The sequence below is a fragment of the Streptomyces sp. NPDC047002 genome (assembly GCF_040704505.1).
Classification (GTDB): domain Bacteria; phylum Actinomycetota; class Actinomycetes; order Streptomycetales; family Streptomycetaceae; genus Streptomyces.
In genome coordinates, this window is sequence record NZ_JBEYWC010000008.1 from 54,569 (window position 1) to 112,239 (window position 57,671).

Here is a 57,671-nt window from a genome sequence, read left to right on the forward strand (position 1 = left end):
GCCCGCAGCGCGGCCAGCAGGGCGTCCGTGTGCCGCTTGGCGAGCGCCCGGTACAGGCCGCCCTTGTCGCCGAAGTGCCGGTAGAGGATGGGCTTGGTGATGCCCGCCTCCGCCGCGATCGCGTTCATGGAGGCTCCGGGGCCGTCCCTGAGCACCACCCGCTCCGCCGCCTCCAGCAGGTCACGCCGCCGCTGCTCGGCCGCGCGCCGCTGCTCCTGCTGTGGAGTGGTCTCCATGATTTCTCCCCGCCCCTACCCAATCCGTGATGCTCGCGCAACCTAACACCCCCGTCGCGGGAGTGCTGATCAGCGGTGATTGGTTGACAGGGCCTACTGACCGGTAACAGACTGTGGTTACCAGCAGTAACGATGGAGGGGAAGATGGCCGAGTTCACTCTCGAACCCAGCGACGAGCAGAAGGAGGTCCGCGACTGGCTGCACGGATTCGCCGCGGACGTGATCCGTCCCGCCGCCGCCGAGTGGGACGAGCGCGAGGAGACCCCCTGGCCCATCATCCAGGAGGCGGCCAAGCTCGGGATCTATTCCCTCGACTTCTACGCCCAGCAGTACTTCGACCCGTCGGGCCTCGGCCTCCCCCTCGTGATGGAGGAGCTGTTCTGGGGCGACGCGGGCATCGGCCTGTCCATCGTCGGTACGGGCCTCGCCGCGGTCGGCGTCCTCGCCAACGGCACCGACGAGCAGATCGGCACCTGGATACCGCAGATGTACGGCGACGCCGCCGACGTCAAGCTCGCCGCCTTCTGCTCGTCCGAGCCCGACGCCGGCTCCGACGTCGCCGCCATGCGCACCCGCGCCGTCTACGACGAGGCCGCCGACGAGTGGGTGCTCAACGGCACCAAGACCTGGGCCACCAACGGCGGCATCGCCAACGTCCACGTCGTCGTCGCCGTCGTCGACCCGGAGCTCGGCTCCAAGGGCCACGCCTCCTTCATCGTGCCGCCGGGCACCAAGGGGCTCTCGCAGGGCCAGAAGTTCAAGAAGCACGGCATCCGCGCCTCCCACACGGCCGAGGTCGTGCTCGACGACGTGCGCGTCCCCGGAGCCTGCCTGCTCGGCGGCAAGGAGAAGCTCGACGAGCGCCTCGCCCGCGCCCGTGAGAAGGCCAGGAAGGGCGGCGAGCGCGTCAAGAACGCCGCGATGGCCACCTTCGAGGCGTCACGCCCCGCCGTCGGCGCGATGGCCGTGGGCACCGCGCGCGCCGCGTACGAGGTCGCCCTCGACTACGCCACGACCCGCACCCAGTTCGGCCGCCCCATCATCGACAACCAGGGCGTCGCCTTCCAGCTCGCCGACATGCGCACCCGCGTCGACGCCGCCAGGCTCCTGGTGTGGCGCGCCTCCTGGATGGCCGCGAACGGCAAGAAGTTCGAGTCGGCCGAGGGCTCCATGTCCAAGCTGTTCGCCAGCGAGACCGCCAAGCAGGTCACCGCGCAGGCCGTGCAGATCCTCGGCGGCAACGGCTACACCCGCGAGTACCCCGTCGAGCGCATGCACCGGGACGCCGCCATCTACACCATCTTCGAAGGCACGAGCGAGATCCAGCGCCTCGTCATCGCGCGGACCCTCTCGGGTGTGCCGATCCGCTGACCCCCCACGGGCGCGCGCGGCTCCGCTCCCCGCGGGGAGCGGAGCCGCTTCGCGTGCGCCGCGCGTCAGGCGGGCAGCTGGGCCTCCAGGGCGGAGACGACCGCCGGGTCCTCGGGCGCCGTCCCGGTGCGGAACCGCGCCACCACCTCGCCCTGCGGGCTCAGCAGCCACTTCTCGAAGTTCCACGCCACGTCGCCGGCCTCGCCCTCGGCGTCGGCCGCCCCGGTGAGCTCAGCGAACAGCGGGTGCCGGCCGTCGCCGTTGACGTCGGTCTTCTCCAGCATCGGGAACGTGACCCCGTACGTCGTCGTGCAGAACGTCCTGATCTCCTCGGCGGTGCCGGGCTCCTGGCCGCCGAACTGGTTGCACGGCACGCCGACGACCGTGAACCCCCGGTCCCCGTACGTCTTCTGCAGCCCTTCGAGCGCCGTGTACTGCGGGGTGGCGCCGCACTTGGACGCCACGTTGACCACCAGCACGGCCTTGCCCCGGTACTCGGCGAGCGACGTGGGTTCACCGGCCAGCGTGCGCAGCGGGATGTCGTACAGACTCATGAAGCGGACCTTCCTCGTTCCTGCCGGGTCGCCCTCCGGCTCTCCGGGGGCTCTCCGGCCACGGTGGTGGTGCCCGTCCATTGTGGACCCGCCGGTTCAGCCCCAGGCCGCCGCCCCGCCGCCCGGCGGGGCGCGCGGCGGCGTCAGAGGCGGCCGACCGACGTGACCCGCACCACCGCGAGCCCCTGCTCGTCCGACGCGGCGAGGTCGACCTCGGCGCTGACGCCCCAGTCGTGGTCGCCCTCCGGGTCGGCGAAGGCCTGCCGCACCCGCCACACCCCGTGCGCCGGGTCCTCCTCGATGGACAGCAGCTTCGGGCCCCGCGCGTCCGGTCCCGTGGCCAGGTCGTCGTACTCGTCCCAGTAGCCGTCCATCGCCTCTGCCCAGGCGTCCTCGTCGAAGCCCGACTCTGCGTCCATCGCACCCAGTTCTGCGACCTTGTCCAGGGCGGCGAGCTCCACCCTGCGGAACATCGCGTTGCGCACGAGCACCCGGAAGGCCCGCGCGTTCGCCGTGACGGGGCGCACCTGGTCCGCCTTCTCCTGCGCCTCCTCGGCGCTCTCCTCCTCCGGGTTGGCGAGCTGCTCCCACTCGTCCAGCAGGCTGGAGTCGACCTGCCGCACCAACTCGCCGAGCCACGCCGTCAGATCCTCCAGGTCCTCCGACTTCAGATGCTCGGGAATGGTGTGCTCCAGCGCCTTGTAGGCGCTCGCCAGATAGCGCAGCACGATGCCCTCGGTCCGCGCCAGCTCATAGAACCGGGTGAACTCCGCGAAAGACATGGCCCGTTCGTACATGTCCCGGATCACCGACTTGGGCGAGACCGGGTGGTCGCCGACCCACGGGTGGCTCCTGCGGTACACGTCGTACGCGTGCCACAGCAGCTCCTCCAGGGGCTTCGGGTACGAGACCTCCTGGAGGCGTTCCATGCGCTCCTCGTACTCGACGCCGTCCGCCTTCATCTCCGCGACCGCCTCGCCGCGCGCCTTGTTCTGCTGGGCCCCCAGGATCTGCCGCGGGTCGTCGAGCGTCGACTCCACCACCGAGACCATGTCGAGCGCGTACGAGGGCGACTCGGGGTCGAGCAGCTCGAACGCGGCGAGCGCGAACGTGGACAGCGGCTGGTTGAGCGCGAAGTCGCGCTGGAGGTCGACCGTCAGCCGGACGATCCTGCCCTCCGCGTCCGGCGCGTCGAGCCGCTCCACCACGCCGCCGTCGAGCAGCGAGCGGTAGATCGCGACGGCCCGCCGGATGTGCCGCAGCTGCTGCCTGCGCGGCTCGTGGTTGTCCTCAAGTAGGTGCCGCATCGCGTCGAAGGCGTTGCCAGGACGTGCGATCACCGAGAGCAGCATGGTGTGGGTGACCCGGAACCGCGAGGTCAGCGGCTCGGGATCGGCGGAGATCAGCTTCTCGAACGACGCCTCGGACCAGGCGACGAACCCCTCGGGCGCCTTCTTGCGCACCACCTTGCGGCGCTTCTTCGGATCGTCGCCCGCCTTGGCGAGCGCCTTCTCGTTCTCGATCACGTGCTCGGGCGCCTGCGCCACGACCAGGCCCGCCGTGTCGAAGCCCGCGCGCCCCGCCCGGCCCGCGATCTGGTGGAACTCCCGCGCGCGCAGCGTCCGCACGCGGCTGCCGTCGTACTTCGTGAGCGCGGTGAACAGCACCGTGCGGATCGGCACGTTCACCCCGACGCCCAGCGTGTCCGTGCCGCAGATCACCTTGAGCAGCCCCGCCTGCGCCAGCTTCTCCACCAGCCGCCGGTACTTGGGCAGCATCCCCGCGTGGTGCACGCCGATGCCGTGCCGCACGTACCGCGACAGGTTGCGGCCGAAGGCCGTGGTGAAGCGGAAGTTGCCGATCAGGTCGGCGATCCGGTCCTTCTCCTCGCGCGAGCACATGTTGATGCTCATCAGCGACTGCGCCCGCTCCACGGCCGCCGCCTGCGTGAAGTGCACGATGTAGACCGGCGCCTGGTGCGTCTCCAGCAGCTCCGTCAGCGTCTCGGTGATCGGCGTCGTGCGGTACTCGTACGACAGCGGGACGGGCCGCGTCGCCGAGCGCACCACCGCGGTCTCGCGTCCCGTGCGGCGCGTCAGGTCCTCCTCGAACCGCGACACGTCGCCGAGCGTCGCCGACATCAGCACGAACTGCGCCTGCGGCAGTTCGAGCAGCGGGATCTGCCAGGCCCAGCCGCGGTCCGGCTCCGCGTAGAAGTGGAACTCGTCCATCACGACCTGGCCGATGTCCGCGTACTTCCCGTCACGCAGCGCGATCGCCGCCAGCACCTCGGCGGTGCAGCAGATCACCGGCGCGTCCGCGTTGACCGACGCGTCGCCGGTCAGCATGCCGACGTTCTCCGTGCCGAACAGCTTGCACAGGTCGAAGAACTTCTCCGAGACCAGCGCCTTGATCGGGGCCGTGTAGAACGTGACCTCGTCCCTGGCGAGCGCCGCGAAGTGCGCACCCGCGGCCACCAGGCTCTTGCCCGAGCCTGTCGGGGTGGACAGGATCACGTTGTTCCCCGACACCACCTCGATCAGGGCCTCCTCCTGCGCCGGATAGAGGGAGATGCCCCGCTCCTCGCTCCATGTCGAGAAGGCCTCGAAGAGGGCATCGGGGTCGGCGTCCTTCGGCAGCTGATCGATAAGGGTCACACCACCATCTTGCCCGCTCCGCGTCCGGATGCGGGAACCGGACGGCCCGGCGAAGATCACGGACTGTACGCTGCGGAGCCGGGCGGCATGATCGCCGGCGCCGACGACAACTCCAGAGGGAGACGCGTACCACCATGATGGGACCAGCACACTCGCTGTCGGGGGCGGCCGCGTGGCTCGGAGCGGGTGCCGCGGCGTCGGCGCTCGGACACGGCATGCCCTGGCCGGTCCTCGTGGCGGGAGCACTGATCTCCTCGGGCGCGGCGCTCGCGCCCGACCTCGACCACAAGGCCGCGACGATCTCCCGGGCCTTCGGGCCGATCTCCCGGTGGGTGTGCGCCTTCGTCGACGCGCTCTCCCACTTCGCCTACCGGTCCACCCGGCTCAAGGGCGACCCGAGCAGCCGCAGCGGCGGCCACCGCACGCTCACCCACACCTGGCTGTGGGCCGTGCTGATCGGCGCCGGCGCCTCCGCGCTCGCCGTGAAGGGCGGCCGCTGGGCGGTCCTCGCGATCCTCTTCGTCCACATGGTGCTCGCGGTGGAGGGCCTGCTGTGGCGGGCCGCGCGGGTGTCGAGCGACGTCCTGGTGTGGCTGCTGGGCGCGTTCGCCGCCTGGACGCTCGCCGGTATCCTCGACGAGCCGGGCCACGGAGCGAACTGGCTGTTCACCGACCCGGGCCAGGAGTACCTGTGGCTCGGTCTCCCGATCGTCCTCGGCGCGCTGGTGCACGACCTCGGCGACGCGATCACCGTCTCGGGCTGCCCGATCCTGTGGCCCATCCCGATCGGCCGCAAGCGCTGGTACGCCTTCGGGACGCCGAAGCCCATGCGCTTTCGCGCGGGCAGCTGGGTCGAGGTGAAGATACTGATGCCCCTCTTCATGATCCTCGGCGGGCTCGGCGGAGTGGTCGCGCTCGGCATCCTGTGACTGCGGCCCGGGGCGCGCCCGCAGGGGCGGGCCCCGGGCCGCGGCGCATGCTCACCCGTGCCAGGACCGCCAGAGCGCCGCGTACGCGCCGTCCGCCGCCACCAGCTCGTCGTGCGGGCCGAGTTCGCTGATCCGCCCGTCCTCCACGACCGCGATCAGGTCCGCGTCGTGGGCCGTGTGCAGCCGGTGCGCGATCGCGATGACCGTACGGCCCTCCAGCACCCGGCCGAGCGAGCGCTCCAGATGGCGGGCCGCCCTCGGGTCGAGCAGCGAGGTCGCCTCGTCGAGCACCAGCGTGTGCGGGTCGGCGAGCACGAGCCGCGCCAGCGCGACCTGTTGGGCCTGTGCCGGGGTGAGCGCCGCGCCGCCGGCGCCGACCTCCGTGTCCAGGCCGTCCACCAGGGACCCGGCCCAGCCGTCCGCGTCGACCGCGCCGAGCGCCGCCCACAGCTCCGCGTCGTCGGCCTCCGCCCTGGCGAGGCGGAGGTTGTCGCGCAGCGAGCCCACGAAGACGTGGTGCTCCTGGTTGACCAGCGCCACATGCCGGCGCACCGACTCGGCGGGCATCCGGGAGAGTTCGGCGCCGCCGAGCGTGACCGCCCCGCGCCGGGGCCCGTAGATCCCGGCGAGCAGCCTGCCGAGCGTCGACTTGCCCGCCCCCGAGGGGCCGACGAGCGCGAGCCGGGTGCCGGGGGCGACGCCGAGCGACACCCGGTGCAGCACGTCGACGCCCGCCGTGTAGCCGAAGTGGACGCCGTCCGCGCGCACCTCGCGTCCCGCGGGGGAGAGGGCGGGATCGCCGCCGTCCTGCTCGATGTCCCGCACGCCCACCAGCCGGGCGATCGAGACCTGGGCGACCTGGAGTTCGTCGTACCAGCGCAGGATGATCTCCATCGGGTCCACGAGCATCTGCGCGAACAGCGCGCCCGTCGTGAGCCGGCCGACGTCGATCCACCCCTGCAGCACGAACACCCCGCCGAGCAGCAGCGTCGCGAGGAAGACCAGCGACGAGGTGAGGTTGATGACCGGGAACAGCACGGTGCGCAGCCACAGCGTGTAGCGCTCCCACGCGGTCCAGCGGGCGATCCGCAGGTCGGACAGGGCCACGCGGCGCCCGCCGAGCCGGTACGCCTCGACCGTGCGGCCCGCGTCGACCGTCTCCGTCAGCGACGCGGCGACCGCCGCGTACCCGGCGGCCTCCGAGCGGTACGCGGACGGCGCCCGCCGGAAGTACCAGCGGCAGCCGACGATCAGCAGCGGCGCGGCCACCAGCACGGCGAGCGCGAGCGGCGGCGCCGTCACGGTGACGGCGCCCACCAGCAGCGCCACCCACACCACGCCGACGGCGAGTTGGGGCACGGCCTCGCGCATGGCGTCCGCGAGCCGGTCGACGTCGGTGGTGATCCTGGACAGCAGGTCGCCCGTGCCCGCGCGCTCCAGCACGCCGGGCGGCAGCCCCACCGCCCTGACAAGGAAGTCCTCGCGCAGATCCGCGAGCATCTCCTCGCCGAGGACGGAGCCGCGCAGCCGCACCGTGCGGGTGAACACCGTCTGCGCGATCAGCGCGGCCGCGAACACCGCGGCGACCAGGGGCAGATGGAGCTCCTGCGCGCTGTGCGCCCCGTCCGCGAGCCGCTGCACGACGGTGCCGAGCAGATAGGGGCCCACCATCGAGGCCACCACGGAGCCCGCGTTCACCGAGAGCAGCACGAGGAACGCGCGGCGGTGGCGGCGCAGCAGGCCCGCCACGTACGCCCGTACGGTCGCGGCCGAGCCCACGGGCAGGACCGTCGCCGCGTCCTCGGGAGCCGCCGGGTCGAAGCGGGGTCTCGCGGGGGCCCTCATGCGCTCTCCTTCCTCTCGTCGGTACGGCCGGTGCGGTGGCCGTGGGCCCGCTCTCCGGTGTCCGCGTCGGTCTCGCGGGTGACGACGGCGCGGTAGCGGTCGTCCGTGCGCAGCAGGTCGCGGTGGCTCCCGGTGGCCGCGGCCTTCCCTTCGAGCACGAGGACCACCCGGTCGGCCCGGTCGAGCAGCAGGGGCGAGGACGCGAACACCACCGTCGTACGGCCGGTGCGCAGCCGCTGCACCCCGTCGGCGACGCGCGCCTCGGTGTGCGAGTCGACCGCCGATGTCGGCTCGTCGAGCACCAGCACCTCGGGGTCGGCGACCAGCGAGCGCGCCAGCGCGAGCCGCTGCCGCTGCCCGCCGGAGAGCGACCTGCCGCGCTCGGTGATCCGCGCGGCCATCGGGTCGGCGGCCCCGCCGCCCCCCGGCGGCGGGGCCGACCTGACCAGGGCTTCGAGCACGTCTCCGCACTGGGCTGCGGCCAGCGCACGGTCCGGCGCGACGGCGCCGGACGAGGGCACGTCGAGCAGTTCTGCCAGGGTCCCGGAGAGCAGCACCGGGTCCTTGTCCTGGACCAGCACCCGCGCGCGGGCGGCGGCCAGCGGCATCGCGTCGAGTGCCGCGCCGTCCAGCAGGACCGAGGGCACGGGGGCACCGGCCGCCCCCGCCCTGTCCGCGGGGCCGTCCGCCCGCTCGGCCGCCCGGTCGGGGGCCGAGCCCTCGCCGTGCCCGCCCAGGTGCTCCGCGAGCCGCCCGGCCACGTCGGGGTCGCCGCACACCACCGCGGTCAGCAGCCCGGAGGGCGCGAACACCCCGCTGACCGGGTCGAAGAGGCCGCCCGCAGCCTCCGCGTCCGCCCGCGGCCCGGGGACACCGCACCCGGCGGCCCCGGATGCGGGCGCGGGCGCCGCGGCGGCGTCCGCGGGCGCCGCGTCTGCCCGTACGAGCGCCATGACGCGCGCCGCGCGCGTGGCCGAGGGGCGGGAGACCGAGAAGGCGACCGCGATCTCCTCGAACCGCTGGAGCGGCACGAGCAGCAGGGTCACCGCGCTGTACACGGTCACCAGCTCACCCGGCGTGATCCGGCCGTCCAGCGCGAGCCGCGCCCCGTACCAGACCACGGAGATCAGCATCAGCCCCGGAAGCAGCACCTGGACCGCCGAGATCAGCGACCACATGCGGGCGCTGTGCACCGCGGCCCTGCGGACCTCCTGCGACATCGCGCGGTAGCGCCCGAGGAACAGCTCCTCGCCGCCGACGCCCCGCAGCACCCGCAGCCCGGCGACGGTGTCGGAGGCCAGCTCCGTGGCCCGGCCCGCCTTCTTCCGCTGCACGTCGACCCGGCGGGTCGCGGGCGCGAGCAGCGGCAGCACGGCGAGCGCGAGCACCGGCACGCCGACGGCGACCAGCAGGCCGAGCGAGGGCACGTACAGGAGCAGGCCCACCGCGATCGCGACGACCGCGACGGCGGCGGCGAGGAAGCGCGAGGTCGCCTCGACGAACCAGCCGATCTTCTCGATGTCCCCGGTCGACACGGTCACGATCTCGCCCGCCGCGACCCGCCGGGACAGGGTGGAGCCGAGCTCGACCGCCTTGCGGGCGAGGAGCTGCTGGAGCCGGGCGGCTGCCGTGATCCAGTTCGTGATGGACGCGCGGTGCAACATCGTGTCGCCGACCGCGAGGACGGCCGCGCTCAGCGCGATCAGCCCTGCCGCAAGGGCGAGCCGCCCGCCCGAGCGGTCCACCACGGCCTGCACGGCGACGCCTGAGCCCAGCGGCAGCGCCGCCATGCCGGCCTGCTCGACCAGCCCCCAGGCGAGGGAGGTGAGCTGCCCGCCGAGCTGGCCGCGGAACAGCCACCGCAGGAACCGGTCGCCCGACCTGGCGTCGGGGACGCCGGGATCTGCGTAGGGGAGGTCGTGAATGCGCATGATGTCCCGTGACTCGTGGGCGGCCAAGGCGTGCAAGCTTCGCTTCGGCGGCGAGCCGGGGGCAATCGCTTTTCGCGGCAGGCGGCCGGGTTCGGGGCGCCCCGACCGGGCGGTCAGCCGCCCCGGTGTGGACCGTCCCCGGGCGCGGCCCACGCGTCAGGGGGCGTCTCGACCAGGGCGGAGAGCAGCTCGCCCAGCGTCTCGCGCTGCTCGTCGCCGAGCGGCGCGAGCACCTCCTCGGCCGCGGAGCGGCGCGCGTCGCGCAGGGCGCGGAGCGTGTCGTGGCCGGAATCCGTCAGCTCCACCCTGATCACCCTGCGGTTCGCCGGGTCCGGCACGCGGCGCGCCCAGCCGTTCGCCTCAAGGCCGTCGACCAGGGTGGTCACCGCACGCGGCACCACTTCGAGCAGGGCCGCGAGGTCCGCCATCCGGGGCGGCCCGCCCCGGTGCGCCACGCAGTACGCGACCGTGCGCAGCAGCCGCCCCTGCGCCGGCGTGATCCCGACAGGGCCGAGCCGGTGCTTCTGGATGCGGTGGATGCGGCGGGTGAGGCGCAGCAACTGCTCGGCGAGCTGCCCGTCGCGGTCGGACGCGTCGCGGCCCGTGGCGCTCCCGGAGGCGGGGTCGGCTGCGCTCCCGCCGGCACCGTCCGGGGCGTGCGGGGCGGCTGGGGCGTCCGGGCGGTCGGAGGTCTCCATGCGGGAACAATATCAGGATCATGTTCATTGTGAGCATAGGTAAGAATGAGCTACCCTCCCCAGGACCACCAGGGCGCAGCGGTCGCGTGAACCCCCGCGCCCGCCCGTCCGCCCCCCCCCGCTTAAGGAGCCCATGAAACGCCCTCGCATCCTCCACGGCCCCTCGGCGCGCCCCGGCGGCGCAGAGCGGCCCGAGCGCCCGGCGCAGCTGCGGCGCATCTTCCGGCTTTTCCGCCCCTACCGCGCCAGGCTCACCACGGTCGGCCTCCTGGTCGGCGCCTCGTCGCTGGTGTCGGTGGCCTCCCCGTTCCTGCTGCGGCAGATCCTCGACGTGGCGATCCCGCAGGGCCGCACGGGCCTGCTGGGCCTGCTGGCGCTCGGCATGATCCTCACGGCCGTCCTCAACAGCGTGTTCGGGGTCCTGCAGACGCTGATCTCCACCACCGTCGGCCAGCGCGTCATGCACGACCTGCGCACCGCCGTCTACGCCCAGCTCCAGCGGATGCCGCTCTCGTTCTTCACCCGTACGAGGACGGGCGAGGTGCAGTCGCGCATCGCCAACGACATCGGCGGCATGCAGGCCACCGTCACCTCCACGGCCACCTCGCTGGTGTCGAACCTGACCTCCGTGGTCGCCACGGTGGTCGCCATGGTCGCCCTCGACTGGCGGCTGACCGTCGTCTCGATGGTCCTGCTCCCGGTGTTCGTGTGGATCAGCCGCCGCGTCGGCAGGGAGCGCAAGCGGATCACCACGCAGCGGCAGAGGCAGATGGCGACCATGGCCGCCACCGTCACCGAGTCGCTCTCCGTCAGCGGCATCCTGCTCGGCCGGACCATGGGCAGGGCCGACTCGCTGACCAAGGCGTTCGCCGACGAGTCCGAGCAGCTGGTGGACCTGGAGGTCCGCTCCAACATGGCGGGCCGCTGGCGGATGTCGGTCATCGGGATCGTGATGGCCGCGATGCCCGCCGTCATCTACTGGGTCGCAGGACTCGTCCTGCACAGCGGCAGCGTGGCGATCTCCCTCGGCACCCTGGTCGCCTTCGTCTCCCTCCAGCAGGGCCTGTTCAGGCCCGCCGTGAGCCTGCTCGCGACCGGCGTGCAGATGCAGACCTCGCTCGCGCTGTTCGCCCGGATCTTCGAGTACCTCGATCTGCCGGTCGAGATCACCGAGCCCCGCCGCCCCACCCCGCTCGCCGACCGGCCCAGGGGTGAAGTGCGCTTCGAGGGCGTCGACTTCAGCTACGGGACCGGCGCGGGCGTCTCCCTCGTCAAGGGCGCGGCCGAGCCGGTGCGGCCCACGCTGACCGGGATCGACCTCGCCGTGCCCGCCGGTGGCAGCCTCGCCGTCGTCGGCCCCACGGGCTCGGGCAAGTCCACGCTGAGCTACCTGGTGCCGCGGCTGTACGACGTGACCCGCGGGCGCGTCACGCTCGACGGTGTGGACGTGCGCGAGCTGAGCTTCGACACGCTGGCCCGCGCGGTCGGCGTGGTCTCTCAGGAGACCTACCTCTTCCACGCGTCCGTCGCCGACAACCTGCGCTTCGCCAAGCCCGAAGCCACCGACGAGGAGATCGAGACCGCCGCGCGCGCCGCGCAGATCCACGACCACATCGCCTCGCTGCCCGACGGCTACGACACGCTGGTGGGGGAGCGCGGCTACCGCTTCTCCGGCGGCGAGAAGCAGCGGCTCGCCATCGCCCGCACCATCCTGCGCGACCCGCCCGTGCTCATCCTCGACGAGGCGACGAGTGCGCTGGACACCCGGACGGAGCACGCGGTGCAGCAGGCCATCGACGCGCTCTCGGCGGGCCGCACGACGATCACCATCGCGCACCGGCTCTCCACCGTGCGGGACGCCGACGAGATCGTCGTCCTCGACGGCGGGCGCATCGCGGAGCGCGGCACGCACCAGGAACTGGTCGCGCTCGGCGGCCGGTACGCGGCGCTGGTGCGCAGGGACGGCGGCGCGGGCCCGGCGGGCGGGACCCCGGCAGAGGGCGAGGCGGCGGACGGGGAGGCGCGCGGTACGGCCGTGATCCACGCGACCGGCCGCGCGGCGGACGCCGCAGGCGCGGCGGGCGGCGGGGCCCCGGCGGCCGTACCGGGCTGACGGCGGGGGCCTCGGGCCGACGGCGGGCCCGCGGGGGACGCGGACCGATGGCGGGGGCCCCGGGCTGAGGGTGGCGGGCCCGCGGGGGAAGCGGGTCCCGCGCCTCCCGGGAACGGCGGCAGCGACCCGTTACGGTTTCGATATGACAAAAGGGTCGTATCGCCGCCCAGGGTCGAGGCGGGGGCCACGACCGGGCCCCCGGCGCCTGCGCACCGCAAGGCCGCGCCTGACGCGGCGCGGCAGGCTCGCCCTGCTGGCCGCGGCCGTCCTCGTGCTCGGTGCCGCCTTCACCGTCCCCGTCCTGCTGCTGACCGGCGGGAACGGCGGCAGCGGACGGCCCGCCACCCTGGTCGTGCCCGAGGGGCAGCGGGCCGGCGCGGTCTACGCGTCCGTCGACAAGGCGCTCGCGGTACCGCCCGGCACCACCCGCAGGGCCGCGGCCCGCGCCCACCTCGAACTCGCGGGGCCCGCACGCGGCAACCCCGAGGGCTACCTCTTCCCGGCGACCTATCCCGTCGACGAGCACACCACACCGACGAGCCTGCTGACCTTCATGGTGGACACCGCCAACCGCACGCTCGCCGCCGACCACGTCAGGACGGGCGCGGCACACAACGGCATGACCCCCTACCAGGCGGTCACGGTGGCCAGCATCGTGCAGGCGGAGGCGGCGACCCCGGCCGACATGGGCAAGGTGGCCCGCGTCGTGCTCAACCGGCTCGCCAGGGACATGCCCCTCCAGATGGACTCCACACTGAACTACGCGCTGCACCGCTCCACCCTGGACACCACCACCGCCGACACCAGGACCGGCAGCCCGTACAACACGTACGCACACAAGGGGCTGCCGCCCACCCCCATCGGCAACCCGGGGGAGACCGCCATCAAGGCGGTCAGCGGGCCGCCGCGCGGCGACTGGCTCTACTTCGTCACGGTACGGGACGGCGACACGCGCTTCGCCACGAGCTACGCCCAACAGCAGCAGAACGTGCGGGAGTTCAACGCCAACAGGCGCAGCTGACGCACCGGCGCAGGACCCCAGGGGGGCCGCGGTCCTCAGGCCGCGGCCCCCGCCCCGTCCCGCTCGCGCGCGAGCAGCCGCCTGATGTCGCCGACCGCCGCCCGGCCCGCCCGGTTCGCGCCGATCGTGGACGCCGAGGGCCCGTACCCGACGAGGTGCACGCGGGGGTCCCGTACGGCCCTCGTCCCCTCGACCCGCACACCGCCGCCCGGCTCCCGCAGCCCGAGCGGCGCGAGATGGCCGATCGAGGGCCTGAAGCCCGTGGCCCAGAGGATCACGTCGGCGTCCACGCTCCTGCCGTCGTCCCAGGCCACACCGGACGGCGTGATCCGGTCGAACATCGGCAGCCTGTCGAGGACGCCCGCCGCCCTGGCGCGGCGCACCGCGTCGGTCAGCGGCAGCCCCGTCACGGAGACCACGCTGCGCGGCGGCAGCCCCTGCCGCACCCGCTCCTCCACCAGCGCCACCGCGGCCCGGCCCTGCTCCTCGCCGAACGGCCCCGCACGGAAGACCGGCGGGGTCCTGGTGACCCAGGTGGTCGAGGCGGCGAGCGGCGCGATCTCCATCAGGTGCTGCGTGCCCGAGGCGCCGCCGCCGACCACCACGACCCGCAGCCCGGCGAACTCCTCGGGCCCCGCGTACCGCGCGGTGTGCAACTGGCGGCCGAGGAAGGAGTCCTGCCCCGGGTAGCGCGGCACGAACGGCCGGTCCCAGGTGCCCGTGGCGCTGATCAGCGCGCGCGTCAGCAGCACCCCCGCGGAGGTCTCGACCCGCAGCCGCCCGCCGGGCCCCTCCCGTACCGCGGGCACGTCCACCGGCCGGTGCACCCGGATGCCGAAACGCCGCTCGTACGCGGCGAAGTACCCGGACACGACCTCGGACGAGGGCAGCAGCGCCTCGGCCCGGCCCGTCTCCAGCTCCATCCCCGGCAGCGCGTGCATGCCGTGGACCCTGCCGTACGTCAGCGAGGGCCACCGGAACTGCCAGGCGCCGCCCGGCCCCGGCGCGTGGTCCACCACGACGGTGTCGCGCTCCGGCACGAAACCCCTACGGGCCAGGTGGTACGCGCTCGACAGGCCGGCCTGCCCGGCCCCCACCACCACGACGTCCACCGCACGCCCACCGAATCCGTTCACGCCAGGGGAACGCCGCGGCGGGCATCCCTCTTCCCCACGGGGAAAGATGGAGACCATGCCGGACACCTTCACCACCAAGACCCTGCACATCACGAGCGGCGGCCGCGAGACCGTCACCGACCTCACGGCCGACTGCGAGCGCTTCCTGCGCGAGGCCGCCGCGGGCCGCAGTGGCCTGCTGAACGTCTTCGTCCCGCACGCCACCGCGGGCATCGCCCTCATCGAGACGGGCGCGGGCAGCGACACCGACCTGCTGGCGGCCCTGCGCGACCTGCTCCCCGCCGACGACCGCTGGCAGCACCGCCACGGCACTCCCGGCCACGGCCGCGACCACGTCCTGCCCGCCCTCGTCCCGCCCCACGCCACCCTCCCCGTCATCGAGGGCCACCTGGAACTCGGCACGTGGCAGTCGGTCTGCCTCGTCGAGTCGAGGGTTAGCAACTTAGACAACTCGAGTCCCTGGTTCAACTGAATCCTCAAACTGCATGTCAGCCGCTGCCGAGTAGGACCGCGACACGGCGACCGCGGGCAGGGTTCTCACCGTTCAGGCTGCCGTGCGAGGACATCGTTCAGCCGCGCACTGAGTGTGGGCAGAACCTGTGCGTAGAGGGTTTCGTGTTCACACCCCTCACCCCCGTTGGCGGCGATCTCCGCGGCAAGTTCCCGCAGCGCCAGGGGGCCCTCCAGAGCGAGTTCGGAGGCGAGCTCGCGGTTCTTCTCGAGCTTGCTGGGCTCCTGCTTGTACTTGGGGCCGGCTCGGTACAGCTCGACGTCCATGCCCACGGGAGTGACGTGGCGTTCGATGCGTTCGGTGAGGTTGTGGATGATGCGGATACCGTGGGCGTCCAGGTCCTGCCAGGCGGCAACGGGCAGTGGGGTCATGGTGCGAAGGAATTCGACGAGTCCATCGGTGGCGTATCCGGCGCCCCAGATGCACAGCCAGTGGTCGACGATCTCGGGGATCTTGCAGACCTGTTGGAAGGCGTCCTCGTTCTCGACGAGGACGATACCGTCGGCGTCGCAGTCGATCATTCCCAGGACTCGGAGACCGCGGGCGGGCAGGCCAAGCCAGGGACGGCAGGCGGCCGCGTCGGCGACGACGGAGCCGACGCGCCATTGGAGCGGCCCGCGGATGCGCAGTTCGGTGTCCGTCTCTTCGACGGCCCGGTCGAAGGGCCTGCCGATCAGGTTGGCGAAGGCCTGCCGGCGGGAGGCGGTCCAGGCGCTCTTGGTGTTGCGCAGTGCGTTGCCGGCCAGGGCCTTGGCGGTGATGGGTTGGGGGCCGTCGTGCGCGGGCCACCAAAAGCATGCGGCGCGCACGGCGATCTCGTAGACGCGCCAGTCCCCGGTCCCGCTCGTGCTGGAGGCCGGTACCTGCAGAGTCCGTCCGGGCGGCGTCCCCTCCAGCAGTTCCCGTTCGTCGGCCAGTTCCGGAACCTGCGCCATTGCCTCGATCAGTTCGGCATGGAGCGCCAGGGCGTCGGGGCGGCCGCGGAGCTCGTCGAGCTTGTCCTCGCGGACGTCCTCCCAGATCTCGGTCAGCCGCCACAGCCGCGGTGCGTAGCGGACGGCCCGTTCGACGCGGCACCGCAGGGTGATGGCCCCGCACTGGATCAGCGCGGCGGTCACGTCCCAGGCCCGGTCGCCGAAGTCGCCCTCGATCGTGGCCCACCGTTTGTGGTCGCCCGTGGTGAGCACCTTGATCAAGTCGCGTGTGCTCAGGCCTGGGGGAGGTGCGTAGCCGTTCACGGGGGCTGCAGCGACGAGATCCACTTCTCGGGTGTTGACGCGGCCCTTGCGGTCCCGGGGGACCCGGACATCCGGGAGGTGGTCCTCGGTGCGGGTGACACGGGGAACGGTGACGGCGATGACGCCAGCCGGCAGCCCGGGCAGGGGGACGGGCTCGCGGCCGTGCGTCTCTCCGATGAGGAGAGGGAACCGCAGCGCACCGGCCTCGCGTTCAGACATGCGGGCGTCCTGCCGTGAGCCAATCGGCGGTCAGTTCGACGCGCCCCGTGTCGGCGTCGTAGGCCCAGGCGGAGGTGGGCTGGTTGTAGACGTTCGACGCGGAGGCATGAGTGAACCACAACAGCTCGTCGCACACGTCGGCGGCATCGGTCAGCACGCTGTCCTGACAGGTGCCCAGGATCGTGATGCGTCGCCGCGCCGCGACGTCCCGCAGGGAGGCCAGCAGGTCCTTGCGGTTGTTCTCGCCCAGGCTGTTGCCCAGCTCGTCCAGAATCAGCACCCGCCCCTGGGGCTCAGAATCGGCGAGCAGCGCGGCCAGGACCAACTGCACGGCATACACCTTCACCTGGGCACTATTGGCGTTCTCCCGGTAGGAGATAAACCTGCTGTAGGGCGAGCGTTTCCAGCGGGGTGTCACCTCCCAACGCCACGGGCGCGGCCCGTCGGGCCGCACGCTGAGCACCTCCAGTGCGGCGCCGTGCCCGCCCGTGCGCTGCTGGTCGAGCTGGTTGAAGGCCTGGTCGATCTGCTTGAACAGGCCGTCGAGATGCTGCTCGATCATGTCTTGCAGGGTGGTGAGCTGCTGGGCGTTCTCCGCGACCCCGGCGACGAGCTCGTCCCAGGCGCCCTGCCGGAGCGCGCGTTCGGCCTCGATCAGGGCGGCGGTAACGCGGTCCATGTCGGCCTGGCCGTCGAGCCGGATCCGCAAGGGGGCCGCTGCGTCCTCGAACCCGACTGTGGGCAGCGCGGCTGGGTCCTGCGCGGCCAGGTCGTGGCACAGCCGCATGCCGTGCAGTAGGTCTTCGTGCATGTCGGCAGGCTGGCCCTCGCGCAGCCCGTAGCGTTCGTAGGCGAGACGCAGCCGGGCCTCGGCTGCACGATGCAGGAGCCCGGGGCGGGGCGATCGTCCCTCGAGCGAGGCCAGTTCGGCGGCGGCCTGCTCAAGGTTGCCGCCCCACCGGGAATGCCAGGCCTCCACCTTCAGACGCCCGCGATCCCGTTCGAGCGCGGCGACCGCTTGGTCGGCCGCCCGCGCGGCCTCCGCCGCCGCCCGGGCCTTCAACGCGGCCGTCTTCACCTTCTCCGCGTGGCTGGTCGCCAGATCTCTCGCCTTTTCGTAGGCGGCCAGCTTCTGTGCCACGTCATCGACAGCCTCTCCCATGGCCTCGACGACAGAGGTGAGTTGTTTGTCGAGTTCCATCTCGCGTTCTTGCAGCTCGTCCAGCTGCTGCATCGCTTCCGCCGCCCGGTGCTCGCCCTCGGTGAGTACCCGTGCTGCCCGCTTCTCCCGCTGGACGCCCTGCGCGGACTCGACGTCGCCGATGCGGGCCTCCAGGTCCTGTTGGGCGCGCTGTAGCCGCAGGGCCCGCCCGGCCAGCGGGTCGGCGAACCCGCCGACCACCGTCAGGCGCAGGCGATCGTCGCGCGCCCCGGACGGGCAGGACAGCACCGCGAGGCGCTGCTCGAGGGCGGTGAGGAAACTGGAGATGCAACGATCGCTGCTCACACCGTCGAACATGGCGGTCGGGGCACCGGCAGGATCGCCGACGACGACCAGAGCTCCGGGCAGCGAACGCAGGGCCTCCAGTGCCTCGTCCGCCTGTCCCGCGTCCACCACCACGGCGTCGCGCCACGGGCTCAGCCGGGGCTCCCAGATTGGGCGTGCCGCCTCGGACAGATGCAGCTGGTCCAGCAGTCCCACGGCGCCGATGCCCACGGTCTCCAGGACGGCGATGGCGGCACCGGCCTGCCCGTGCCGGCCCTGCTCGACCTCGGCCAGCACCCGCTCGGCGGCCTTCATCGTCTCCTGTGCATCCTGCAGGTCCCGGCCGGCGGTGAACTCCCGGCCCCGGGCAGCCTCCAGCTGCTGCCGGGCCGTGTCGACGGGTGTGCCCTGCCATCCTTCTGCTTGTGGCAGAAGTTTCGTCCGTTGCCCCTTCAGGTCCTCCTTGCGGGTCTCCAGCTGGGTGCGCTGGCGTTCCGCCTGCCGCAGCAGGTCCTGGGCGTCTGACCAGGTCTGTCGGGCCACTCCTGCTGCCTCGGACAGACCGGTGGCCGCGCGGAGCGAATCCAGGCCGTCCCGGGTGCCCTGGGCGTCCTCCTGGCACTGCGCGGCCGTCTTACGCAGCCCGCCGCCCTTGGCCACGAGCTCCCGGTCTGCTTCGGTGGCCCGTACGTAGCAGGCCGCGACGTACTGCCGCCATTGCGAATGCCCCTCCTCCAGGGCCAGCCGGGCCGCGTCCCGGGCACGCACGCCCGACAGGACGGTCTCGTCCGCGGTGTCCGCCTCCTCGTTCTCCTTGCGGATCTGAGCCATGCGCACTTGGCGGTCCAGCGCCTGCCCGCGCAGCGTTTCCTCCTGCTCCAGCAGCTCGGTCATTCCCGACAGCGCGATCAGCGAGGCGCCGATCGCCTCCGGTTCCATCTCGGACAGCTGCTGGCTCAGCAGCGACGGCACGGCCGGACGCAGTGCTGTATCGAGATAGGTCAGACACCGAGGGGCGTTGCCGTACAGTTCCCCAGCCATCCGGCGAGCCGATACCACTCCGCCGCCCAGCTCGCGCCACAACGCGTCGGCCTGCTGCGTGCGCTCGGTGTGGGTGGCCCCGTCGGCCAAATGCAGTCCCCGCGCCCACTTGGCCTGCACGTAGGGCGCGGTGGTCGCGATCCGAACCCACACCGTCAGGGCGCTCGCAGGAGCACGGTCCGGCTCGGCGAAGACCCCGATCACATAGCCATGCGGTGCGGCCGACGCCTGCTGGGCCCGGTCCACCCCTGCGGCATCAGGCTTGAAGAGGATCTCGCTGGCATACCGGCCGCCATTGGACTCGAATCGCCACTGCGGATCAGCCAGCAGTACGGAGACCGCGATGAGGAACGAGGTCTTGCCGGAGCCGTTGGAGTCCTCGCGCGGCCCCATGCCAGACACCGCGATGAACCCCTCCGGCACCACCGGCACCGCGTGCGTGGTCAGCCGTGCGATGTCGAAGGTCTGCAGGGCGACCAGATGTCGGCCCCCGACGACCCCGCGCTCATCCAGACCGGGCAGTGCCTCAACCACCGCTCGCCTCCCTGCCGTTGCTCCGAACCTCGCCGGGCCCCTCCCGGCGACGCTGGATGGACTCGGCCAGCGCCCCGTGCGGGTCCGCCAGCAGCACCAGCTCCTCGAACAGCCTTGTCTCGATCCGGGGCGTCAGCCGCAGGAACTGGTGCCCGAGCAACAGCCCCGGCCGGCCCGAGCGCACCAGATCGGCGTCGGCCAGTCGCCTCAGGGCAGCGTCCAGGACCCCGTCGGAGACGGCGGCCTCCCGCAACCGCTCCTTGCGCACCGGCTCGCCCTGCGTCCACAACGTCCCCGGGAGCACCGCACCGGACGCCCGTGGGATGACCACGGAGAACAGGACGACCAGCGTCAGCACTGCGCGGTCCTCGACGGGCAGGACACCGAGCCCCTCCCGCACCAGCCGCCCGCGGATTTTATCGTCGTAGCCGGACAAATAACCGGGGCCGACTGCCAGGAGAGTCCGGCCCGCCGAGGCCAGCATGCTCTCGACTACCATCCGCAGCGGCGTCTCGGCCAACGCCCGGTAGCCGGAGGCGGGCACCGGCAGCATCGACGTCTCCACCGCGTACACCGCGGCCTGCACATCCGCTTGGCGCTGCGGCGACAACGCCTCCAACAACCCTGTATTCACGCCGCTACCCTTCTCCGATATGAGGCAGCACCGGATAGCCGCGGCGCAGCTCGTCCACGTCCCGCTCCGGCCAGGCCGCCACCACCGGCCCCAGCCGCACCATGCCGTCCCCGGCGTCTGCGGCTAGATACCCGCACGCCCGCAACACCCGCAGCGCTTTGCGGTACGGGGCCGTCATCGCAAACTGTGCGATGCCCGTACGCACCGTTATCGCATCGGGCGGCACGACCGCGGCGAGCACGTCCTCCTCGGCCGCAGCTGTGCCGGGGTAGGGGGCGTGTTCCACATCCGTCCAACACGCCCGCAGGCACGCCCCCAGCATCAGCAGCACCGACGGCGAAGCCTCCCGGTGCGTGCCGCCCCGCTCTTGGCCGACCCCGGCCAGCTCAACATCCTGCCCCCACGCCACCAAAAGCCCTGCGGCACCGTCGACCGCAGCGAGGGCGACCAGTCTCCGCTCCACAGCCTCCGCCGCACGGCCCAGGTGCTGCAGTACGTATGCCTCGTCCGGCACCAGAACCACCCGCAGGGCCCGCGCCCGGGCCAGCAGGTATGCGTCGTCACCGCTCATCGGTGTCTTCCGGCAGGGTCTGTGACAGCTCATCGACGGCGGACGTGTCCTGCGGGACACGGAACAGCGACACCGGAGACGCGTACGTCACCGGTCCGGCCGGATCGATCGCGAGCCCGCCGGACACCTCCACCATGAACGGCACTGACGGGTCAGCCGAGGCACGCAGAACTCGGGCGAGCATCGTGACAGCCGCCCTCCACGACCGGCCCCGCAGCGCCTGCGTCAGGTCCGCTTCGTCCCGCCCGCCGATCAGCAACTCCATCGCGGCCAGACGCTGTTCCCGCAGTGCAGCGGCACGCGCCCGCGCCGTCTCGACCGGATCGGGCCCCGGCGCCGGCTCCGGTGGGGGAGCGGCCCGCCTCCGTGGAGCGGGCGGACGGTGCTTCTCGGCCGCCTCCAAAATCCCCGCTGGCGACACCTGCATTGCGGGCGGATCGAACACCACCTCCGAGAACACACGGGCCAGCGCCGCCATCGACGACGTCAGTGCAGCCGTCCGATACTGCTCCGCCGGGAGCATGCTGAAGTCCCGCCGCGTAGTGGCCTGGGCCAGCAGCCGGTCATAGAACTCGTCGACGGCCGCGGAGTAGCGCAGCGCTTCCCGGATCAGGTGTGTCCCATCCGCCCGCAGCCCTGGAAAGCCGCGGGACACCATCTCCACCAACTGCCGGGCGTTGACCATCAGCGCCGCCTTCGCACGATGATGATGACGCTGCCCGAGCAGCTCCTCGATCGGGCGGGATCGGACGCGTCGCAGCAGGTAGTCCGTGGTAATACGCAAGTCGCGCCGCACACGCCTGAGCCTGCGCACCAGCTCCTTCTCGTCCAGTACTCCGTCGGCCACATCCCGCTGCGTCCGGTCAAGAAGAGTCATGATCTCCTCCACCCCACCGGCCTCGGCGAGACGCTCGAAGACAAGCAGCGCGGCGCCGCTGGTGGGATTGAACACGTAGCGGCCCTCGTGTGCCTTCTCCCGCACCCGCTCCAGCAGCCGCAGCGCGACGAACACCCCGAACCGCTGCTCGAACGCTTCCGGACCAGCCACCGCAGAGCAGGCCGCCTCGAGCTCGGAACGCGTCAAGCCTCGCTCGGACGACAGATCACCAAACGCGTCGTGGATGGCCTCGGCGATCCGCAACGACGTGGCGTCCTCTACCACCGCACCGCGAGATGCCGCGACAGGAGCGATGAAAGGAGGCAACTGTGCCTGCAAGTCATCCTCAGGATGCGAACCGGAGAACAGGTCCGGCCCCTCTTGCCCGCGCATACCGGCCAAGCGTCCCCCCATGGTGCGTCAGCAACTCCCCACTACCGACATTACGCCCCACCTGCTGCTCCAGAGCCTGAAGCACAACACCGGTCACAGCCTGGCCAATTCTCGCCCCTCCGGCTGCACGCCGTTCCGGCGTGGACCGAGATGCTGTCCTTCACGAGCAAGTCCGGAGCGGGACACCTCTGCCCAGGCGTAGGTGTCCCGAACTTCTCCACGACCACAGGGAAGGCGTTCATTAGCATCGAGCGGCCTTCAGCATCGAGCGGCCTTCGACCTGGCTCTGTAGGGCAACGGGTGCCGGGAAGATTGCGGCGAGCGCGACAGCGTCCATGAGGTGCTTCGTTGCCACACCTCACCCGTGGATTACCGATACGCCCAACAGCAATTCTGTACCTAAAGCTGAGGACAAGCGGGCATTGGTCGTGTCACCGAGGCCGAAAGAGATCGAATGCCTCGTGAGTTTCGCGACCGCCCCTTCGCTTATTGGTCCACCACATCACCAACCCTGCCAGGGCGGGTATCGCCACGGCGGTGGCGCCATCGGGGAGGCCGACAGCCACCGCGCCACCTGTCACGGCAACGATGCCGCCCACCATGAGGGTGAGCTGCCATCCCTCACGATGCCGGACTGCCGTCAGTCCTTCCAGGTCGTTCTCCGGCAGCAGTGCCCCCAAGTGGCCGTCGGAGTAGCGCTCGCCGATGGTGATCAGCATCTCCGCGATCCGCTTCAGCGCCTCGTCGCAGTCGGGCCCGTCAAGGCGTCGGGCTTCCTTCCTGAGGGCGGCCGCGACAAGTCCCGCGTGCTGTTGTAGGGCCATTCTTCGGTCCTTTACCGCACGCTGGCTCCGTCTGGGCCAGCGTCGCCAGGCATTCAGTACGGTCCGTTCCGCGTTCAGTAGTGCCCGTTCTGCCATTTCGGCAGCTGACGGCCCCCAAGGAGTCCTCGGCGTCGTATAGGCAACCCCGCAACGGTTGGCTGCGTAGGCGAGCGCCGCGGTTGATCGGAATCTGCGCTCCAACGTCGCAGCCCACACCAGGGAATTGATCAACCGCTGCAGTGGGTGTGTCCACTGGGGAGGCTCCAGGCGGCGGTGGACCTCGGCATTGGGCGCCCATCGGAACAGCCCGTACAAGATCAAGACGATGAAGATCCATCTCATCGCAAGGTGGCGAAGAAATTCGAGAGCGAGACCGGGGTGATGCCACAGCGAGATTGACTTGAGCCTCAGCCATGGTGCCGTGTCGACGATGGCGTTCCCCGAGAGCGATGCGAGGCTCGCATGATCAAACGGGTACTCGGTGGCGACCAGAAGCACGACGAACCACAACGCGAACGCCATCCGCAAGCACCACTTGCGGAACGGAAACCACAAAGCAGCGCTGAACGCCCACGCCTGTACGCCGTCTGCGACGGCTCTTGGTATCTGCCAGCCGGCCTGCATCCCGTTGAGCGACTGCTGCACGTCGGACAGCATCGCGCGGCTGTGGCGCCGTCGTGCGCTGTCGAACCCTTCCTGGAAGCCGCGACGGTGCGCTTCCAGCCTGGCGCGAACCTCGGTGGCCCGGCTGCGTATCCGTGTGATCACGGGTGCACAGCTTGGCAGCTTGTGTTGCGCGGCGTCATGTGAATTCACCTACTCGCAGTGTCAGTGGTCGCCGCCATACTCAGAAGATGCGCAACTGACTTTCAGGCGCATGTCCAGCAGTCCTCGACCGAGTAGGGACCAATTGACACCCGAGAGCGACGCGGTACCTGACCGCGACCCGTACCTTCTGGCGCAGATGCGAGAGGCCTTCGGGCGCGTGGTCTTCAGCCACAAGACTTATGAGACGCAAGCGGACATCTGCTTCACCAAGCACCGGTGGCAGCAGGGTGTCCCCATTGCTCTCACCGCGATCAGCTCGGGCACCTTCCTGGCGGCGGTGGTCGGCCTGCTCGGCAACGCAGTGCTCACGAGCCTCGTGACCTCTTCTATCGCGCTCCTGGTCAGCTGGATGAGCCTTGGGACGAAGACCTTCAAGTTCGAGGAGGAGTCCGAGGCCCACCGCGGCATCGCCTCTCGGCTGTGGGAGGTCCGAGAGTTCTACATTTCCCTCATTGCCGGCCTGATGTCCGGCACCCTCTCCAACGCGGAAGGCCGGGAGCGGCGGGACGAGCTGCAGCAGGCCGCGCGCCCCGGCCGCGTGGTCGAGCGCGATGCCGACCGTCCCGAAGGGCAGGTCGTCGGCAGGCTCGTACACGAACGCCAGTATCGGCACGCGCTTCGTTTCCGATTTCCCCCGGGGCATACCCGACACTTCGGCCTACCGGGACGTCGGATCTCTTCTACGCGGTTGGCAGGCAGGCTGCCAGCATCGCGCTGTGCGCAGCGGCCGACGGTTTTCGGGCCGTCCCCACATCTGAGATCTTGCGCCTACGGCAGCCGAGTGCGCCCGGCTTCCGTAGGCGTGATACTTTATCATGTCCGGCCTGTGGTTCTCGATCGGCGGCTGGCCGACTGATCCTCGGCGCGCTTAGGCCTTCATTAGTCGGTCGCTTGGAGAAGTCGTGCCGCACGGTCGGGATCGAGGTCCCATTGCAGGGTGATGGCTATCATGCTTTCCATCTGCAGATAGTCCTCTGTTGTACGGCCGACTGCTCCTTGAGCGATGGCGCTTGCGAGGTTGGCTACGTCAGAGTTTTCGACGGATGGGTTCTCAGTGATCTCGCTCTCGACCCGACGAGCAAGGGTGTCGAGGAAGTCGAGAGTCATACTGATGACCGGATCCCCCTGGCGGAGGCCCGCGATCACGAGGCGTGCCTGCTGGAAATGCTTCACCGCCTCGTCGGCGGTCTTCTGGTGTCTCGGGTCCGTGTCCCGCAGGGTCGCGAGGTGAGCCAGGCCGGAGAGGCACTGGAGGGCCTGGTGGGCGGCGATGGCAGCATCGGCGAAAGGAGTCGGGTGTGCCTTGGGAAGGTCGGCGCTCCAAGTGTCGAACAGGTCGAATCCCGGCCACGGAGTCGTCTGAAGCTGTCGCGCCAAAAGCCTTACCGGCTTGCCGTCGCAGAGAGGAACGAGCAGGACAGACCTACGGCTGCCCTGGGTGCCTGGATCGTGTTTCAGGAGCGAGCACAGCTGCTCCACTGCCGCTGGCCACTGGATGAGTTCGACGAGCTCTACGCCCACTGCGAGTTCCACGGCGGGCCACTCCGTTGAGTCTGGCTCGGAGATGGGTCTGGTGTACAGGCTGACATGGAGCCCTGCTGACCTGGCATGAGACTGGAGTTTCAGAGGCACGGTCTCTGCCCGCACACCGGCAGCTCGGCGGGCGAGGTCTGCTGCTCGACCGAGTGCCTGTGCGGAGGGCCCTGACCGCGCCGTGGCTGTGAGTTTCCTAGGTTCGAGAGTGCCCCAGGCGAGTTCGGCCAGAACTGCGTGCAAGTCGGAGAGCGTGCTCACAAGGTGATCGAGGACATCCGGAGGCTCCTGGCCGATGAGGTCCCAGCGCTCCTCATCCCGTACCTGCAAGGCGAGGTGCGTCAGGGAGTCGCCCACGTAGCTGGCTAGCGCTGCGTACCCCTTGGGGTCTACGAGCCTTGCCGTGAGGTTCTCGGCAATTCCGTTCATGAGCTGTTGCAGGTGGTCGGCTCCACCTCCTGGCACGTCATCGCCGACAGGCAGCGTGGACAGAAAGGAAGTGTCGACGGGGAGCGTCAGTGAGGCGGCCCAACTCTGTAGCGCTGCCTGCGCCGTGCGCAGGTCCTCGGCATCCTTGGGCCGACCACGACCGACGCACCAGATCCGGGTCAGATGCGTCAGATACCGGTGAAGCACGGGGAGTGAAGAGGCTGCGGTCGCGGCTCGGGTGGTCCAGTCGGCTTGGCCAGCCACCATTGCACCGATCAACGCGCGCGTGCGTGTCCACGCCATCGAGGCGGAGGGTCTATCGAACTGCCGCTTCAGGCGGCTGACTCCGCTGGTGAAGTCACCGATGGTGAGGGGTAGGCCGCCGGGCGTCAGATTCTGGACGTCGACACTGTCGCACTGTGGAAGACAGCGCAGCAGCAGCCGCCCGAGCTCTCTGACCTCTCGTTCCGCGTCCGGCCGCGCCTGATCCGACACGAGAAGCAGGCGGGCGAACGCGACCCGGCTGCCCTCACGATTGACGACGGACGCCTCAGTGATCCACGGCGAATGGGCCGTAATGGCCCGTAGCACGTGCTCCTCTCCACCCGCGATCTTCAACAGCTTTTCGGCCAGGGGGACCGACGCCGCCCAGGCGGTGGAAAGAATGTCTCCCAGGAGATCGACCGGTGCATTGGCGAGCAGTTGACTGAACGGGGAACCGGAGAGGGTTGCCGGCCAATCCGTGAGATCCAGAGCCGTCCCGGCAAGGACGGCGAGCAACCGCTGAGATTCGACCGGCTCCCCGCACTCCGACAGGAGGAGGCTGATGGCTGCCGTGCCGAGTCGCTCCGCGAGTCTGTCGCGCAGTGGCGAACCGGACGAATCGGCTGCCCGGATCTCAGTGATGGCCGCAGCGATCTCGGGTTTGAGCTGTGGCAGCAACTCTCCGTCCACGAGCGCGAACTGGATGGTGGTGCGGCGCAACGCGGGTGGGATCCGGTGCCGGTCGAGGATTCGGAGCCAGGCGGCCGCGATGCGGTTGACGTCGACCAGGCGAAGAGCTTGCAGAACGCCGATGGTCGCCTCCACCGAGGGGCGGTTGGCGAGTCGGACTGCGATCTGGTCCAGTACGACGGAATCCAGCTCGGGGTGGTCGGCGAGGACGCCGGCGATGAACGGCTGAAGCTGTGAGTCTGCCAGCATGTGCATCACTGCGAGTACGGTCTCGTCCAAGACCGGCGGTGGAATCGCGTGCACGGCGTCGGCAAGGTGTGCCGAGCGAAGCTGGTGCAGCCCGGACAGCCGTCCGCTCCGCTCGTGAATGAGGTGCTCATCAGCCAGGCGGGACAGCGCTATGCGGAGGTCCGTGTTTCCCAGCTCCAGCTGCTGCTGAAGTGCTCGTACGGGCAGATCGACGCCCCAACGGTGGGCGATCGAAATCCTGGCCAGGATTTCGATCTCTGTCTCTCGCCCTTCGATGACTCGCCGTTCGACCTGCTCGGACAGGAGATCCGAGAGCCTTCGCCCGCGGGTGAGGAGGTGAGTGAACTCCAGGGTCAATCCGTTTGCCGCGTTGTACGCCTCTCGCCAATGCGCAGCCGCCGTGGCTCCGGTAGCCAACAGCCCGGCGTGAATCTGCTCAGCGACCTCCTCATCGAGGGTCACCTTGATCTGGGTACAGTCGGCCCGGCTTTGAAGGGGCAGCAGGTCCTCGCTCCGGACCGAGCCCAGGAGCAGGACACCAGGGATAGGGGCGAGCTCGCGGTACAGGACATCCCACGCCTCGGCCGCTCCGATGCCGATGCCGTCAACGACGAATCCGACCGGAGAACGGACCGAGGGCTGCAACGCCTTCGCCAGCCTCACCAGAGGGACAGCGTCGTCGGCCTGCAGCCGCCTGATGCGATGCCAGAGCACATGCCTGGTCACGTAGGCGGCCGTCCACATCACGGTGGACTTGCCGATACCAGAGGGGCCGGTCACGAGGACGCTCTGACCTCGATGGATCGCGTCTGCTGCCTGCCCGGTTAGGGTCGGGCGAGGAGCCGGAAGACCGGCAGCGATGTGGCCAGGCTGCACGTCGATGCCTTCGTGGAAGCCGGCTGACGAGAGCGGTCGGTCGAAGTCCACCGGCTCGCAGAGGCCAGTGGTCAGTGCCTCCTCCAGTGATGCGTGGTCGATCGTTTCAGCGACCTCGATTGCCATCCGTGCAATATTCGTTCGACTCAGCCCTGCTGCTCCCTGCAGGCTTGTCTCAGCGTTGGCATCGGCCTGACGTGCGACGGCGCTGCGTAGAGCCAGGACGACTGTCTCCGCAGCTGCCGGTATCAGCCCGAGTCGATGGGCTACAGCGCTGCGGGTGTCCTCGGCGGCGGCACGCCAAGGCAAGACGTAGAGACTGGCGGCATTGCACCATGCGTCGATGCCGTCCTTGCTCAGGCCGGCCTTGGCGGCATTGGCGTTGAACGCCTGTAGTAATCGGTGGCCTTGCGGGAGGTCACTCAGGGGAGCGCCCCACTGGGTGAGCCATTCACCTTCGATCGGCCGCTCTAGCACAAGAAGGGACCGGCCTGCCACACCTGCCTTGATGCGCTTCGTGTGTGCTAGCGCCATGGTGACAAGATGCCCAGCAACTTCCGGAGCGGTGAAGTCGCCCATCCGTTCCTGGCGGGACTTCACTTGCACGTGCCAGGGCGTCGGCCCCTCACATGAGAGGTCTTCCAGGCCTTCGGGGACGATGCGATCGGCATCGAGTGCACCGGAGATGACGCGGCCGCACAGCCAGGCCCCGACAGCGTCCTGATAGTGGAACCCACGTCCGGCCCGTGCTCCCGACCGCGTGGTTGCCCACAAGGTCTCCCCGGGACCGCCGCCCAGTTCGTTTGGCTGAGCGGGGACAGAAGACTTGACCCTGCTGTGCTGTCCTCTGCTCTTGCTGGTCATCCGAGAAGCATTGCAGACCCAGCTGGGAGGCCGTGCGGCTTCCCAGCTACAGCCGGTCACGCTTCTTGAAGATCACGTGCAGGCTTGCACAGGCCACCGCCGCGCTGGCACCAGGGTGAGGGGGGAAGAGGAGGGGTGTGGAACCGTAGCCCTAGGGAGACTGCCGTCGGAATCATAGGGTGTGGGTTGTCTTAACGGAGTTTGGTGGAGTCGAGGGTCAGCAACTTAGATAACTCGGGGGCAGTGCAGTCCCCGGTCGAGCTGCAGCCGTCGAGCTGCGCCCCGGCGGATCGCAGCGGCTGTTCCTCGCCGAGATCGAGGAGGCCGAGGACGAGCACCATGTCCAGCTGACGGTGCAGGCGTTTCGCGACATCCAGGCTGGCCGCCTGCCCGCTGGCCCCGGCGCACGGAGCCTGATCGAGGCCTTCGCCCACGTGGATGCGGAACTCAAGGAAGCAGCCGGTCCCACCCCAAGGTCCTCGCGAACGACGCCCACCTGGAGAGCCTCCTACGCAAGCAGGCCCAGACCCTGCACGTCGGGCCGGCCACCTTCTGCTGGTTCCGTGACCCGACCAAAGCACTGTGCCTCCGGCTCGCCGGGACCCCTGACGCCACGAAGTCGTTAGTGGGCATGTGCGACTCGGCTCGGTGCCCGCAGGCCACACACCATCCCTGCCACAGGCCGGTGTGGGCGGGGCAAGCCGAGTCGCTCACGGTGTTCATCGATAGCCCGCGGGTGTCGCCGGGCGAGCGCAAGCGGCTGATCCCCGAGCGCGAGCGTGCCCTGCGCGTGGTCGCCGAAGTCGATACCCCGGTGCTGGAAGGGACGGTGTAACGTGCCGCGGCTCAACGCTCACGACAAGGCCGATTTGGAGACGCTCGCCCTGCTCTCGGGCGTGACCCGCACTGGCTTCTACGCGAAACGGAACCGTGACGACACAAGTCGGCCGGGCGCCTAACAGCATCTGGCCGAGGAATTCACCTCCCGCGTCCAGGCGCTGCAGGACGCTGGCGAGATCGTCGATCCCCGCGCCGGGCAGCTCGAACGGTTGAAGAAGGAGAATGCCGAGCTGAGGGACCGGGTGTCCCGGCGAGACAGCGAACTGGCGAAGCTGACCGAGTTCAGGGTGCTAGCGATCTCGCGGTTGGCTGCCCAGCACGACGAGATCGAACGGCTGCGCTCACAGCTGACACGGCAGACCGAAGCGGGTGATGTGGTCACCCGCCTCACGTTGAGGGAGACCCCGTTCGGATCGTGCAGTTGACTCAGGCCTCTCCCCAAGCTCCTTGCGGGTGCGCTGGACGAATTCATGGACAGTCTGCTCACGTCGCCACGGGGCGAGCTCGGTGGTGAACTTGCGGACGTAGTCCTTGGTCGGGAGGACTGGACGCGGGCGAGGATGTCGGCGGACCGGCCGAGGCATGGCCGTGCTCAAGGTCGCGGGCTTGGAGATGGCCGGCGCCGACGATGGCCAAGCGCATGCCGCCTGAGCAGGTGAAGACGTCGGGGGCCATCGCGGAAGCCTACTTATTCTAGGTCAGCGCCACCTTCGGGTTCTTCAGGTCGCGGAAGACTTCGGCGGCGTAGGACATCAGGTGCGAACGCGGCACCAGGTCGAGCAGTTGTCCAAGAAGGCGCGAGGGGCTTCCTGATCGATTGACGAGGGGTAACTTAGTCCGGTGGACGATCAGGCTGCTGAATCACAAGACGACGCCCCCGTCACGAGCCGAGAGCAGGACGCCGTACGGATCCTGCTCCTGATCGACGGGGCGAGCGAGGCCCCGACCGAAGCCGACCTCGCCGACCCGGGACTCACGGACGCTGTGGGCGTTGTCCGGACGCAGGTGAGACTGCAGAAGCTGGACTTTTGGCTCCGCAATCCGGACTACCTGGCCGATGAGCTGCTCACCGACTACGAGAGCAGCCAGGAGCCCGGCCTCCTGCGGTGGGCTGGCCGGATCTTGGACTCGGAGGAGCCGGAGGTCCGCCGATACCCGATGCTGCGCCACCACTTCGGCGCGTACGAGCCGCTGGACGACGCCCTCGCTGTGCTGCGCAGTGCCGGTCTTGTGGTCCGGCGGCGCCGGGGCACTGTCAACCGCGTCCGCCAGCACGACTACTACCTGCTGAGCGCCGGTCGGCAGGTAGTCCACGAGATCGTCAGCTCCGCGCCCGCATTCACGTACTACGTCGACAGGGTTGCCCTGGTCATCGCTCTCGCCGACGGGCTGGGGGGTAGCGATTTGAAGGCCCGGCAGTACCTGCAGCGCGAGTACGCCGAGACAGCGCGCGGCACACGGATCGCTTCCGTGAGCACACAGGCACGGCAGCGACTGGATAGGTTGCGGGCTCAGGCACAGATGAACAGCGTGGGGGCGGGGGAATCGTGAGGGGCACTGAGGCGTCACTGGAGTCCAGGATCGCCGTCGCTTCGAGGGCGACCGTCGAGAATGTTCGCGACGTGTTCAACACGTACGGTCTTCCGCTGGTGAACACTCCGGCCCGGCCGCGGGGGCTTCGGCTGCATCGGCTGCGGGTGGCGGGTGTGCGCACGGGAAGCCTTGACCCCGGTCGTTTTGACACGACCTTGCGTTTCTCCGCAGGGCTCACTGCCCTGGTGGCCTCGAACTTGAAGGGCAAGACCAGTGTCCTGGAGCTGATCACCTGGTGCCTGCGTGGTGTTCCCCGGGGCCTGCAGGCCGGAGTACGGCACTGGCTGACCGAGTTGGACCTCGACGTGGTGGTCGCGGGGCAGCCGATGGGCTTCCGGCTCGACCTCAGGGACGGGGAGATCACTTCTGCTGTCGTTCTGATGGCTCCGGATGTCCAGGCGCTTCAGGCCGTGCGTACGCCCGATGCGGCACGCGACGTCACGCCCGCGGTCAGGGCCGACAGTTCGGACAGCTACGCCAGCCGGGTCCAGGCCCTCATGATGGACCGGCTCGATCTGCAACCCCTGGTCAACTCCTTTAAGGAGACCAGTACGCAGACGCACGGCTGGCCGTCGTACTACGGGGCGATCTACCTGCCCGCCGGTGGGGACAAGGCGCTGCTGGGGGACCAGATCATGAGCGGTCTGCCAGGCCGGCTTTTGCAAGTGTTCCTGGATCTGCCGGCCGCGGCGACCCTGACCCGCGTCAAGACTGCCTACGACGTGCGCACCGCCGAGTACAAGAACCGTCGGGTCGCGGCGGAAGGGGCAGTGAGCGCACGCCAGGCCGAGCGGGATCAAGTCGAGGCCGACCTGGGCGCGGCTCGCGCACGACTCGCGGCCCTGGGTCCGGCGGACGACGGAAAGTCGCTGGCCGAACTAGCCGTAGAGGCAGCCGAACTGGCCCGCCAGGTCGCCGACTCCCGGGAATTGTGGGAGGAGTTGATGCAGGCGCACCGTAGGGCACGCAAACAGCGGCAGCGCGATGCAAAGACCCTCAACGATGTCACCGAGAGCGCCACGGCACGGGTGCTCTTTCACGGTCTGGACCCCAAAGCCTGTCCCCGCTGTGATCAGGAGATCGCTGAAGACCGCAAGTCCGAGGAGCGGCACTCGCACGCGTGCGCCGTATGTTTGCGCCCCGTCGCAGGGGACGACGAGACGCCCGAGGAAGTCACCGCTGAGGCCAGCCAACGGCTGTCGGAGTCCACCGTCGCGGAGACGGAAGCACGCCAGGCGCTGGAGGAGGCCGAGGCATCCCTTGCCCGCCTCACCCACGATCTGGCGGCCGTCGAGGACCGGCTGCGAAAGGCCCGCGCCGTCACGCAGCTGCCTGAGCGGCTGTTGGCGCAGGAAGCAGTACTGCGGCTGGAGGGCGCGCTGTCGGTGTTCCCGCAGCTTCCGGCAGTGACCGAAGACCCGGTCGAGCAGACGACGATCAGGGTCCTGGAAGCTGGCACCCGGGTACTCGAAGGCGACAGCAAGAGCGCAGCTTCTCTCCTCTTCGCGGAGGTCAACAAGGAGATCCTGCAGCTCGGACGCAGGTTCGGCATCACCTCTCTGGAAGCAGTGGAGATCGACCGCGCGGCCCGGCTGAAGGTCGTCAAGGACGGCAGCGTCGAGGACTGGTTCGGCAAGCAGAGCGCGGGTGAGCGGCTGCGTCTGCGCATCGCCGTGGTGATCGCGCTGCTGCGGGTAGGTGCCCGGCACGGGATCTCCACACATCCCGGTCTGCTCCTGATCGATAGCCCGAAGGCCGAGGAGGTCCAGGACCTGGATGCCCACACCCTGCTGCGGGAGCTGTTCATCCTGGCGGCGGAATCCAACCTCCAGGTGCTGATCACTACCGCAGACTCGGTGTTGGCCCACGACGTGCTCCGAGACGATCGCATCCTGGAAGCCGCAGCAGGCAAACCGTTGTGGTGACGGTGAACACGCCGCCGGAGGGAGGCCAGTCATGACGCAGCTCGCCGGCCGGTTGAACGATCTGGCGGACTCCGGCCAGATGATCACCTTCGAAGCGGTGGGCCTATCCGAAACCGTGGTACACGGTGAAGTCGAAGAGGTCGCATCCGGCCCCTATGCGCCACTGCTCGCTGAGGCCATCACCCACGCCTTCGACCGTGGCGATCGCGTATGGGACCAGGCGGCGGCGCAGTTCTCCGCCGGCTTTGCCCGGCAGCTCAGCGTCCTGCACCTGACCTCGGCTCTGGAGACGCTGCTCGGCAGTACGAACGCGGCGAAGGCCCTGGCCAAGCCCCTCAACGGAGCCCTCCTGACCGGCCTTTTCGACGCAATCCAGTCCGTGCCGCTCCTGGCGGCCGCGCGGCTGGAGGGAGCAGTCCGGCTCGCCGTCTCCAAGATGGTGAGCCCCATAAAGGTGTGGGGCACCCTCGAAGAGCTGGACACACACGGCCCCGAGGACTTCCTCGAGCGTCTTCCGCGCATTCTCGGTCTCGCCCTGGACTGCTGGTCCCAGGACGAACAGCTCATCACCGAGACCGTGCGCTCCCTGCTCACCCAACTTGCCGGCGACGAAGCCAGCGACGTCGACGCCTTCGTGGAACTCGGCTGCGACCACCTGCGATCCGCTCTGTCCGCGCGGTCGTTGGACGAGGTCAGTGAGCACATCACCACCGCCCGGGAATGGTTTAACGCGGCCGAGGCCGCGGAGGAAGCCCGCCATGACGCCCAGGTGTACGCGGTTGTCTGCGACGCCGTCCTCGCCTTCACCGCCGGGAACGCGACGGCAGTCGCCACGGCAGCGGCGCGCCTGGATACGGCGCTGCACCGCAGGGACGCGGGGCACTGGGGCATGCATCAACCCGCATGGCTGCAGCCTCAACTCGCGGCGGAAGTAGCCTGGGGCCGACTCGTCCTGCGCCTGCACCGTGCCGCAGAGCTCTTGCAGGACGACGTCTGGATGGAGCCGTGGACGGCCCTGGACGACGTCCTGAGTGCCTACAGCGCATCCCGCACGGTGCGCCCGCTGGGCAGTCGAGACGGCTCAGGGCTCGCCCTGCTGGTCGAGCCCGCGATGGAAGACTCCTTCCTGCGGCGCCAGGCGCTGCTGGCTACGCTGCGGCGTGCCGCTACTGCACCGGAACAGCACCCCGGGACCGGCTTCGACCACCCAACTGCCGCAGCCCTGGTGGCCAACATCGATCGCCGTATCGCCTCCACGGCGACGCTGGCCGGGCGCGAAGCCCACACACCTGCCGGGGACGGCGCGGATGAGAGCGACCCCTCGGAGAACGACGTGGAACGCGCCTACCGGTTTGCGCCCACCACCGTCAGGAAGCTCGGCATCGATGTCGCCTCCGCCCTCGCACGCAACATCAGCGACGATGACTTGGTAAAGATCGACGGCCTCACCTACACCGAGGACCTCGCCCGGCTACGCAACTCCGACCCCGTCGTGGTGCCCTTGCTCAACCGGTTCCTGGCACAGCTGAGCTCCTTCCCCGACTTCACCGGTGAGACACGGCGCACCTTTTCCCTTTTGGTCGAGCAGACCTTGCTGTTCCTCAAAGCGGCAGCCGATCTCGATACAGCTACCGCGTTCGGCGAGGGCCGCTTCGACACCCACAACAAGAGGGTCCGGATCCGGGACTACCGGCGCCGTTTCAACAAGGCTGACGGCGACGCTGTACCTCTGGAGAACGACCTCCAGCATCACTTCTTCCAGTGGCTGCTCACCGGACAGCTGGGGACTTTGGCCCAGGTCGAGCCCATCAACCAGGCCCTCGGCCGAGCCGATGTCCTCGTCAGCTTCGGACCTCTCCGATACCTGACAGAGATCAAGAAGAACCCGACGAGCAGTGATCGGGACTATCTGGAAGGGAAGTACCTGGCGCAGGCAGCCGAGTACAGCAACACCAACGTCCCGTTCGGACAGCTGCTGGTGCTCGACCTGACGGAGAAGACAAAGGCCGGCAGCCTTCGCGTGGACGAGCTCGCCTGGGTGACCTCGCACCGGCCTCCAAGCTCCACGGTGGAACGCGCCGTCGTCGCAGGCATCGTCACCGGGAACCGCTTTACTCCAAGCGATTTCTCATAAAGTGAAGTTGACCAGCCCGCCCGGAAGTCCCGGGTAGGGTCTGCCATCGACTCCGGACTCATCCTGGTGTGGGTCTCCCTCAACCCATCGCAGCAAGGCCACATGAGGGCCATCGCCTTACATCAGCAGAGAACTGCCGGATCCGCGCTCGCCGTGGACCACACGCTGCCACACCGGCGCGGGCACCTGTGCCGACAGGAGAGTGTCCAGCGCGTCCACACCGTCCTCACGGACCAGATCGGATGCCTCCTCCTCCACGGGGAAGTCTCCCTGTAGAGCGTCGCAGCGCTGGCCCCCGTTGCTCAGATAGCGCCCGTTCACAGTGGAGCTCCACCGCGGCTTGATCGACTCGGCGATCCCTTCGAGCTGTGCGCCGGCCAGCAGTGGCTTCACCCAGGCCCGCGTGTCCTCGTCCACCCAACGGGCCCAGCGGTCAGTCCGGGCAGGACGCGACGGGTACAGCCCCACCACGCACACCGTGCTCGCCTTGCACTTCCAGCACTCCCGGTTCAGCGCCAGAATCCGCAGAGAAATAGTTGCAGCGCATCCTGGCGGCACCGCATCCGTAATCCAGGGGTTCGTGCCGAACTGGTCGCTATCATCCCAGCGTTCACACCGAAACGCGACGGCCTGGCACACCGGGCACTGGACGGCCCGCTTGCCGTTGTCGTCGGGGACGAGAACACCAGACCCGGCCCCCACCTGAACCGAGCACTCCATGCACGGGCCCGCAAACCGATTGGCTGCGAAACCGTCCGTTCCAGCGTCGGCTGGCTGCACGGCGGCGGCCCCGCCTTCGCGCGGAGCATCGGCCGGGCAGTACACCTGCCACCGGTCCCCCCGGCGGACACGGACACCGGCGCCTGCTTGTACGTACACCTCGCAGTGCCCGGCCGCGCACACCGCCGCATACTTGTTTGAGGGCAGTCGACCCATGCTCCGCTCCCCACGTCACTCAATCGATCACAATTCGCTGGCTCCCGGGCGATCCACCCGGGAGGCCCGCTCACAGTAACCACCATCAAACCGCGTGCTGCCGCCGCACCTGGTGTGATCGTCGGGTCTGGTGCAGGCTCGGGTGACAGGTTGACCTGCCCCACTGTTTGAGTTCCAGCTCGGTGACTAACTGGCGGCGGGTAGCGTGCCCTATGGGTAGGTTCCACTCTCGCTTCAAGGCCGCTCAAGACCGTCCGCGGCCACCGGCTGTCCGACCACGGCAGGCCTGGAGCAGGACGCCGCTGGTGTTCAGGCGGAAGCGGGCCATGGGAACGCTGACGCCGGCTGCGGCTGCCAGGGTGGCAGCATCTGCTCCGGCGTAAGCGTGGCGGAGCAGAAGCTGACGGGGGAGCAGCAGGCAGCCAGCGAGTTGGCTTCTCCTTCCTGTTCTGGGTCGCATGTGAAGAAGGTGTGCCCCCCGATCTGCTGCAGTTCGCGAACCTCATGGCCGAGCAGGACATGAGCCAGTTCATGGGCGATGTCGCTCTTGGTGCGTGCAGGCTCATTGCAGGGGTTGTAGACGGCTACGGTGCGGCCACCCGGCAGGTGGAAGGTGGCCGCGGAGAACGCGCCGGGCTGCAGTGCTTCGAGCTCTCGGAGGCTGTCCATGCCGACCAGTTCCTGTGCGTCGACCACCTCCACGCACAGGTGCTCAACCAGTTGACGAATGTCTGGGGAGGCATCGGAAGGCACACCGAGCTGTGTGCGCACGCGGTCCGCCAGCCGTTCCGCTTCTGACTTGAACCCTCGTCGCACTTCCTAGGCCCCTTCCTGGGGCGAGCGGCCAACGTCCGAGGCCACGAGTTGGGTTCCTGGGCATCACCCCCAAGCCCGACCTCAACGGAACTTGAGCAAGCCCTGAGCAGGCCCGGGGCGGCGAGGCGGTGCCACGCCGAGGAACGCATCCATGTGAGCCAGAAGAACACCTCTCGGCGCGGTCGGTCGGAAGCCGCGTTGAGCTTCAGGGCCAGGTCCTCGTGCAGCCCGAACTCGACTTCCAGCAAGGCCACCAGTTCCGTTCCCCCGTCGGCGTCAGCGATGGGCGGCGGGTTCGCCGGGAGCGCGGTCCGCCAGGTCAGGGATCGTGCGAGGGCGATCCGTTCGCTCACGTCCCAGCGGGCCAGTTCGGCTAGTTCAGCATCGGTGTGGCGACCGGGGAAAAGGGCTCGCGTCGTCTCGGCCGACTTCCGTTCGTCCTCGGCCCGGCGCTTCTCCAGTGAAGCGAGGAAGCCCGGATCGAACGACCACAGCACCGGGCCCATCCGGAGTGGTTCCGGGAGGGGAGAGGGGCGGTGGGGGCTTTCCCTGGCGGCGGTTCTTCTCGGTCTTCCCGACCCAGTGGTCCGGGTTGAAAGCCGGCATCTGGTCGGACCCGGTCAGCAGGCCGGCGCTGATGTAGCCGATGGTCGTGTCGCTGGGAACGGAACAGCCGGAGACCACTCCGGCACTACGCAGGATGCCGTACGGGCACGCGCCTCCTCGTGGAACTGATGCTCGCTACAGGCCGTGCCAGGGGTGAAGCGGTGCACACCACGCCGTTCCAGCTCGGCCAGGGCCGGGCTGACGACGGTCAGGGCATCCCTGAAGCGAGGGTTCCCCTTGCGGCCCCCGTAGGTTGCCTTCGCCGTACTCTCGAACACTACGTGCCAGCCCAGATTCAACTCGGTTACCGCACGCTTCTTGAGGTACGGCTCCCAGGAGCGCCGGTTCCGCTCAGCCACACTGCTGGTCACCTGTGTGACCTCAACTGCCCGATCATCGCCGCCCATAAAGTCGAAGCGCCCGTCGGGGGCAGCGCGCACCTCGTGGAAATCACCGCACCGAGGGCAGCGGTCATACGGTTCGACGGTCTCACCCGTGCAGTACCGCAGGACGCCTGCCGCCCTCAGTTCCACCGGATCACTTGCTCGGGGCATGAGCCTTGTCCGTTCCGGCAGGCTCGTCCCAAGGGAGTACCAGCTGTTCCAGCGGCAGACGGGACAAGGTCTTGAACAAGTCGTCCCGGCGGTACCCGAGCCCGGCGGCAAGCAGAATTCGCACGTGCTGATCCAGTGCCTCGATCATGGTCGAGGGCACGCCGACGGCCTGCGGGATGACCCACGCATCCCGCAGGAGCAGCGCCAGATCGGTATCGCCAACCGGCAGATGGACATGCAGCTCCCACGGAGGGACGGTCCGCAGAGGGCCCCGTACCGCCCGGCTCCGCCGCGCGAGCACGCGCCGACCGGCCACTTGAAGAGCACGCAGCACCGCCATTTCGGCCATGGCCGCCGCCATGGTCTCACGAGGGCTCTGAATCATGATTCTCCTACTGGATCGCGGAGGCGTGCCGCGGTTGGAGGAACGGGATCAGCGGGGCCGGCAGCACGGCGGGGGATTCGAGAAGCTCCCATTGGCAGTCCGTTACTTTGCCGTCGAGGTCGCGCAACGACCGCCGCATCATCAACAGGATCAGGGAGTCCGACGCCCGGTCTGTGGGGGACCAGTGGCGGTCTCCGACCTGGGCCATCAGCACCAGCCCCGACACGAAGGCTCTGCCCATTAGCCAGGCGAGGGCCGCGTCGCCCAGCTCGCCGGCGTCGAGCTCCGCCTCGACCCGTGCGCACAGGTCCAGTGCCCACTCGCGGGTCGCCCCGCTCACCTCCCAGGCGTCCCGCAGGTCTTCCAGGGTGGCCGTCTCCGCCAGACTCAGCAGGGCGCCGCAGACGTCACCGTCTGGAACGGTGCTCATCCCGCCGTCCGGGAGGAACACCTCCTGGGCGGCATCAGGGACGTCATCGACCGTGTACTCGGCCAGTGACGCCCCCGGGTTGCCCCACCCCGTCGGCTGCACGGCCCGCAGCACGTCACCGATCCCTTGCGGCGTGACGGCGGCACCTCCACGCAGCACCGTGGTCACCGCGGCAGCCGTGACCTCCCCGCCAGACAGGCTCGGAGGTTCCGGGTTCGTGTCCAGGTCGGCCAGCTCGGGAGGGGGCCAAACCACCCCCCGGTCACGCATGTTCCGGGCGATGCCCTCATCGATCCGACGAACCCGCGCGGGAACGAGCCGCACCCGCTGTCCCGAGGCGACCACCTCGTCGGCGATGCGCTCCGCCCACTCCTCCTTGTTCTCACCCTCGTCCGGACCTTCCTCGCCGAGCCCGGCGCCCAGGCCCCGGACCGCCTTGCCGAAGGCGTCCCGCACGGTCTTCTCGGGCACCGGGTGCCCTTCGCCGAACAGCGCCAGCGCCAGATGAGAGGGCCGAGCGCCCCTCCGCGCCAGCCGGGCGAGCGCCACGACCAGACCGAATGCCTCATCGTCCGGAACCGACGTGCTCCCGCGCCCGCGGCCCAGCGCCCGCTTCGTGTGTCCCGGCAACAGCCCCGCCCGCCGCCACGACGCAAGCTGCTTCGCTGACACCACGAAACCGTGCTGACGCGCGTGCTCGACGAGCTGCTGATCAGCGGAGCCCGGACCAGGAGAAGACATGCCGCGAACCTACCTACTTCCGTCGGAAGAGGCCGTGCCTTCGGGAATTAGAGACCCCCCACCTTTACCCGGGCCCGGCGCACCGGGCCTGGTGACCTGGGGGAACCGCCGCAGCGCACGGCCCGGCGACACATTAGGAGGAACCATGCTCACTGCACTGACCGCCCTGCTCCCGACCACCGGGCCCTTGCTCTGGGTTCTGATCACCATCCTGCACATCTGGATCACCGTGTACGTCGTCATCGTCGGAGTCGCCCTGCTGCACCCCCGCAGCTCCCGCCGGAGGGAAGCCCGCCAGATCCTCGGCTGCCACCTCCTCATCCTCAGGCCTCTGTGACCCTGCTGGAGAAGTGACCGCGCGGTTGTGGCAAGGGCGGGCCCCGGCCCTTGCCATCCGGATAGGCTGGTGTTGCCTTAACGGATGTTGGTGGACACGAACGTCGACAACCCGGACCGCCGGGTGCGGCTGAGCTTCCTGGGATGACCCGCGGCGGCCGCCGTCCGCCAGGAAGACCGCGGCGGTCACCGGCGCTGAGGCGCTGCCCCGCTGTAGCGGGAGTGCCCGAGGTACCAGTCGGCGTGCTGCAGAAAGCAGTACAGGCCGTCGGCCCAGCGCCGGGCGGCCTCCTGTGCGGCGGGGGAGGCGTGGTGGCGTGCCATGAGGGCGGGCAGCGCGGCCCGGGCGGTCTCCATGTCCCGCAGCCTCGTCTCGATGCGCCGGACGGCCAGGACCGCGGCTTCCGGCAGTGTGCAGCCGGCCTGCCGTCCGAGGATGAGCACAAGGTTGTGGACACCGCCGGCCGCGTGTTCTTTCGCGGCCGAGAAGATGTCGTTGGTCCATGCCGCGATGTCGCAGGTGATGTGGATCAGCTCGTGGAAGAGGTCGGCTTCGTACAGGTACGGGGGGAGCCGGACCGATTCCGACAGCTCGATCAGATCGAGCTGGCACTGCGTGCCCGTGCTGAACCGGCGAACCGCGCAGTAGTCCTCCAGCGCCGGGGGGAGGCGCTGCTCCCGGTCCTTCGTCTCGGCGCTCAGCGCCTCGTAGTAGGCGTCCAGATGCGCTTCGAACAGCGCCCACTGGGGGGAGGACATCCGCTCGCGCATACGGGCCGCCACGTCGCCGTAGGCGCCATGGATCAGCCCCGCCAGGTCGGTGGGCGACGGTGCGGTTCCGCCGGGCTCGGTGGAGGCGCGCAGCGGCGACTTCACGGCGTTGATGAACTCCCGGGTGGACGTGAGGCGCAGGCCGGTCTTCCCCGCGTCGACGAGCTCGTCGACGAAGAACAGCCAGGCGGTCAGATCGGCCGTGAGGGCGAGCACGTCCGCGTCGGCGTGGGGGAAGGCGAAGGCGGTGACGTCGTGCAGGCGCATGGTCTCCGGCCGGCAGCTCAGCTCGACCAGCCCGTATGCGCGCAGCCAGTCGGTGTGCCTGCGTTCGACCGTCTGCCGGGCCGGGTTGACTTCTCCCTTCAGAAGGGGCGGAAAGCAGGGGAGTACCGCTTCGACCACTGAGGTGTAGAGGTCGTTGACGGAGTGTTCTTGCGCGCCCTCGGTGGTGGGAATGTCGTCCTTCATGATGGCGTTCTCCTTGCCGGGCTGGTGGAGCGGCTCGGTCCTCGACGAGGTGCCTGGCTGCTGTTCAGGCGGTGCGGTGGGTGACTGCTTCGGCCATGTGGCGCAGTGCGGTGGCGACGGCCTCGGGCAACGCCGGCTCGGCCAGGGCCGCGAGGGCCTCCAGGCGCTTGGCTTCGATCAGCTGCTCCATCTGCTCGCGCGCGCCCGTCGTGATGAGGATCTCGCGCACCGCCGCGGCGCCGTCGTCGTCGAGGTGCGGGTCGCCGACGAGGCGGTGCAGTCGCTCGCGCGCGCCGGGGTCGGCGCGCGAAAGCGCCGCGGCCAGCAGAGGGGTGGGTTTGCCCTCGCGCAGGTCGCCGAGCGACGGCTTTCCCATCGCCGGGGTGTCGCCGAAGACACCGAGGATGTCGTCGCGCAGCTGGAACGCCTCGCCGAGGGGGACGGCGTAGGCGGAGCAGGTGTCGAGGACCTCCTGGTCGGCGCCGCCCAGGACGGCGCCGAGCTGCAGGGGCCGCTCGACGGTGTATCTGCCGGATTTGAGTCTGTTGATCTCCAACGCAAGCTCGAAGTCGGTGTTGTGGTGGCCGGTGGCGAGGAGCTCGACGTAGCAGCCGGTCAGCGCCTCTGTGCGCAGTGTGTCCAGCAGCGGGTGTGTGGCGCGTAGGTGTGCGGTGTCGAGGCGCCCGCGGTGCAGCAGTTGGTCGGACCAGGAGAGTGCCAGGTCTCCGAGGACGAGGGCGGCGCTGTCGCCGAACCACGCGCCGGCAGCGCTGCCGGGGGATGCGGTGAACTGCGTGCGCAGGGCGTGGTGTGCGCTCGGGTGGCCGCGGCGGGTGGTGGACCGGTCGATGATGTCGTCGTGGATCATCGCGCCGGCGTGGAAGAGTTCCACGGCGGCGGCGAGGTGCAGGACGTGCGGGGGCGTGTCCCGGCGGCCGGCCGCGTGCCAGCCGATGACGCACAGCACCGGGCGGATGCGTTTGCCGCCTGCGTCGACGAGCGCCCTCAGGTGCTCGACGAGGGGACGGGCCCTGGGGTGGGGGATGGTCTGGAGCTTCTCGTCGAGGAAGGCGTGCAGGACGGCCTCGACGCCGTGCCGGACGGATGCGAGATCGAGTGTGTCCGTGTGCGGGTCGGCCGGCGCGAAACCCGGGCGGCTGCCCGCGGTCGTGTGGCGGGGGGCTTCGTTCATGCGGCGGCCTGATCCCGGGTCAGGGCTTTCTCCGCCACGATGACCAGGTAGTTGAGCCGGTTCCCGCGGTACCCGTCCAGGAAGGGGGTCTCCACTCCGGTGCTCAGGTCGCAGTGGCGGCGCAGCTCCCAGTAGGGGATGGCCTCGGTGGTCAGGTCGTGGACGGCGGAGGGGACGAGGCCGCTGGCGGCCAGGGCGCGGAAGTAGGTGCTGCGCGGGTGTATGCGGCACACATAGTGGGAGTCGATCGTCTTGACCTCGGGGCTCGTTCCGGCAGCCGTGGCGGCGTCGTTCTCGCACCAGGTCACCAGGACGTAGCGCCCTCCGGGCGCCAGGATGCGGGCGAACTCGGCGAAGGTCTCGAAGAGGTCGACGTACATGGTGGTCTCGTTGGTGACCACGTACTGGAACGACTCGTCCGCGAAGGGTGTCGCGGCCATGTTCGCGTAGTGGAAGCGCACCCGGTCGGCGCATCCCCTGCGCGTGGCCAGCTCGCGTGAGAAGGCCAGGTGGTGTTCGCAGAAGTTCACGCCGTCCACGCTGCATCCGAAGCGGTCGTGGACCATGAACGAGGTGCCGCCCCGGCCGGAGCCCGCGTCCAGGAGGCGGGCTCCGGCCGGGGGTTCGCCCAGGCTGTCGAGGATCAGCGCGACCTGCTCGCTCTCCATGCGGTGCATTTCGCGCAGGATGAGCTGCTGACGCCGCTCGGGCGGGGCCGTCAGCACGGTGCGGTCGAAGTCGCCGACGGCGTAGTGGTGGTGGTAGAGGCCGTCCATCTCCCCCAGGAGGAGGTTGATGTCGTCGGCTTGTTTGGCCTCCCAGTGGCTGTTGAGGCGGTGCTCGTAGTCGTTGCGTACGGCGTCGGGTACCCGGGTGGGCTCAGGCGTCATGGCTTCTCCTGGAGTGGGGTCGGGTGGTGCGGGGGTGCTCAGGCCGAGCGGGTGACGATGAAGCGGAAGAGGGCGGTCAGGGCGTGGCGTGAGGGGTCGGGCACGGCGAGCTCGCGCAGGCGGGCCTCGGCCGAGGCGAGTCTCTGCCTGGCCAGGTGTTCGGCTTCGGCGCGCCCGCCTGCTCGAACGATCAGGTCGGCGACGTGATCGAGGTCCTGGCGTGCGCGGTCGGCACCGGACGCGCGGTGAGCCGTCAGTTCTCGTCCCGCAGGGGTGTCGGACGCGAGGGCTGCCAGGACGGGGAGGGTCATCTTGCCGCTGCGCAGATCGCTCAGGGGCGGCTTGCCTGTGACAGCCGGGTCGCCCCAGATGTCCTCCACGTCGTTGGCTGCCTGCCAGGCGAGGCCGAGATCGCGACAGGCGGCCTCAAGAATGCCGATCGTCGCCTCGTCCGCTCCCGAGAGGACCGCTCCGATGGCGACGGCGGCTGCCAGCAGCGCGCTCGTCTTGTCGGCGACCATCCGCAGGTACTCATCGACCGTGACGGCGTCGCCCCGCTCCATCTCCAGGTCGGCCGTCTGCCCCGCGCACAGGCGGTTGAACGCGTCCAGGAGCAGCACGAGCGCCTCTCTTGCGGGTACGGTCCCCGCCCGGGCGAGATGGGCCACCGCCGTGGCGGCCAGGGCGTCTCCGGCCAGCACCGCCGTTTCCGTCCCGTAGACCGACCACACCGTTCGGCGGCCGCGGCGCAGGTCGTCCTGGTCGATCACGTCATCGTGGATGAGGGAGTGGTTGTGCAGCAGTTCCACTGCGACGGCCCCCGGCACGGCGGTGGCGGCGTCGCCGCCCGCACACTCCGCGGCGAGCAGAACCAGGGTGGCGCGCAGGAACTTGCTCGGGACCGCGCCCGCCGACGGTGTTCCGCCGGCGGAACACCAGCCGAAGTGGTAGCCGCAGACTTCGGCCAGGTGCGGCTGCAGTGTGCCCACTGCTTCCTGGAGAGGGGGAAGGACGTGCTCACGCGCACGCGTGAGCTGAGTTGCCACGGACGGGGATGTGCATGATCCGGCCATTGCGGTACCTCCTGGCCATCGGGAGCGGATCTCTGTCGCCTGTCGGTCCCGGGCGGTGCGGCGCTCGGGCTCGTACGTGCTGACGCCGCTCACTGCCGGGCTGTCGGGGCCGGTGAGCCGCTGGCCGCCGGAGTTGGAGGGCCTGGCCCTTCGGGCGGTGAGGGCGCGGAGGGCGTCGGCCGCGGGACGGGTCGGCGACGACCGGGGGGCGTCGGCGTGAACGCGCAGGGCGGGGGGTCGGAAGCGGTGGGGAGGGGCGAGTGCGTACCCGTCGGTGGCGCGGAGGCCGGCGGTGCGGACGGTGGGTCGGTGGGAGGCGCGGCAGGCGCTCTGGTGGCGGGCGGGGGAGTGGCCGGAGTCGCGGAAGCCTCGGCTGCCGGCGGGGCGGGTAGCGGTTGCGCGGAGGGCGGACGGACGTCCACGTGCACGGTGAGCGGGCCCTGTGGCGGGGACGGGGGCTGGGGAGCGGAAGGGGGCAGGCTGCATCCGGAGAGGGCGAGGGCGCCGAGGACCAGCAAGGGGGACAGCTTGGACGCGGTATGCATGGCGCAGGCCTTTTGGGCTGGGGGAGTCAGGACGTGTTGAGGGTGCTGATCAGGACGTTCAGGGAAGCGAAGAACCTCCTGGCGCCGTGCCACAGGGACAGGACGAAGTGGCCGAGCTCGGAGGGAGCGACGGCGACCATGTAGAGAAGGATGATCAGTACGATCCAGAACAGAAGGCTGCGGGGCCGACTCAGCACGGAACTTCCCCCCTTCTGATCGTGGTGGGACGGCAGCGGGTCCCGCGGGTCCCGCGGGTGGCGCGGACGGTGGCGGGCCGGGCCCGGTGGGGTGCGGGCGTCAACGCTGTCTGCGGCTCCGCCCGAGAGCCAGGAGGGCGAGTGCGAACGCGGTTCTGCTGAAGCGTGTGTCGTGGAAACGCGTGTGGTTGTGCACGGTGAGCTGGCGGTCGGCCGCGTCGTCGAGTACGCGGGTCCCCTGGCGGGGGCCGTCGATGAGCAACCGCAGGGCGTGGAGCGCGTACTGGGCCAGCTGTTCGGCCGAGCCGACGTCCCGGGCCATGTCCAGCAGGGTGTCCTGGAGGGCGTCACGGAGACTGTCGGAGAGTTTCAGACCGGGGTGGAGATGCCGGACGGTGCCCTCCATGTTGGCGACGGCCTTGCCGAGGATCGAGACGTTGGGCGTGGTCTGGATGCCGCGGTTGGTGGAGAAGGCGAGGACGGTGGTGAGGGCGACTCCGAAGTTGAGTTCGGCGAGAGAGGCGTCGGCGACGTGCGGCACGAAGCGTGCGATGTCGGCGGTGAAGCCGCCGACATCGCTCCAGGGCGTGGGGGTGCCCATCTGGATCCATGACTGCGCGAGTGCCGGGCCGTCGTTGTAGGCCATGCCGAGCATCGTGCCGAGCATCGCCGCGCTGGTACTGCGGTCGATGCGGCCCACCATGCCCCAGTCGATGACATGGGCCTTCCCGCTCGGGCTGATGAGCACGTTCCCGGGGTGCGGGTCGGCATGGAAGGTTCGGTCGACGAAGAACCCTTTGAGCATGTAGGCCACGAACTCCTTGGCCATTTTCTTGCGCTGTTTTCGGCTCAACTCGTCGTCTTTGAGCCGGTGGGCGGCCTGCCCGTCGGCGAGGGTCTGGATGAGGACGCGCGGGGTGGCGACGAGGGCCTTGGGCACCTTGATGGTCTTGAATTCTCTGGCAGCCTTCCGGGCGGCCTTCATGTTGGCGGCCTCCCGGGTGAAGTCCAGCTCGTCGCTCATGGCGCGGAAGACGACGTCGAGCATCGCACCGGCGTCGATGACCTCGTTGAACCGCGGTGCCACCCGTCTGAACACGCGGGTGACGCGGCGGAGGACTGCCATGTCGCCCCGCACACTGTGGTGCGAGCCCGGTCGTTGGATCTTCACCACGCACGGGGTGCCGTCCCGCAGAGCGGCGCGGTAGACCTGTGCGAGGGAGGCGGCCCCCAGCGGACGCTCGGTCTCGAAGGAACTGAACGACGCACGCCAGTCGGGTCCGAGTTCTGCCTCGAGCGCCGGTGTGAAGGTGTCGAACGGGCGGACAGTGGCCTGGTCGGTCAGGAGGGCGAGTTCCTCGCGCACGTGGTCGGGGACGAAGTCCGGCCTCGTCGAGAGGATCTGGCCGATCTTCACGTACAGGGGCCCGAGCTGCTCCAGGGTGTGGCGGATCGCTCGGGCCCGCAGCTGTTCGTCGGTTGCCCCGGACTCCTCCTCGGCCCGGGTGCGGCGGTGGTACCCGCCGACCCGGGCCACCTCCCTCATCCCGAGCCCGGCCAGTACGTGGGCAGTGTGTCGCGCGCGGTGCTCAGCCACCGGGGGCCGCCCTTTCCCGCCGTTGCGATGCCGGCGTGTCGACGGGGTGAGCCGCCATGTCGTGTCCCTCAGCCGGCGTCGGGTGCCTTGCCTCGGGCACGGTCCTGCTCGATGTACCGGTCGAGCTGCACCACGAGTGCTTCGAGCATGCGATTGTTGCGCTTGGTGAGCTTGCGGGTGCTCTTTCCCTTCTTCTTTTTCTTCTTTCCGGTGAGGGCGCGGCGTGTCATGTCGCGTGAGTCGCGGCCGACGTCGCTCGCCCTGTCAAGGACGTCGTCGAGCAGGCTCTTTCGCCGTTTGGACATGGGGGATTCCCCTCTGTGGAGGTGTGCGTTCGGATCCGGAGTGGGCCGTCGGTCGCGCTCGACACTTCCGCCCGTATGGCGGCGGCGAAGCGGATCTGAGACTCCGGATGCAGCGGTGGACCGGCACAGCAGACTTTCAACTTCTAGTGACAGCTGCGCTGTGGGTAGCCGTTCGGTGAACCGCTCGTTCGACTATTCGGCACGTCCGGCGGCGGGGCAACCCGGCTGCAAGGGGGGCACGGAGGACACGGAGGGCGTGCGCTGCTCTCAGGAATCCCACCGGCGCGTGAGCCTGTGCCGAGGAGCGGGACCGCGGGGTGCCGAGGTTCCCCACGGTCGTCCGACGCCGGCGTGGATGCCTCTTCCGCCGGCCGGATTCCCGCAGCTCCGGACGACGTGACCTGCGGTCTTCGCCGCTACGGCGAAGTGCCCCGGGAAGGCGGGGCAGCCACTGATCCTCCGCCGTGCAGAACCTGTCCACCGCGCAGCCGGCGGGCCCCGGCCGGGGCACGTGTGGTGTGGTGGGTCCACGGGGGCGACCGCCGGTGCGACAACAGGCAGGCGCGCCGGAGTGCGGCGTGGAGGTGACGACGCCGAACACCACGACGCGCCTGCGTCCTGGGGGCTGAGCCACCCCAACAGGGGCACTGGAAGGGGCGATCCCCCCCCCACACGAGCCGGCTCCACGCAGCCACGGCGGTTCCCGCGACTCCTACGGCGCCCCGCCGCGGCGGAAGGACGCTCATGTCCCCACTGCACTGCCCGCCCCCGACGTCCACCGCGTCCCCCACGGCCCCCCGCGGCGCGCCGCCCCCGGATCCGCGCACGCCCGCGCACGCCCGCGGCGACGCCTCGGCCCGGGATCGGAGGCGGCCTGGCTGACCTCCCCGAAGCACCCCCTGGCGGGAGGCCCACCGCGCTCGGGGACGGGCCCCTGCCCGCGCCCACCGCCTCCGGCCTGCGAGTGCGCCGCCGCACCCGCCGAATCCATCTCGCCGACGTCCCCGTCGGCGGAGGAGCCCCGGTCTCCGTGCAGTCCATGACCACCACGCGGACGGAGGACGTGGACGCCACGCTCCAGCAGATCGTTTCCTGCGTCGCGGCGGGCTGCGACCTGATCCGGGTGGCGTGCCCGAACCGGGAGGCCGCCGACGCACTGCCCCGCATCGTGTCCAGGTCGCCCATACCCGTGGTCGCCGACATCCACTTCCAGCCCCGCTACGGCTTCGCCGCCCTCGACGCGGGCTGCGCCGGCGTGCGGGTCAACCCGGGCAACATCAAGAAGTTCGACGACCGGACAGCCGCCATCACACGCGCCGCCACGGCCGCCGGCGTACCCCTGAGGATCGGGGTGGACGCGGGATCCCTCGATCCCCGCATGATCCGGAAACACGGCGGGGCCACCGCCGAGGCGCTGGTCGACTCGGCGCTGTGGGAAGCGTCGCTGTTCGAGGAGCACGGCTTCACCGCGTTCAAGATCGCGGTCAAACACCACGACCCGCTCACCGCCATCGCCGCCTACCGACAGCTGGCCGACCGGTGCGACTACCCGCTGCACCTGGGGCCACCGAGGTCGGCACCCCTCTTCAAGGAGCGATCAAATCGGCCACCGCCTTCGCCGTCCTCCTCGCGGAAGGCATCGGCGACACCCTCCGCGTCTCCACCTCCGCGCCACCCGCTGAACAGGTGAAGGCCGGCTGCCACATCCTCCAGTCGCTCGGGTTGCGCCCCCGCACGCTGGAGATCGTCTCCTGTCCCGGCTGCGGACGCCTCCAGGTCGACATCCACCGGCTCGCCGCGCGCGTCGAGGCCGCCTTCGAAGGCTTCCCCCACCCCCTGCGCATCGCCGTCATGGGATGCGTCGTCAACGGTCCTGGAGAGGCAAGGGACGCGGACCTCGGCCGGGGTCCTGGCGCACTCCTACGAGGCCGAGCTCGACCTGTGCTCCCGCCGCCCCTCGGGGCGGCGGTCTACTCGGGGCCCACCGAGCAGACGGCGAGTAGGCAGAGGTTGCCACCCTGGGTGTTGCTGACGCCGCCGGGCGCGGTGTCGCCGGGTGTGCCGCCGCCCAGCGAGCAGCGGGCGAGCAGGCAGAGGTTGATGCCTTGTACGCCCTGGTAGGCGGCCGTTTCGAGGCGGGGAAGCGGCGCTGCGGCGGCGCGTTGGGATGCGGTGTGGTGCGGTGCCGCTGCGGCGGCCGCGCCTGTCGCAGCCAGGAGCAGGCCCGCGGTGGCCGTCGCCGTGCCCCAGTACCGCAGTGGGCGGGAGATACCCATGGTTCCTCCGGTTGTTCGCTGTGTGTGGCTCGCCTTCTCCTCCTTCGGGCCCGCGGCCGGACGGGATGGGCCGCCGACGCCTGCTGTGGCCTGAATCACAGGGAGTGGCGAGGGGTACGTGGTGCGCGTCGACTCCTGTGGCTCCGGACACACCGGCAATCCGTATCCGCCTCCTCTCCGAATGACCTGTCAGCAAGGCGATCGGGAGCGGCTCTCCGCAGCGCGGAGTACCGCCGAGGAGGGGGAGGTGCGCGATGGGCGGGGCGTACAGGACGCGTTGGACGCGCCGGGCGGACCACGCCCCTCACGGGCACTGCCGACCGCCGCCGCCGTGACGGGGCCGGGGAGCACCCCGCCCGCCCCCGCGCCTCGGCCGTTCTGCCGCCACGTCTTCTGCAAGGGTGATGTCCGCGTGTCCTCCACGCAGGTCTCGAAGAGTCCGCCGCAGGTCCTCCCGCTGACCGCGGCCCAGTCCGGGCTGTGGTTCGCCCAGCGTCTCGATCCCGAGAACCCCTCGTACAACATCGCCGAGTACGCCGATGTGCGCGGCGAGCTGGACCCGGCCGCGCTCGCATGCGCGGTCCGGCACGTCGAGCGCGAGGCGGAGGCGCTGCGGGTCACCTTCGGCGAGCGCGACGGCGTGCCCGGCCAGCGGGTGCACCAGCCGGGCCGGCTCTCGCTCGCCGTGGTCGACCTGACGGGGCACGAGCGCCCCGCCGAGAAGGCGGTCCGCAGGATGGAGCGCGCGCTGGGGCGCGCCGCCGACGTGGCGCGCGGCCCGCTCGTGCGGCTGACCCTCTACCGGCTCTCGACCCGTCACCACCTCTTCCACCAGCAGGTGCACCACCTCGCCCTCGACGGCTACGGTGCCGCGCTGGCCCTCGCCCGGATCGCGGAGGTCTACTCCCTGCTCGTCGCGGGCACGGGCGAGCCCGTGCCTCCCGTGCCCGTGCCGCTCGCGCCGCTCCTCGCGGAAGAGGCCGCCTACGAGGCGTCGGGCGAGCTCTCCGCCGACGCCCGCTTCTGGGCGGAGCACCTGGCCGACGCGCCCGCGGCCACCGGCCTGTCCGACGCGGCCGCGCCCCTCGGCCGCGGGCTCGCCCTGGCCGGTCGCGGTGCCCCGCCCGTCCCCACGGCGCCGTTGCGTGCCGCGGCGCGGGAGGCCCGCGTCGCCTGGCCCACCTTCTTCATGGCGGCCATGGGCGTCTACCTGCACAGGACCCGGGGGGCCGGCGAGGTCGTCCTCGGCCTGCCGGTCACCGGACGGCGCACCAGGAGCGCCCGTACCACCCCCGCGATGCTCTCGAACGTCCTGCCGCTACGGCTCGCGGTGTCGCCGTCCGACACCGCTGCCGAGGTCGCCGCGCGCGCCTCGGCGCAGGCCAAGCGCGTGCTGCGGCACCAGCGCTACCCGGCGGAGCGCCTGCGCCGCGACCAAGGGCTGACCGGTACGCAAAGGCCTCTGGTGGGGCCTTCGGTCAACGTGCTCGCCTTCGACGACGCCCTGCGGTTCGGGCCCGCGGTGGCGACCCTGCACAACCTGTCGATCGGCCCCGTCGAGGACCTGGCGCTCGCCGTCCACGCCTCCTACGGCGACGGTGCCCTCGGCATCGAACTGCTCGGCAACCCGAACCTGCACACCGCCGCGGAACTCGGCGCACACCATGAGCGGTTCGGGCGGCTCCTTGACCAGTTCGTCGCGGACCCGCACCGCCAGATCGGCTCGCTCGGCCTCCTCGGTGGCGGGGAGCGAGGCCGGGCACTGGCGCTCGGCGCCGCGCCCGCCCCCGGTGCGCGGCGGCGGCCATCGACCCTGCCGGAGGAGTTCGCCCGGCAGGCCGCAGCCACTCCGGGCGAGATCGCCGTCGTCAGCGGCGGCGTCCGGTTGACGTTCGCCGAACTCGACGCGCGCGTCGATGTGTTGGCGGCCGCGCTCGCCGGGCGCGGCGCCCGTCCCGGCACCCGCGTCGCGGTCGGGCTGCCCCGCTCGGCCGACCTGGTCGCGGCGATGCTCGCGGTGCTGCGGACCGGCGCCGCCTACCTGCCGCTCGAACCCGCCTACCCGGCCGAGCGGCTGGCCTGGATGCTCGACGACGCACGGCCCGTCGCCCTGGTCGCCACCGCGGAGGCCGCGCGACGGCTCGACCCGCACGCGGCCGTCTCCCTCGTCACCGCGGACACCTCGCCTGCCACCGCGCCCGCCGGTGCAGGCAACGCCTCGGGCGAGCCCCGCGCCACGGCGGCCCCCGCGCCGCACGACGCCGCCTACCTCGTCTACACGTCGGGGTCGACCGGGCGCCCCAAGGGCGTCGTGGTGGAGCACCGCTCGCTCTCCGCCCTCCTCGCCCACCACAGGCGCGAGGCCCACGCCCTCGCCGAGGGCGCGCTAGAGCGGCGGCTGCGGGTGGCGCTCACCGCGGCCACCTCCTTCGACGCGTCCTGGGACCCGGTGCTGTGGATGGTCGCGGGCCACGAGCTGCACATCGTGGACGACGCCACCCGCAGGGACCCCGAGGCACTCGTACGCCACCTCGTCCAGGAGCGCATCGACGCCGTCGAGACCACCCCCACCTATCTGCGACAGCTGATGGCGTGCGGCCTGCTGGCCTCCGCCGTCCACCGGCCCCGGGTGCTCGCCCTCGGCGGCGAGCCCGTCGACGCGCAGCTCTGGGCCGACCTCGCCGCCCACGAGGGCCTGCTCGCCTTCAACTACTACGGCCCCACGGAGGCGACCGTCGACGCGGTCACCGCCCGCGTCACCGGGGGCACGGCACCGGTGATCGGACGGCCCGTGGCCGGCGCCTGCGCCTACGTGCTGGACGCCGCGCTGCACCCGCTGCCCCAGGGCACCGCGGGCGAGCTCTACCTGGCGGGCCCCGGAGTCGCGCGCGGCTACGCGGGGCGCCCCGGGCCCACCGCCGAGCGCTTCCTGCCCGACCCGTACGGGCCGCCGGGGTCGAGGATGTACCGCACCGGCGACCTGGCCCGCTGGAGCCGGCACGGCGCCCTTGAGTACCTCGGCCGCTCCGACCGGCAGGTGAAGGTACGCGGCCACCGCGTCGAGACCGGCGAGATCGAGTCCGCGCTGCGCGCGCTGCCCGGCGTCGCGGCGGCGGCCGTCGCCCTCGTCGCCCCCGACGGCGGGCACGAGCGGCTCAGCGCCTACCTGGTGCCGCACCCGGGCGGCGAGCGTCCGGAGCCCGCGGCCGTCCGCGCGGCGCTGGCCGCCACACTGCCCGAGCACATGGTCCCCACCGCCTACGCCGTCGTCGACCGGCTGCCGCTCACCCCCAACGGGAAGCTCGACACCGGACGGCTGCCCGCGGCCCGGCCGCTGGCCCCCGCAGGAGCCGCACCCCGCACGCAGGACGAGCGGCGGATGTGTGCCCTGTTCGCCGACGTCCTCGGCACGCGGCCGCCGGGCCGCGACGACAACTTCTTCCTGCTGGGCGGGCACTCGCTGCTCGCGACCCGGCTGATCGGCCGGGTCCGCGCCGCCTTCGGCGTCGAACTGCCCGTACGGACGCTGTTCGAGACGCCCACGCCCGCGGGCCTGGCCGCCGCCCTCGCGACGGCCGCGCCCGCGCGGCCCGCGGTCGAGCCCGTGGTGCCGCGGCCCGCGCGGATCCCGCTGTCCTTCGCGCAGCAGCAGCTCTGGCTGCTGGAGCGCATGGGGGAGGGCGGCGCCGCCTACCACCTTCCGGTCGCCCTGCGCCTCACCGGCGAACTCGACCGCGACGCCCTGGCCGGCGCCCTGCACGACCTCGTCCGGCGGCACGAGAGCCTGCGCACCGTGATAGCAGAGGACGCCGAGGGCGCCCACCAGCGGGTGCTGCCACCCGGCGCCGCGGACGTGCCCCTCGTGCACGGCGAGAGCCCCGCGGCACCGGATCGCACACCGTTCGCCCTCGACCGCGAACCACCGCTGCGTGCACGGCTGTTCACCGCCACGGAGCGCGAACACACCCTCGTACTCACACTGCACCACATCGCCGCGGACGGCTGGTCCATGGGCCCGCTGCTGCGCGATCTGTCCACCGCCTACGCGGCCCGCCTGGCCGGCGTGGCGCCCGACTGGGAGCCGCTGCCCGTCCACTACGCCGACTACGCGCTGTGGCAGCGGGCCCTGCTCGGCGACCCCGCCGACCCCGGCTCCGCCGCGGGGCGCAGCCTCGCGCGGGCCGCAGCCGCGCTCGACGGGCTGCCCGCCGAGGCCGCGTTCCCCGCCGACAGGGCCAGGGCCGCACACGGCTCGGGCCGCGGCGGCACGGTCCCCGTGCGGATCGGCGCAGGAATCCACCGTGCGCTCGCCGCCCTTGCGCACTCCTGCGACGCCAGCACCTTCATGGCGCTGCATGCCGCGCTCGCCGCCCTGATGACCCGGCTCGGCGCCGGCGAGGACATCCCCGTCGGCACCCCGGTCGCGGGTCGTGCCGATACTCAACTCACCGATCTGGTGGGCTTCTTCGTCAACACGGTCGTCCTGCGCGCCGACACGTCGGGCGCGCCCTCCTTCCTCGGGCTCGTGCGCCGCCTGCGCGAGGCCGACCTCGCCGCCTACGCCCGCCAGGACCTGCCGTTCGAATGGCTCGTCGAGGAGCTCGCGCCCGCCAGGTCTCTCGGCCGCCACCCGCTGTTCCAGGTGATGCTCGCGCTCAACAACGTGCCCACGCCCGAGTGCGCGCTGCCCGGCCTCGACGCCCGGCACGACCCGTCGGTCGGGCGCACGGGAGCCAAGTTCGACCTCACCTGGGACCTCGCCGAGCAGCATGGCCCCGACGGCGACCCCGCCGGGATCACCGGCGAACTGGAGTACAGCGAGGACCTGTTCGACCGCGGCACCGCGGAAGGCTTCGCCGCGCACTTCACCCGCCTCCTCGACGCGCTGCTCGCCGACCCCGGGACCCCCTTCACCGACGTGGAGTTCCTCACCGCCGAGCAGCGGACCGCCGCGCTCGACCAGGCCGCAGAGCCCGCCGGGCCGCTGGACACCATCCTGCCGGGGGAGCCCGCCGCGCCGGTGGACACCCATCGGCCCTCAGTGCCGACGGGCTCCACCCGGCCGGCGGAGCGCGCCCCGGCGCCACACCACGCGGCCGCGTACGGCGCCGCCCGGCGCACGGTCGTCGACGCCTTCCTCGCACAGGCGGCCCGCACCCCGGAGCGCACCGCCGTCGTCGCGGACGACGGGCGCCTCACCTTCGCCGAACTCCTCGACCGCACCGAGCGGATCGCCGGGCTGCTGGCCGAGGAGGGCGTCGCGCGGGGCGACCGGGTCGCCGTCGCGCTGCCCCGCACCTCCTGGACCGCCGCCACCGTACTCGGCGTGCTGCGCGCCGGGGCCGTTTACGTGCCGCTCGACCCGGCCCACCCCGCCGCGCGGAACGGCATGATCCTCGACACGGCGGCGCCCCGCCTCCTCGTCACCACCTCCGCGCTGCGCGGCGCGCTGCCCGCCACCGTCCCCGGCGTGCTCCTGCTCGACGAGCGGCCGCGCCCCGTCGTGCCGGTCCCCGCGCCCCCCGTGCCGGGTCCCGCCGACGCCGCGTACGTCCTGTACACCTCAGGCTCCACCGGCCGCCCCAAGGGCGTCGTGGTGGAGCACCGGGCGCTGGCCAACCTGCTGGCCGGCCACCGCGAGCGGCTGACCGGGCCCGCCGAGGCCGACAACAACGGCAGACCGCTGCGCGTCGCGCTGACCGCGGCCCTCACCTTCGACGCCTCCCTCGACCCACTGCTGTGGATGGTCGCCGGGCACGAACTGCATATCGTCGACGACGCCACCCGCACCGATCCGGAGGCGCTCACCGCCCGGCTGCACCAGCGCGCGATCGACGTGGTGGAGACCACCCCCTCCTTCCTCGAACAGCTGCGCGCCTGCGGCCTGTTCGCGCCCGGCAGGCCCCGCCCCCGGGTCCTCGCACTCGGCGGCGAGCCCATCGGCGACACGCTCTGGGCCGAGCTCGCCGGCCTCGAAGGCGTCGCGGTGTGGAACCTCTACGGCCCGACCGAGGCCACCGTCGACAGCGTCATGGGGCGCGTCACCCCCGGCACCCGCCCCCACCTGGGCCGCGCCGTCGCCCGCACCCGCGCCCGGGTGCTCGACGCGCGCCTGCGGCCCGCCGCGCCCGGTGCCGTCGGCGAGCTGTACCTGGCGGGTCCCGGCCTCGCCCGCGGCTACGACGCCCGCCCGGGCGCCACGGCCGAGCGCTTCCTGCCCGACCCGTACGGGCCGCCCGGCAGCCGCATGTACCGGACGGGCGACCTCGTCAGGCGCCTGCAGGGCCGCCTCGTCCACGTCGGGCGCGCCGACGGCCAGGTCAAGGTGCGCGGCTTCCGCGTCGAGACGGGCGAGGTCGCCGCCGCCGTCGCGGCCCACCCCGGCGTCGCGCGCGCCACTGCGGCCGTGCGTCCGGGCCCCGACGGCACCGGCAGGCTCGTCGCCTGGGCCGTGCCCCGCGAGGGCCTTGAGCTGTCCGCCGCCGATGTGCGGGCGCACACCGCGGGCTGCCTGCCGCGCTACATGGTGCCCTCCGCCGTCGTCCCCGTACCGGAACTCCCCCTCACCGCCCACGGAAAGGTCGACCACGGCGCCCTGCCCGACCCGGCGGCCGCGCCCGAGCGCTCCGGCGGGCCGCCGAGGTCGGCCAGGGAGGAGATCCTGTGCGCCCTGTTCGGGGAGAGTCTCGGCGTGAGCGGCGTCGGGCGCACCGACGACTTCTTCGACCTCGGCGGCCACTCCCTCATGGCGACCCGCCTCGTCGGCCGCGTCCGCGCCGCGTTCGGTGTCGAACTGCCCGTACGCGCCCTCTTCGAGGCGGGCACCCCCGCCGCCCTCGCGCTCCGCCTCGACGAGGCGGGCGCCGCACGCCCCGCGCTGCGGCCCGCCGCACGGCCCGAGCACCCGCCGCTCTCCCCGGCGCAGCAGCGGCTCTGGTTCCTGCACCGGATGGCGCCCGACGACGCCGCCTACCACATCCCCATGGCCGTCCATCTCGACGGCGACCTCGACACCGCCGCGCTGCACGCCGCGCTCGGGGACGTCGTCGCGCGCCACGAGAGCCTGCGCACCCTGGTCAAAGAGCACGGCGGCGAGCCGTACCAGGCCGTCCTCGACCCCGGGGACGCGCTGCCCGGGCTCCCTGTCACCCCGGCCGAGGAGGCGGGCCTCGGCGCCGCCCTGCGCCGGGCCGCGGCCCGGCCGTTCGACCTCGCGCGCGAAATCCCCTTGCGGGCCGAGCTGTTCCGCCTCGCGGCGGACCGGCACGTGCTGCTCGTGACCGTCCACCACATCGCCGCGGACGGCTGGTCGACCGGTCCGCTGGCCCAGGACCTCGCGGGCGCCTACGCGGCCCGCGCCGCGGGCCGTGGCCCCACCTGGCCGCCACTGCCGGTCCAGTACGCCGACTACACCCTCTGGCAGCACGGGCTGCTCGGCTCCACACACACCCCCGACTCCGCCGCCTCCCGTCAACTCGCCCACTTCCGCGGCCGGATGACCGGCGCACCGGAGGAGACCAGTCTGCCGGCCGACCGGCCGCGCCCCGCGGCGCCCGGCGGCCGCGGCGGGACCGTCCGCGTGCGGATACCGGGCCGCACCGCCGCCGCGGCCGCCGCGCTCGCCCGCTCCTGCTCGGCCAGTACGTTCATGGTGCTGCACGCCGCGCTCACCGCCCTGCTCCACCGGGTGGGCGGCGACGACGACATCGTGGTGGGCACACCGGTCGCCGGGCGCACCGACGAGGCGCTCGACGGTCTGGTGGGCTTCTTCGTCAACACCCTCGTGCTGCGCACCGACCTCACGGGCGACCCGACGTTCCGCGAACTCCTCGCCCGTGTGCGGGAGGAGGACCTCTCCGCCTATGCCCACCAGGAGCTGCCCTTCGAGCGGCTGGTGGAGGAGCTCAACCCGGCCCGTTCGCTCAGCCGCCACCCGCTGTTCCAGGTGATGCTCACCCTCAACAACACCCGCCGACCGCGGCTCGAACTGCCCGGCCTGCGAGCCCGGTTGGACACCGTCGAGACCGGCGCGGCCAAGTTCGACCTGTCGTTCAGCCTCACCGAGGCGGCCGACGCGGACGGCCGCCTGGCGGACGGCGGCATCGGGGGGACCCTGGAGTTCAGCCGCGACCTCTTCGACACCGCCACGGCGCACCGTGTCGCGGAGCTCCTCGCCACCCTCCTCGACCGGGCCACCGAGGCCCCCGACACTCCGCTGTCCGCCCTGCGGCTGGCCGGACCCGCGCAGGAGGCCGCGCTGCTCGCGCGCGGCGACGGCGGCACCCACGCCACCCCGCCCCGCACCGTCCTCGACCACTTCGCCGAGACCGTCGCGGCCGCCCGCAGCGGCGACATCGCCGTCAGTGCGCCCGACGGACGGCTCTCCTTCGCCGAGCTCGACGAACGGGCGGAGCGGATCGCGGCCCTGCTGGCCGCCGCCGGGGTGCGGCCCGGTCACACCGTGGCCGTTCTGCTGCCGCGCTCCACCGACTCGATCGCCGCCCTC

The 57,671-nt window shown here is 71.0% G+C and carries 38 protein-coding genes and 1 pseudogene (2 of these 39 running past the window's edge); 12 read left to right on the top strand and 27 right to left on the bottom strand.

Translation table 11 applies throughout. The features are described from left to right. Window positions 1-236, bottom strand: partial view of a TetR family transcriptional regulator gene (locus tag AB0910_RS10625; protein ID WP_366744168.1) — the beginning only. It extends 409 nt beyond the left edge of the window; the window shows 236 of its 645 coding nt (coding positions 1-236); its start codon is at window positions 234-236; the stop codon falls past the left edge of the window. 144 nt (window positions 237-380) lie between these two features. On the opposite strand from AB0910_RS10625, the gene AB0910_RS10630 reads away from it, so the two are divergent. Beyond that, window positions 381-1,607, top strand: coding sequence for an acyl-CoA dehydrogenase family protein (locus AB0910_RS10630; RefSeq protein ID WP_366744169.1), 1,227 nt, complete (start codon window positions 381-383; stop codon window positions 1,605-1,607). Between the two features lie 65 nt (window positions 1,608-1,672). Here AB0910_RS10630 and AB0910_RS10635 read toward each other — a convergent pair whose 3' ends face one another. Continuing rightward, entirely contained in the window at window positions 1,673-2,161 is a 489-nt protein-coding gene (locus AB0910_RS10635; protein ID WP_366744170.1) for a glutathione peroxidase, read from the bottom strand. A 143-nt stretch (window positions 2,162-2,304) separates the two neighbouring features. After that, window positions 2,305-4,818 carry a DUF3516 domain-containing protein gene (locus AB0910_RS10640; protein WP_366744171.1) on the bottom strand — a complete coding sequence of 838 codons (2,514 nt, stop codon included), beginning with the start codon at window positions 4,816-4,818 and terminating at the stop codon, window positions 2,305-2,307. 134 nt (window positions 4,819-4,952) lie between these two features. On the opposite strand from AB0910_RS10640, the gene AB0910_RS10645 reads away from it, so the two are divergent. Next, window positions 4,953-5,747 carry a metal-dependent hydrolase gene (locus tag AB0910_RS10645; protein ID WP_366744172.1) on the top strand — a complete coding sequence of 265 codons (795 nt, stop codon included), beginning with the start codon at window positions 4,953-4,955 and terminating at the stop codon, window positions 5,745-5,747. Between the two features lie 51 nt (window positions 5,748-5,798). Here AB0910_RS10645 and AB0910_RS10650 read toward each other — a convergent pair whose 3' ends face one another. The 3 genes from AB0910_RS10650 to AB0910_RS10660 form a co-directional block, all read right to left on the bottom strand. Beyond that, window positions 5,799-7,592, bottom strand: coding sequence for an ABC transporter ATP-binding protein (locus AB0910_RS10650; RefSeq protein ID WP_366744173.1), 1,794 nt, complete (start codon window positions 7,590-7,592; stop codon window positions 5,799-5,801). After that, window positions 7,589-9,523 carry an ABC transporter ATP-binding protein gene (locus AB0910_RS10655; RefSeq protein WP_366744174.1) on the bottom strand — a complete coding sequence of 645 codons (1,935 nt, stop codon included), beginning with the start codon at window positions 9,521-9,523 and terminating at the stop codon, window positions 7,589-7,591. The genes AB0910_RS10650 and AB0910_RS10655 overlap by 4 nt, the downstream gene beginning before the upstream one ends. A gap of 113 nt (window positions 9,524-9,636) precedes the next feature. Continuing rightward, entirely contained in the window at window positions 9,637-10,221 is a 585-nt protein-coding gene (locus tag AB0910_RS10660; RefSeq protein WP_366744175.1) for a MarR family transcriptional regulator, read from the bottom strand. Between the two features lie 133 nt (window positions 10,222-10,354). Between AB0910_RS10660 and AB0910_RS10665 the strand changes: the two genes are divergently transcribed. Both AB0910_RS10665 and mltG read left to right on the top strand, forming a co-directional pair. Next, window positions 10,355-12,334: an ABC transporter ATP-binding protein gene (locus AB0910_RS10665; protein WP_366744176.1), complete on the top strand. Its 1,980-nt coding sequence runs from the start codon at window positions 10,355-10,357 to the stop codon at window positions 12,332-12,334. 142 nt (window positions 12,335-12,476) lie between these two features. After that, window positions 12,477-13,355, top strand: a complete 879-nt coding sequence (gene mltG / locus AB0910_RS10670; protein WP_366744177.1) for an endolytic transglycosylase MltG — start codon at window positions 12,477-12,479, stop codon at window positions 13,353-13,355. Window positions 13,356-13,390: 35 nt separating this feature from the next. Here mltG and AB0910_RS10675 read toward each other — a convergent pair whose 3' ends face one another. Beyond that, on the bottom strand, window positions 13,391-14,491 hold the full coding sequence (locus AB0910_RS10675; RefSeq protein WP_366744178.1) for an FAD-dependent oxidoreductase: 1,101 nt from the start codon (window positions 14,489-14,491) through the stop codon (window positions 13,391-13,393). 55 nt (window positions 14,492-14,546) lie between these two features. Between AB0910_RS10675 and AB0910_RS10680 the strand changes: the two genes are divergently transcribed. Then, complete coding sequence (locus AB0910_RS10680) at window positions 14,547-14,963, top strand: YjbQ family protein (RefSeq protein WP_366744179.1); 417 nt, start codon at window positions 14,547-14,549, stop codon at window positions 14,961-14,963. A 65-nt stretch (window positions 14,964-15,028) separates the two neighbouring features. Here AB0910_RS10680 and AB0910_RS10685 read toward each other — a convergent pair whose 3' ends face one another. From AB0910_RS10685 to AB0910_RS10710, 6 genes are all read right to left on the bottom strand, one after another. Then, window positions 15,029-16,459, bottom strand: coding sequence for a Wadjet anti-phage system protein JetD domain-containing protein (locus AB0910_RS10685; protein ID WP_366744180.1), 1,431 nt, complete (start codon window positions 16,457-16,459; stop codon window positions 15,029-15,031). Continuing rightward, window positions 16,452-19,520, bottom strand: a complete 3,069-nt coding sequence (locus AB0910_RS10690; protein WP_366744181.1) for a hypothetical protein — start codon at window positions 19,518-19,520, stop codon at window positions 16,452-16,454. The genes AB0910_RS10685 and AB0910_RS10690 overlap by 8 nt, the downstream gene beginning before the upstream one ends. Further along, window positions 19,513-20,154, bottom strand: coding sequence for a hypothetical protein (locus AB0910_RS10695; RefSeq protein ID WP_366744182.1), 642 nt, complete (start codon window positions 20,152-20,154; stop codon window positions 19,513-19,515). Before AB0910_RS10695 ends, AB0910_RS10690 begins: the two co-directional genes overlap by 8 nt. A 4-nt stretch (window positions 20,155-20,158) precedes the next feature. Next, window positions 20,159-20,725, bottom strand: coding sequence for a hypothetical protein (locus tag AB0910_RS10700; RefSeq protein ID WP_366744183.1), 567 nt, complete (start codon window positions 20,723-20,725; stop codon window positions 20,159-20,161). Further along, window positions 20,715-21,995 (bottom strand): hypothetical protein, encoded by a 1,281-nt coding sequence (locus AB0910_RS10705; RefSeq protein WP_366744184.1) that lies wholly within the window; start codon window positions 21,993-21,995, stop codon window positions 20,715-20,717. Before AB0910_RS10705 ends, AB0910_RS10700 begins: the two co-directional genes overlap by 11 nt. Before the next feature lie 431 nt (window positions 21,996-22,426). Next, window positions 22,427-23,635, bottom strand: a complete 1,209-nt coding sequence (locus tag AB0910_RS10710) for a hypothetical protein (protein ID WP_366744185.1) — start codon at window positions 23,633-23,635, stop codon at window positions 22,427-22,429. A 94-nt stretch (window positions 23,636-23,729) separates the two neighbouring features. Here AB0910_RS10710 and AB0910_RS10715 point away from each other — a divergent pair, with 94 nt between their 5' ends. After that, window positions 23,730-24,503: an SLATT domain-containing protein gene (locus AB0910_RS10715; protein ID WP_366744186.1), complete on the top strand. Its 774-nt coding sequence runs from the start codon at window positions 23,730-23,732 to the stop codon at window positions 24,501-24,503. A 23-nt stretch (window positions 24,504-24,526) separates the two neighbouring features. Here AB0910_RS10715 and AB0910_RS10720 read toward each other — a convergent pair whose 3' ends face one another. Beyond that, a complete protein-coding gene (locus AB0910_RS10720; protein ID WP_366744187.1) occupies window positions 24,527-28,552 on the bottom strand; it encodes a hypothetical protein in 4,026 nt (1,341 codons plus the stop codon). 191 nt (window positions 28,553-28,743) lie between these two features. Continuing rightward, window positions 28,744-28,986: a hypothetical protein gene (locus AB0910_RS10725; RefSeq protein ID WP_366744188.1), complete on the bottom strand. Its 243-nt coding sequence runs from the start codon at window positions 28,984-28,986 to the stop codon at window positions 28,744-28,746. A gap of 1,246 nt (window positions 28,987-30,232) precedes the next feature. Between AB0910_RS10725 and AB0910_RS10730 the strand changes: the two genes are divergently transcribed. The 3 genes from AB0910_RS10730 (at window position 30,233) to AB0910_RS10740 (ending at window position 35,044) form a co-directional block, all read left to right on the top strand. Then, window positions 30,233-30,943: a hypothetical protein gene (locus tag AB0910_RS10730; protein ID WP_366744189.1), complete on the top strand. Its 711-nt coding sequence runs from the start codon at window positions 30,233-30,235 to the stop codon at window positions 30,941-30,943. A gap of 71 nt (window positions 30,944-31,014) precedes the next feature. Next, complete coding sequence (locus tag AB0910_RS10735) at window positions 31,015-32,910, top strand: hypothetical protein (protein WP_366744190.1); 1,896 nt, start codon at window positions 31,015-31,017, stop codon at window positions 32,908-32,910. A 31-nt stretch (window positions 32,911-32,941) separates the two neighbouring features. Continuing rightward, entirely contained in the window at window positions 32,942-35,044 is a 2,103-nt protein-coding gene (locus AB0910_RS10740) for a hypothetical protein (RefSeq protein ID WP_366744191.1), read from the top strand. Between the two features lie 117 nt (window positions 35,045-35,161). On the opposite strand, the gene AB0910_RS10745 is transcribed toward AB0910_RS10740, so the two are convergent. The 4 genes from AB0910_RS10745 to AB0910_RS10760 form a co-directional block, all read right to left on the bottom strand. Then, complete coding sequence (locus AB0910_RS10745) at window positions 35,162-35,980, bottom strand: hypothetical protein (protein WP_366744192.1); 819 nt, start codon at window positions 35,978-35,980, stop codon at window positions 35,162-35,164. A 309-nt stretch (window positions 35,981-36,289) separates the two neighbouring features. Further along, window positions 36,290-36,796 (bottom strand): ImmA/IrrE family metallo-endopeptidase, encoded by a 507-nt coding sequence (locus AB0910_RS10750; RefSeq protein WP_366744193.1) that lies wholly within the window; start codon window positions 36,794-36,796, stop codon window positions 36,290-36,292. Window positions 36,797-37,939: 1,143 nt separating this feature from the next. Further along, window positions 37,940-38,341, bottom strand: a complete 402-nt coding sequence (locus tag AB0910_RS10755) for a hypothetical protein (protein ID WP_366744194.1) — start codon at window positions 38,339-38,341, stop codon at window positions 37,940-37,942. A gap of 7 nt (window positions 38,342-38,348) precedes the next feature. Continuing rightward, window positions 38,349-39,512, bottom strand: a complete 1,164-nt coding sequence (locus AB0910_RS10760) for a hypothetical protein (RefSeq protein WP_366744195.1) — start codon at window positions 39,510-39,512, stop codon at window positions 38,349-38,351. A 145-nt stretch (window positions 39,513-39,657) separates the two neighbouring features. On the opposite strand from AB0910_RS10760, the gene AB0910_RS10765 reads away from it, so the two are divergent. Further along, entirely contained in the window at window positions 39,658-39,849 is a 192-nt protein-coding gene (locus AB0910_RS10765) for a hypothetical protein (protein ID WP_366744196.1), read from the top strand. Window positions 39,850-40,034: 185 nt separating this feature from the next. On the opposite strand, the gene AB0910_RS10770 is transcribed toward AB0910_RS10765, so the two are convergent. From AB0910_RS10770 to AB0910_RS10800, 7 genes are all read right to left on the bottom strand, one after another. Next, complete coding sequence (locus AB0910_RS10770) at window positions 40,035-41,090, bottom strand: terpene synthase family protein (protein WP_366744197.1); 1,056 nt, start codon at window positions 41,088-41,090, stop codon at window positions 40,035-40,037. A gap of 64 nt (window positions 41,091-41,154) precedes the next feature. Continuing rightward, window positions 41,155-42,282 carry a polyprenyl synthetase family protein gene (locus AB0910_RS10775; RefSeq protein ID WP_366744198.1) on the bottom strand — a complete coding sequence of 376 codons (1,128 nt, stop codon included), beginning with the start codon at window positions 42,280-42,282 and terminating at the stop codon, window positions 41,155-41,157. Beyond that, complete coding sequence (locus AB0910_RS10780; protein WP_366744199.1) at window positions 42,279-43,172, bottom strand: methyltransferase domain-containing protein; 894 nt, start codon at window positions 43,170-43,172, stop codon at window positions 42,279-42,281. Before AB0910_RS10780 ends, AB0910_RS10775 begins: the two co-directional genes overlap by 4 nt. A gap of 38 nt (window positions 43,173-43,210) precedes the next feature. Further along, window positions 43,211-44,161, bottom strand: coding sequence for a polyprenyl synthetase family protein (locus AB0910_RS10785; RefSeq protein WP_366744200.1), 951 nt, complete (start codon window positions 44,159-44,161; stop codon window positions 43,211-43,213). A gap of 655 nt (window positions 44,162-44,816) precedes the next feature. Next, window positions 44,817-44,987, bottom strand: a complete 171-nt coding sequence (locus tag AB0910_RS10790) for a hypothetical protein (protein ID WP_366744201.1) — start codon at window positions 44,985-44,987, stop codon at window positions 44,817-44,819. A 100-nt stretch (window positions 44,988-45,087) separates the two neighbouring features. Beyond that, window positions 45,088-46,533 carry an AarF/UbiB family protein gene (locus tag AB0910_RS10795; RefSeq protein ID WP_366744202.1) on the bottom strand — a complete coding sequence of 482 codons (1,446 nt, stop codon included), beginning with the start codon at window positions 46,531-46,533 and terminating at the stop codon, window positions 45,088-45,090. Between the two features lie 119 nt (window positions 46,534-46,652). Next, the gene (locus AB0910_RS10800; protein WP_366744203.1) at window positions 46,653-46,889 is read right to left on the bottom strand and encodes a hypothetical protein; all 237 of its coding nucleotides are present in this window, start codon (window positions 46,887-46,889) and stop codon (window positions 46,653-46,655) included. Between the two features lie 934 nt (window positions 46,890-47,823). On the opposite strand from AB0910_RS10800, the pseudogene ispG reads away from it, so the two are divergent. Beyond that, window positions 47,824-48,791 (top strand): annotated as a pseudogene (gene ispG / locus AB0910_RS10805) (flavodoxin-dependent (E)-4-hydroxy-3-methylbut-2-enyl-diphosphate synthase); the annotation flags it as partial. Window positions 48,792-48,859: 68 nt separating this feature from the next. Here ispG and AB0910_RS10810 read toward each other — a convergent pair. Next, window positions 48,860-49,165: a hypothetical protein gene (locus tag AB0910_RS10810; protein WP_366744204.1), complete on the bottom strand. Its 306-nt coding sequence runs from the start codon at window positions 49,163-49,165 to the stop codon at window positions 48,860-48,862. Window positions 49,166-49,577: 412 nt separating this feature from the next. Between AB0910_RS10810 and AB0910_RS10815 the strand changes: the two genes are divergently transcribed. Then, window positions 49,578-57,671, top strand: partial view of an amino acid adenylation domain-containing protein gene (locus tag AB0910_RS10815; protein WP_366744205.1) — the 5' portion only. It continues 2,373 nt past the right edge of the window; 8,094 of the gene's 10,467 nt are visible here — the first part of the coding sequence; it begins with the start codon at window positions 49,578-49,580; its stop codon lies off the right edge, out of view.

Bases quoted from the DNA above. Each gene is read 5' to 3' on its own strand.
- AB0910_RS10755 (WP_366744194.1), bottom strand. From the start codon at position 38,341: ATGATTCAGAGCCCTCGTGAGACCATGGCGGCGGCCATGGCCGAAATG.
- AB0910_RS10680 (WP_366744179.1), top strand. From the start codon at position 14,547: ATGCCGGACACCTTCACCACCAAGACCCTGCACATCACGAGCGGCGGC.
- mltG (WP_366744177.1), top strand. From the start codon at position 12,477: ATGACAAAAGGGTCGTATCGCCGCCCAGGGTCGAGGCGGGGGCCACGA.
- AB0910_RS10665 (WP_366744176.1), top strand. From the start codon at position 10,355: ATGAAACGCCCTCGCATCCTCCACGGCCCCTCGGCGCGCCCCGGCGGC.
- AB0910_RS10795 (WP_366744202.1), bottom strand. From the start codon at position 46,533: ATGAGGGAGGTGGCCCGGGTCGGCGGGTACCACCGCCGCACCCGGGCC.
- AB0910_RS10740 (WP_366744191.1), top strand. From the start codon at position 32,942: ATGACGCAGCTCGCCGGCCGGTTGAACGATCTGGCGGACTCCGGCCAG.
- AB0910_RS10705 (WP_366744184.1), bottom strand. From the start codon at position 21,995: ATGCGCGGGCAAGAGGGGCCGGACCTGTTCTCCGGTTCGCATCCTGAG.
- AB0910_RS10745 (WP_366744192.1), bottom strand. From the start codon at position 35,980: ATGGGTCGACTGCCCTCAAACAAGTATGCGGCGGTGTGCGCGGCCGGG.
- AB0910_RS10655 (WP_366744174.1), bottom strand. From the start codon at position 9,523: ATGCGCATTCACGACCTCCCCTACGCAGATCCCGGCGTCCCCGACGCC.
- AB0910_RS10800 (WP_366744203.1), bottom strand. From the start codon at position 46,889: ATGTCCAAACGGCGAAAGAGCCTGCTCGACGACGTCCTTGACAGGGCG.
- AB0910_RS10720 (WP_366744187.1), bottom strand. From the start codon at position 28,552: ATGACCAGCAAGAGCAGAGGACAGCACAGCAGGGTCAAGTCTTCTGTC.
- AB0910_RS10810 (WP_366744204.1), bottom strand. From the start codon at position 49,165: ATGGGTATCTCCCGCCCACTGCGGTACTGGGGCACGGCGACGGCCACC.
- AB0910_RS10765 (WP_366744196.1), top strand. From the start codon at position 39,658: ATGCTCACTGCACTGACCGCCCTGCTCCCGACCACCGGGCCCTTGCTC.
- AB0910_RS10635 (WP_366744170.1), bottom strand. From the start codon at position 2,161: ATGAGTCTGTACGACATCCCGCTGCGCACGCTGGCCGGTGAACCCACG.
- AB0910_RS10760 (WP_366744195.1), bottom strand. From the start codon at position 39,512: ATGTCTTCTCCTGGTCCGGGCTCCGCTGATCAGCAGCTCGTCGAGCAC.
- AB0910_RS10630 (WP_366744169.1), top strand. From the start codon at position 381: ATGGCCGAGTTCACTCTCGAACCCAGCGACGAGCAGAAGGAGGTCCGC.
- AB0910_RS10700 (WP_366744183.1), bottom strand. From the start codon at position 20,725: ATGAGCGGTGACGACGCATACCTGCTGGCCCGGGCGCGGGCCCTGCGG.
- AB0910_RS10770 (WP_366744197.1), bottom strand. From the start codon at position 41,090: ATGAAGGACGACATTCCCACCACCGAGGGCGCGCAAGAACACTCCGTC.
- AB0910_RS10780 (WP_366744199.1), bottom strand. From the start codon at position 43,172: ATGACGCCTGAGCCCACCCGGGTACCCGACGCCGTACGCAACGACTAC.
- AB0910_RS10650 (WP_366744173.1), bottom strand. From the start codon at position 7,592: ATGAGGGCCCCCGCGAGACCCCGCTTCGACCCGGCGGCTCCCGAGGAC.
- AB0910_RS10685 (WP_366744180.1), bottom strand. From the start codon at position 16,459: ATGTCTGAACGCGAGGCCGGTGCGCTGCGGTTCCCTCTCCTCATCGGA.
- AB0910_RS10660 (WP_366744175.1), bottom strand. From the start codon at position 10,221: ATGGAGACCTCCGACCGCCCGGACGCCCCAGCCGCCCCGCACGCCCCG.
- AB0910_RS10645 (WP_366744172.1), top strand. From the start codon at position 4,953: ATGATGGGACCAGCACACTCGCTGTCGGGGGCGGCCGCGTGGCTCGGA.
- AB0910_RS10775 (WP_366744198.1), bottom strand. From the start codon at position 42,282: ATGAACGAAGCCCCCCGCCACACGACCGCGGGCAGCCGCCCGGGTTTC.